54 protein-coding genes and 1 pseudogene (1 of these 55 only partly in view) are annotated in these 55,998 nt (G+C 58.7%); 31 read left to right on the top strand and 24 right to left on the bottom strand.

What is annotated here, in order from left to right:
- Positions 1-80: 80 nt before the first annotated feature.
- The 4 genes from AC3WP4_RS22720 to AC3WP4_RS22735 all read right to left on the bottom strand — a co-directional run bounded on the left by AC3WP4_RS22720 (position 81) and on the right by AC3WP4_RS22735 (position 4,125).
- Positions 81-929: a cache domain-containing protein gene (locus tag AC3WP4_RS22720; RefSeq protein ID WP_102615629.1), complete on the bottom strand. Its 849-nt coding sequence runs from the start codon at positions 927-929 to the stop codon at positions 81-83.
- Between the two features lie 257 nt (positions 930-1,186).
- Positions 1,187-2,053 carry an ATPase gene (locus AC3WP4_RS22725; protein ID WP_074874067.1) on the bottom strand — a complete coding sequence of 289 codons (867 nt, stop codon included), beginning with the start codon at positions 2,051-2,053 and terminating at the stop codon, positions 1,187-1,189.
- Between the two features lie 118 nt (positions 2,054-2,171).
- Positions 2,172-3,164 carry an NAD-dependent epimerase/dehydratase family protein gene (locus AC3WP4_RS22730; RefSeq protein WP_102615631.1) on the bottom strand — a complete coding sequence of 331 codons (993 nt, stop codon included), beginning with the start codon at positions 3,162-3,164 and terminating at the stop codon, positions 2,172-2,174.
- A gap of 67 nt (positions 3,165-3,231) precedes the next feature.
- Complete coding sequence (locus AC3WP4_RS22735) at positions 3,232-4,125, bottom strand: LysR family transcriptional regulator ArgP (RefSeq protein ID WP_102615632.1); 894 nt, start codon at positions 4,123-4,125, stop codon at positions 3,232-3,234.
- Positions 4,126-4,221: 96 nt separating this feature from the next.
- Here AC3WP4_RS22735 and AC3WP4_RS22740 point away from each other — a divergent pair, with 96 nt between their 5' ends.
- From AC3WP4_RS22740 to AC3WP4_RS22750, 3 genes are all read left to right on the top strand, one after another.
- Positions 4,222-4,623, top strand: coding sequence for an ACT domain-containing protein (locus AC3WP4_RS22740; protein ID WP_074874064.1), 402 nt, complete (start codon positions 4,222-4,224; stop codon positions 4,621-4,623).
- Positions 4,624-4,628: 5 nt separating this feature from the next.
- Positions 4,629-5,231 (top strand): LysE/ArgO family amino acid transporter, encoded by a 603-nt coding sequence (locus tag AC3WP4_RS22745; RefSeq protein WP_033057511.1) that lies wholly within the window; start codon positions 4,629-4,631, stop codon positions 5,229-5,231.
- 440 nt (positions 5,232-5,671) lie between these two features.
- The gene (locus AC3WP4_RS22750) at positions 5,672-6,268 is read left to right on the top strand and encodes a superoxide dismutase (protein ID WP_102615633.1); all 597 of its coding nucleotides are present in this window, start codon (positions 5,672-5,674) and stop codon (positions 6,266-6,268) included.
- 284 nt (positions 6,269-6,552) lie between these two features.
- On the opposite strand, the gene AC3WP4_RS22755 is transcribed toward AC3WP4_RS22750, so the two are convergent.
- A complete protein-coding gene (locus AC3WP4_RS22755; protein WP_102615651.1) occupies positions 6,553-6,819 on the bottom strand; it encodes a DUF6124 family protein in 267 nt (88 codons plus the stop codon).
- Positions 6,820-7,523: 704 nt separating this feature from the next.
- On the opposite strand from AC3WP4_RS22755, the gene AC3WP4_RS22760 reads away from it, so the two are divergent.
- The 7 genes from AC3WP4_RS22760 to AC3WP4_RS22790 all read left to right on the top strand — a co-directional run bounded on the left by AC3WP4_RS22760 (position 7,524) and on the right by AC3WP4_RS22790 (position 19,480).
- Entirely contained in the window at positions 7,524-9,575 is a 2,052-nt protein-coding gene (locus tag AC3WP4_RS22760) for a putative bifunctional diguanylate cyclase/phosphodiesterase (protein ID WP_074874060.1), read from the top strand.
- A gap of 207 nt (positions 9,576-9,782) precedes the next feature.
- Positions 9,783-11,117: an imelysin family protein gene (locus tag AC3WP4_RS22765; protein ID WP_074874059.1), complete on the top strand. Its 1,335-nt coding sequence runs from the start codon at positions 9,783-9,785 to the stop codon at positions 11,115-11,117.
- Positions 11,118-11,386: 269 nt separating this feature from the next.
- Positions 11,387-12,814 (top strand): di-heme oxidoreductase family protein, encoded by a 1,428-nt coding sequence (locus AC3WP4_RS22770; protein WP_102615635.1) that lies wholly within the window; start codon positions 11,387-11,389, stop codon positions 12,812-12,814.
- A gap of 26 nt (positions 12,815-12,840) precedes the next feature.
- Positions 12,841-13,905, top strand: a complete 1,065-nt coding sequence (locus AC3WP4_RS22775) for an imelysin family protein (RefSeq protein WP_102615636.1) — start codon at positions 12,841-12,843, stop codon at positions 13,903-13,905.
- Positions 13,906-13,919: 14 nt separating this feature from the next.
- Positions 13,920-15,017, top strand: a complete 1,098-nt coding sequence (locus AC3WP4_RS22780) for a DUF1513 domain-containing protein (protein ID WP_102615637.1) — start codon at positions 13,920-13,922, stop codon at positions 15,015-15,017.
- Between the two features lie 268 nt (positions 15,018-15,285).
- Positions 15,286-16,434: an efflux RND transporter periplasmic adaptor subunit gene (locus tag AC3WP4_RS22785; protein ID WP_074874055.1), complete on the top strand. Its 1,149-nt coding sequence runs from the start codon at positions 15,286-15,288 to the stop codon at positions 16,432-16,434.
- A 13-nt stretch (positions 16,435-16,447) separates the two neighbouring features.
- Positions 16,448-19,480, top strand: coding sequence for a multidrug efflux RND transporter permease subunit (locus AC3WP4_RS22790; protein ID WP_102615638.1), 3,033 nt, complete (start codon positions 16,448-16,450; stop codon positions 19,478-19,480).
- Positions 19,481-19,659: 179 nt separating this feature from the next.
- Here AC3WP4_RS22790 and AC3WP4_RS22795 read toward each other — a convergent pair whose 3' ends face one another.
- The 5 genes from AC3WP4_RS22795 to colR form a co-directional block, all read right to left on the bottom strand.
- Complete coding sequence (locus AC3WP4_RS22795; RefSeq protein ID WP_074874053.1) at positions 19,660-19,887, bottom strand: hypothetical protein; 228 nt, start codon at positions 19,885-19,887, stop codon at positions 19,660-19,662.
- A gap of 2 nt (positions 19,888-19,889) precedes the next feature.
- Complete coding sequence (locus AC3WP4_RS22800) at positions 19,890-20,603, bottom strand: lipopolysaccharide kinase InaA family protein (RefSeq protein ID WP_074874052.1); 714 nt, start codon at positions 20,601-20,603, stop codon at positions 19,890-19,892.
- 4 nt (positions 20,604-20,607) lie between these two features.
- A complete protein-coding gene (locus AC3WP4_RS22805) occupies positions 20,608-21,276 on the bottom strand; it encodes a class I SAM-dependent methyltransferase (protein WP_074874051.1) in 669 nt (222 codons plus the stop codon).
- 163 nt (positions 21,277-21,439) lie between these two features.
- Positions 21,440-22,723: a sensor histidine kinase gene (locus AC3WP4_RS22810; RefSeq protein ID WP_102615639.1), complete on the bottom strand. Its 1,284-nt coding sequence runs from the start codon at positions 22,721-22,723 to the stop codon at positions 21,440-21,442.
- Positions 22,713-23,396 carry a two-component system response regulator ColR gene (colR, locus tag AC3WP4_RS22815; RefSeq protein ID WP_074874049.1) on the bottom strand — a complete coding sequence of 228 codons (684 nt, stop codon included), beginning with the start codon at positions 23,394-23,396 and terminating at the stop codon, positions 22,713-22,715. Before colR ends, AC3WP4_RS22810 begins: the two co-directional genes overlap by 11 nt.
- 218 nt (positions 23,397-23,614) lie before the next feature.
- On the opposite strand from colR, the gene AC3WP4_RS22820 reads away from it, so the two are divergent.
- Positions 23,615-24,358, top strand: coding sequence for a phosphatase PAP2 family protein (locus AC3WP4_RS22820; protein ID WP_102615640.1), 744 nt, complete (start codon positions 23,615-23,617; stop codon positions 24,356-24,358).
- 92 nt (positions 24,359-24,450) lie between these two features.
- On the opposite strand, the gene groL is transcribed toward AC3WP4_RS22820, so the two are convergent.
- The 4 genes from groL to AC3WP4_RS22840 form a co-directional block, all read right to left on the bottom strand.
- Positions 24,451-26,094, bottom strand: a complete 1,644-nt coding sequence (gene groL, locus AC3WP4_RS22825) for a chaperonin GroEL (RefSeq protein ID WP_074874047.1) — start codon at positions 26,092-26,094, stop codon at positions 24,451-24,453.
- Between the two features lie 49 nt (positions 26,095-26,143).
- Positions 26,144-26,437 (bottom strand): co-chaperone GroES, encoded by a 294-nt coding sequence (locus tag AC3WP4_RS22830; protein ID WP_007948593.1) that lies wholly within the window; start codon positions 26,435-26,437, stop codon positions 26,144-26,146.
- 248 nt (positions 26,438-26,685) lie between these two features.
- Positions 26,686-27,162 carry an FxsA family protein gene (locus AC3WP4_RS22835; RefSeq protein ID WP_008155548.1) on the bottom strand — a complete coding sequence of 159 codons (477 nt, stop codon included), beginning with the start codon at positions 27,160-27,162 and terminating at the stop codon, positions 26,686-26,688.
- A 66-nt stretch (positions 27,163-27,228) separates the two neighbouring features.
- Positions 27,229-27,960 (bottom strand): HugZ family pyridoxamine 5'-phosphate oxidase, encoded by a 732-nt coding sequence (locus AC3WP4_RS22840; protein ID WP_076028461.1) that lies wholly within the window; start codon positions 27,958-27,960, stop codon positions 27,229-27,231.
- Between the two features lie 168 nt (positions 27,961-28,128).
- Here AC3WP4_RS22840 and AC3WP4_RS22845 point away from each other — a divergent pair, with 168 nt between their 5' ends.
- Positions 28,129-28,887: an SDR family oxidoreductase gene (locus AC3WP4_RS22845; RefSeq protein ID WP_076028462.1), complete on the top strand. Its 759-nt coding sequence runs from the start codon at positions 28,129-28,131 to the stop codon at positions 28,885-28,887.
- 130 nt (positions 28,888-29,017) lie between these two features.
- Here the strand turns inward: AC3WP4_RS22845 and apbC are convergent, their stop codons facing one another.
- Complete coding sequence (gene apbC / locus AC3WP4_RS22850; RefSeq protein ID WP_074874044.1) at positions 29,018-30,112, bottom strand: iron-sulfur cluster carrier protein ApbC; 1,095 nt, start codon at positions 30,110-30,112, stop codon at positions 29,018-29,020.
- Positions 30,113-30,479: 367 nt separating this feature from the next.
- Between apbC and metG the strand changes: the two genes are divergently transcribed.
- The 8 genes from metG to AC3WP4_RS22890 all read left to right on the top strand — a co-directional run bounded on the left by metG (position 30,480) and on the right by AC3WP4_RS22890 (position 37,367).
- Positions 30,480-32,531 (top strand): methionine--tRNA ligase, encoded by a 2,052-nt coding sequence (gene metG, locus AC3WP4_RS22855; protein ID WP_076028463.1) that lies wholly within the window; start codon positions 30,480-30,482, stop codon positions 32,529-32,531.
- A 142-nt stretch (positions 32,532-32,673) separates the two neighbouring features.
- Positions 32,674-33,243: an electron transport complex protein RnfA gene (locus AC3WP4_RS22860; protein ID WP_102615642.1), complete on the top strand. Its 570-nt coding sequence runs from the start codon at positions 32,674-32,676 to the stop codon at positions 33,241-33,243.
- Positions 33,240-34,250 carry an electron transport complex subunit RsxB gene (gene rsxB / locus AC3WP4_RS22865; protein ID WP_102615643.1) on the top strand — a complete coding sequence of 337 codons (1,011 nt, stop codon included), beginning with the start codon at positions 33,240-33,242 and terminating at the stop codon, positions 34,248-34,250. Before AC3WP4_RS22860 ends, rsxB begins: the two co-directional genes overlap by 4 nt.
- Positions 34,237-35,229: an RnfABCDGE type electron transport complex subunit D gene (locus AC3WP4_RS22870; RefSeq protein WP_074874040.1), complete on the top strand. Its 993-nt coding sequence runs from the start codon at positions 34,237-34,239 to the stop codon at positions 35,227-35,229. The genes rsxB and AC3WP4_RS22870 overlap by 14 nt, the downstream gene beginning before the upstream one ends.
- Positions 35,226-35,837, top strand: a complete 612-nt coding sequence (locus AC3WP4_RS22875; RefSeq protein ID WP_074874039.1) for an RnfABCDGE type electron transport complex subunit G — start codon at positions 35,226-35,228, stop codon at positions 35,835-35,837. Before AC3WP4_RS22870 ends, AC3WP4_RS22875 begins: the two co-directional genes overlap by 4 nt.
- Positions 35,830-36,417, top strand: a complete 588-nt coding sequence (locus AC3WP4_RS22880; RefSeq protein ID WP_102615644.1) for an Rnf-Nqr domain containing protein — start codon at positions 35,830-35,832, stop codon at positions 36,415-36,417. The genes AC3WP4_RS22875 and AC3WP4_RS22880 overlap by 8 nt, the downstream gene beginning before the upstream one ends.
- A 25-nt stretch (positions 36,418-36,442) precedes the next feature.
- Positions 36,443-37,081 carry an endonuclease III gene (gene nth, locus AC3WP4_RS22885; protein ID WP_074874037.1) on the top strand — a complete coding sequence of 213 codons (639 nt, stop codon included), beginning with the start codon at positions 36,443-36,445 and terminating at the stop codon, positions 37,079-37,081.
- Between the two features lie 106 nt (positions 37,082-37,187).
- The gene (locus AC3WP4_RS22890) at positions 37,188-37,367 is read left to right on the top strand and encodes a PA3496 family putative envelope integrity protein (protein WP_007898493.1); all 180 of its coding nucleotides are present in this window, start codon (positions 37,188-37,190) and stop codon (positions 37,365-37,367) included.
- Positions 37,368-37,450: 83 nt separating this feature from the next.
- Here AC3WP4_RS22890 and AC3WP4_RS22895 read toward each other — a convergent pair whose 3' ends face one another.
- The gene (locus AC3WP4_RS22895; protein ID WP_008155570.1) at positions 37,451-38,077 is read right to left on the bottom strand and encodes a response regulator transcription factor; all 627 of its coding nucleotides are present in this window, start codon (positions 38,075-38,077) and stop codon (positions 37,451-37,453) included.
- Positions 38,078-38,653: 576 nt separating this feature from the next.
- On the opposite strand from AC3WP4_RS22895, the gene AC3WP4_RS22900 reads away from it, so the two are divergent.
- Complete coding sequence (locus AC3WP4_RS22900; RefSeq protein ID WP_074874036.1) at positions 38,654-39,286, top strand: hypothetical protein; 633 nt, start codon at positions 38,654-38,656, stop codon at positions 39,284-39,286.
- A 149-nt stretch (positions 39,287-39,435) separates the two neighbouring features.
- On the opposite strand, the gene AC3WP4_RS22905 is transcribed toward AC3WP4_RS22900, so the two are convergent.
- Both AC3WP4_RS22905 and AC3WP4_RS22910 read right to left on the bottom strand, forming a co-directional pair.
- A complete protein-coding gene (locus tag AC3WP4_RS22905; RefSeq protein WP_007898502.1) occupies positions 39,436-40,653 on the bottom strand; it encodes an argininosuccinate synthase in 1,218 nt (405 codons plus the stop codon).
- A gap of 129 nt (positions 40,654-40,782) precedes the next feature.
- A complete protein-coding gene (locus tag AC3WP4_RS22910) occupies positions 40,783-41,691 on the bottom strand; it encodes a flagellar protein MotY (protein WP_074874035.1) in 909 nt (302 codons plus the stop codon).
- A gap of 159 nt (positions 41,692-41,850) precedes the next feature.
- Here AC3WP4_RS22910 and pyrC point away from each other — a divergent pair, with 159 nt between their 5' ends.
- A complete protein-coding gene (gene pyrC, locus AC3WP4_RS22915; RefSeq protein WP_008155578.1) occupies positions 41,851-42,897 on the top strand; it encodes a dihydroorotase in 1,047 nt (348 codons plus the stop codon).
- On the top strand, positions 42,894-43,571 hold the full coding sequence (gene rnt, locus AC3WP4_RS22920) for a ribonuclease T (protein WP_008155580.1): 678 nt from the start codon (positions 42,894-42,896) through the stop codon (positions 43,569-43,571). The genes pyrC and rnt overlap by 4 nt, the downstream gene beginning before the upstream one ends.
- Positions 43,572-43,646: 75 nt before the next feature.
- Here the strand turns inward: rnt and AC3WP4_RS22925 are convergent, their stop codons facing one another.
- Positions 43,647-44,249 carry a peroxiredoxin gene (locus AC3WP4_RS22925; RefSeq protein ID WP_008155583.1) on the bottom strand — a complete coding sequence of 201 codons (603 nt, stop codon included), beginning with the start codon at positions 44,247-44,249 and terminating at the stop codon, positions 43,647-43,649.
- A gap of 302 nt (positions 44,250-44,551) precedes the next feature.
- Between AC3WP4_RS22925 and AC3WP4_RS22930 the strand changes: the two genes are divergently transcribed.
- Positions 44,552-44,770: a bacterioferritin-associated ferredoxin gene (locus AC3WP4_RS22930; RefSeq protein WP_008155585.1), complete on the top strand. Its 219-nt coding sequence runs from the start codon at positions 44,552-44,554 to the stop codon at positions 44,768-44,770.
- A gap of 198 nt (positions 44,771-44,968) precedes the next feature.
- Positions 44,969-45,442 (top strand): bacterioferritin, encoded by a 474-nt coding sequence (gene bfr, locus AC3WP4_RS22935; RefSeq protein WP_074874034.1) that lies wholly within the window; start codon positions 44,969-44,971, stop codon positions 45,440-45,442.
- Between the two features lie 175 nt (positions 45,443-45,617).
- Here the strand turns inward: bfr and grxD are convergent, their stop codons facing one another.
- The 3 genes from grxD to plzR all read right to left on the bottom strand — a co-directional run bounded on the left by grxD (position 45,618) and on the right by plzR (position 48,587).
- The gene (gene grxD, locus AC3WP4_RS22940; protein WP_074874033.1) at positions 45,618-45,959 is read right to left on the bottom strand and encodes a Grx4 family monothiol glutaredoxin; all 342 of its coding nucleotides are present in this window, start codon (positions 45,957-45,959) and stop codon (positions 45,618-45,620) included.
- Between the two features lie 97 nt (positions 45,960-46,056).
- A complete protein-coding gene (locus AC3WP4_RS22945; RefSeq protein ID WP_102615646.1) occupies positions 46,057-48,162 on the bottom strand; it encodes a molybdopterin oxidoreductase family protein in 2,106 nt (701 codons plus the stop codon).
- 134 nt (positions 48,163-48,296) lie between these two features.
- Positions 48,297-48,587, bottom strand: coding sequence for a PlzR type 4 pili assembly inhibitor (gene plzR / locus AC3WP4_RS22950; protein WP_074874031.1), 291 nt, complete (start codon positions 48,585-48,587; stop codon positions 48,297-48,299).
- Between the two features lie 417 nt (positions 48,588-49,004).
- Between plzR and argF the strand changes: the two genes are divergently transcribed.
- Both argF and AC3WP4_RS22960 read left to right on the top strand, forming a co-directional pair.
- A complete protein-coding gene (argF, locus tag AC3WP4_RS22955) occupies positions 49,005-49,925 on the top strand; it encodes an ornithine carbamoyltransferase (RefSeq protein WP_074874030.1) in 921 nt (306 codons plus the stop codon).
- A complete protein-coding gene (locus AC3WP4_RS22960; RefSeq protein WP_102615647.1) occupies positions 49,922-51,031 on the top strand; it encodes an ABC transporter ATP-binding protein in 1,110 nt (369 codons plus the stop codon). Before argF ends, AC3WP4_RS22960 begins: the two co-directional genes overlap by 4 nt.
- A 22-nt stretch (positions 51,032-51,053) precedes the next feature.
- On the opposite strand, the pseudogene AC3WP4_RS22965 reads toward AC3WP4_RS22960, so the two are convergent.
- Together AC3WP4_RS22965 and ybaK are read right to left on the bottom strand one after the other, a co-directional pair.
- Positions 51,054-51,236: pseudogene (locus tag AC3WP4_RS22965) on the bottom strand (isomerase); the annotation flags it as partial.
- A gap of 55 nt (positions 51,237-51,291) precedes the next feature.
- Positions 51,292-51,762, bottom strand: a complete 471-nt coding sequence (ybaK, locus tag AC3WP4_RS22970; protein ID WP_007971306.1) for a Cys-tRNA(Pro) deacylase — start codon at positions 51,760-51,762, stop codon at positions 51,292-51,294.
- A gap of 370 nt (positions 51,763-52,132) precedes the next feature.
- Between ybaK and AC3WP4_RS22975 the strand changes: the two genes are divergently transcribed.
- The 4 genes from AC3WP4_RS22975 to glpD all read left to right on the top strand — a co-directional run.
- Positions 52,133-52,984: an MIP/aquaporin family protein gene (locus AC3WP4_RS22975; RefSeq protein WP_074874028.1), complete on the top strand. Its 852-nt coding sequence runs from the start codon at positions 52,133-52,135 to the stop codon at positions 52,982-52,984.
- A gap of 75 nt (positions 52,985-53,059) precedes the next feature.
- Positions 53,060-54,565, top strand: a complete 1,506-nt coding sequence (gene glpK / locus AC3WP4_RS22980; protein WP_074874027.1) for a glycerol kinase GlpK — start codon at positions 53,060-53,062, stop codon at positions 54,563-54,565.
- Positions 54,566-54,661: 96 nt separating this feature from the next.
- A complete protein-coding gene (locus AC3WP4_RS22985; protein WP_102615648.1) occupies positions 54,662-55,417 on the top strand; it encodes a DeoR/GlpR family transcriptional regulator in 756 nt (251 codons plus the stop codon).
- A 312-nt stretch (positions 55,418-55,729) separates the two neighbouring features.
- A protein-coding gene (gene glpD, locus AC3WP4_RS22990; RefSeq protein ID WP_074874026.1) for a glycerol-3-phosphate dehydrogenase crosses the window boundary here: on the top strand, positions 55,730-55,998 show its 5' end (the start). The gene runs 1,270 nt beyond the window's last position; only the first 269 of its 1,539 coding nucleotides appear in the window; it begins with the start codon at positions 55,730-55,732; its stop codon lies beyond the right edge, outside the window.

The raw sequence follows: 55,998 nt of genomic DNA on the forward strand, positions 1-55,998 counted from the left end.
CAATGGACGCTCTGCGTCCGCTCTTGGGACGCAGAGCGTCCATTGAGGCATTCCCACGCAGAGCGTGGGAACGATCATGTTCAAGGGCTGTAATACCCGACAGCCACCAGAAAATGCCCGACCTTTTTCAGGTAGGCATGCTTGTCCTCGACCTTGCCAGTCACCGGGTTTTTCCAGCGGTATTCGTATTCGCCGTTGTCCTGCCTGGCCATCAGCGCCAGGATCGGCTCCCCAACCGGTTTGCCTTCCGGATCCTTGATCTTGCTGAAATCGGTGTTGATCAACCGCAGGTTGGTGCCATGGGCGACATAACGCTGGTTATCCAGGTCGACGACGAAGACGTACAGGTCATCCTGCAAGTAACCGCCCTTTAGGGAATTGATGGCCGTGAGCGTGCCCTTCTCGTCCTTGGCCAGATCGGCCGCCGCTTTGTTCAGCAACGCCATTGCCTGTTCCGCTGAGGCCCGTGGCAAGTAGTAACCGACCGCCAGGATCCGCTGACCGACGCGCTGGTAGAACACATGCTTGCGTTCGACCTTGCCGTCGGACCAGTTCTGCCAGCGGTATTCGGCCTGCTGGATGCCATTGCCTTCCGGCACTTTCAAAGCGTCTTTGAAGGCCTTCTGCAATTCCGGCCCGAGCACATCGGACACATCACGGCCAATCAACGCCGAAGAAGGTCCGCCGCTGGCAAGCATCACGCCTTTAGTGTCGACCACGAATACATAACGATCCTTGTCGACAAACTCGCCCTGACGGCTGAACGCAGCGAAGGCTTTGTCGCCATTGTCGTGATAGTACGCCAGGGCTTTTTCCAGCAAGGCTTTGGCAGCCTGGCTGTCGTCCTTTTCCGTGCCGGCGGCTTGAACCTGGCCCAGGCACAGCAAAAGCATCACGCCTAGCAAGGCCAACCTATGCAAGAAACCCATTGCGCATCCCTCGTTCTTGTTGGTGTTTCAAGAGCGTAGACGGCTTGGGGATATGTACGAATATTCAGGAAACAGTGGCGAAGGGCTTTTGTGGCGAGGGAGCTTGCTCCCGCTCGGCTGCGAAGCAGTCGCAAATCGGGCACCGCGGATTATCTGAAGGACCGCAGCGAAGGGATTTGGGGCGGCTTCGCCACCCAGCGGGAGCAAGCTCCCTCGCCACAAAGAGCACACCTCGCCACGGGTGTTCAGCATCCGGACTATTGCCCCCGGGCGCGCAGCTGTTGCTGCAGATTCTGGATCTGCGCCTGAAGGGAGTTGATGGTGCGGGTGACCTGGCTACGGAAAGCGTCGAATTCGGCAGTATTGCTTCCGCCGGCCGGGCGATTGTCCTGTTGGCTTTTGAGGATAATGACTTCCTGCTCCAGGCGCTCGATGGCGGCGCTCGGGTTGCCTTGTTTCTTCAGGGCAACGATGTCCGAGCCAAGGCTTTTAAGTTGCGCGTCGAATTTGTCGGTGTCCGCCGGGTTGGCTTTCAGCACGGCGACATCGCTATTCAAGACTTTGACCTGCGCCTGCAATTGAATAGTGGCGGTCTGTTGTTCAGTGCCTTGCTCGGTTATCTGCGCCAGGCGCTTATCCAGTTCGGTGGTCTGTGCACTCATCTGCGCCAGACGCTTGTCCAGCTCCGAAGCCTGGCCGACAACGCCCTGCTGCTGTTTGCCTTGATCCTGGAGCTTGCTTTCCAGCTGCTTGATTTGCAGCTTCAAGGCTTCGCTGTCGCTGGTGACGTTGGTCTGACTGGCGACAACCTTGCCGGAAATGTCCTGCAAGCGCCCCGCCGCGTCCTCGCTGATACGCGCGAAACTTTCCTGGGTCGCCACCAATTGCTGTTCCATCAGCGAGAGCTGCTGAAAGCTCCACCAGGCCAGGCCTGCAAACGCAAAGAACAAGGCGCCGACCAGCGCCCACAGCGGGCCGGTGCTCGGGCTTTTGACTTTGACCACTGGCGTAGTACGCGAATGCACGGAGGTGCGAGCGGTGGTCGGAAAATCATCGTCGTCGAGGCTGTCGGCACGCAGGCTCGGTATATCGAAGTCGTCGTTGGCATCGTTACGCATGGACATTGAGTCAACCTTTGTGGAACGCGGTGATGGCTTGATGCGGCGCAGTATAACCCCCACGGCCGCATCGATTGACCTTCAACCCGGAACTCGGTTCAGTGTTGCCGCGCCAACCCGGGCGTCAGCGGATGTCCTGGGCCTTCCACCAGCAGCAGAATTCATCGAGGGCGGTCCAGAGACTGACTTTGGGATCGTAGTCCAGATAATGCCGGGCGCGGCTGATGTCCAGGGTGAAATTCTTGTTCATCACCTGCATGCCCAGGCGCGACAGGGTCGGTTCGGGGCGGCCTGGCCACAATTTGCACACGCCCTCGTTGAGCGCTGCAACGGTGTAGGCCAAACCGTAGGAACGGTAGCGCGTGACCTGTGGGACATCCATCTTGCGCATCACGTAATTGACCACGTCCCACAACGGCACCGGCGTGCCGTTGCTGATGTTGTAGGCCTTGCCCAACGCCGAACCGCTGGCCAGCAAACTGCTGAGCAACGCTTCATTGAGGTTTTGCACGCTGGTGAAATCAACCTTGTTCAGGCCGTTGCCGATGATCGCGAGCCGTCCTTTGCGCTGCATTTTCAGCAACCGCGGAAAGATGCTCATATCGCCGGCCCCGGTCACGAATCGCGGGCGCAAGGCCAGGGTTTCGAGGCCGAACTCCTGAGCGCCGAAAACCTTTTGCTCGGCCAGGTATTTGGTCGCGGCGTAGGGATGCTTGAAACGCTTGGGTACCTGTTCTTCAGTCAGCCCCAAGTGATCACGGCCATCGAAGTAGATCGACGGCGAGGACAAGTGCACCAGTCGCCGAACCCGCTGTTTCAGACAGGCCTCGACCACGTTTTCGGTAACCTGCACGTTACCCTGATGAAAGTCCTGATAACGCCCCCATAAACCGACCGCACCGGCGCAATGCACCACGGCTTCGACGTCTGAGCACAGATCGCGTGCCAGTTCCGGGTCGCCCAAGTCGCCCTGGATGAACTCGGCGCCACGGCGCACCAGATGCTCCACACTTTCGGCCCGGCGACCGTTGACCCGCACGTCCAGGCCCTGCTCCAGGGCAAAACGCGCAAAGCGCCCGCCGATGAAGCCGCTTGCGCCGGTAACCAGAATCTTCATGAATTGCTCCGAATATTTCGTTTTGCGTTTTGCATATGCGTAAGGCGTGAGGTCTTGACGCTGGCCGTCAGTCCAACGGCACCAGCCATTGCTTCGACGAGCGCACCAACTGATCGGTGAGCAACCCCAGCAACTGACCGCCATTGCGCCAATGATGCCAGTACAACGGCACATCGATCGGCTTATCAGGCAACAGCTCTACCAATACGCCGCGTTCCAGTTGCTCGCGCACCTGCAGTTCAGGCACCAGGCCCCAACCGAGTCCCGCTTCCGTGAGACGGATGAAGCCTTCGGACGAGGGGCATAGATGGTGTTCGAATCCGCCATCGACGCCGACGGACGCGAGGTAGCGATGCTGTAGGAAATCGTCCGGGCCAAACACCAACGCGGGGGTTTTCGACAACAGATCGGCGCGCACGCCTTCAGGAAAATGCCGGGCGATAAATGCCGGACTGGCCAACGCACGGTAGCGCATGGCGCCCAATAACACGCTACGCGCACCCGCCACCGGACGCTCGCTGGCGCAGATGCACGCGGCCACTTCACCAGCGCGCATGCGTTTGAGGCCCACCGTCTGGTCTTCGACGACCAGATCCAGCAGCAGGTGTTGCTCGGCGCAGAAATCACTGACGGCTGCGGCCCACCACGTGGCGAGGCTGTCGGCATTCAAGGCGATGCGCAAACGTTCCGGCAGACCTTCTTCATCGAGTGCCGGCACCAGTGTCTGCAAGTCCCGTTCAAGCAAACGCACCTGCTGCACATGGTTGAGCAGCCGTCGGCCGATTTCGGTCGGGGCCGGCGGAGTCACCCGCACCAGCACTGGTTGGCCGACCCGAGCCTCAAGCAATTTGATGCGCTGGGAGATCGCCGATTGCGACAAGCCGAGCACCTGAGCCGCACGTTCGAACCCGGCCTGCTCGACCACCGCGGCCAAGGCAGAAAGCAATTTATAGTCGAACATCAGTTTTCCTAATGAGCGATCAGCATGATTGGTTTTTCTTATACAGCCTGACACCCGAGAATGGCCAGCAACAACTCTTCAACAAGGATCATCGACATGGCTGGCGAAACTTCATTGGCAACTTTGCTGCGCAGCATGAGCCCGCAACTCAACGCCGGCGAATACGTGTTCTGCACCCTGCGCGACGGCAAGCTGCCGGCAGGCCTGGAGATCGTCGGCAGCTTCCGCGAGCAGGAAGGTCTGACGGTGATTCTCGAACGTTCCCACGCCGAGAAGGCCGGTTTCAGTTTCGATTACGTCGCGGCCTGGATCACCTTGAACGTGCATTCGGCCCTCGAAGCCGTCGGCCTGACCGCCGCATTCGCCACCGCATTAGGCCAGGCCGGCATCAGTTGCAACGTGATCGCCGGCTATTACCACGATCACCTGTTCGTCGGTCAGGCCGATGCCGAACGCGCCATGCAAGTGCTGCGAGACCTGGCAGCCAACGCGGAGTAAAAAATATGTGGCAAAGCTATGTGAACGGCCTGTTAGTGGCCGCGGGGCTGATCATGGCGATCGGTACTCAAAATGCGTTTGTGTTGGCCCAGAGCCTTAGGCGTGAACATCACCTGCCCGTGGCGGCGCTCTGCGTGACCTGCGATGCATTATTGGTCGCTGCCGGCGTATTCGGCCTGGCGACGGTGCTGGCGCAGAACCCGACGTTGCTGGCAGTCGCCCGCTGGGGTGGCGCGGTGTTTCTGATTTGGTATGGCAGCCTGGCGTTGCGTCGCGCCTGCTCGAAACAGAGCCTGCAACAAGGCGAAAACCAGACCGTGCGCTCGCTGCGCGCGGTGATGCTCAGTGCGTTGGCCGTAACGCTGCTCAACCCGCACGTTTATCTGGATACCGTGCTGTTGATTGGCTCTCTCGGCGCCCAACAAACCGAGCCCGGCGCTTATGTCGTCGGCGCGGCCAGTGCGTCGTTGCTGTGGTTTTTCACCTTGGCGCTCGGCGCGGCGTGGCTGGCGCCGTGGCTAGCGCGGCCAAGTACCTGGCGTATCCTCGATCTGTTGGTGGCGGTGATGATGTTCACAGTAGCCTTTCAATTAATCGCCGCCGGCTGATTATTCCAAAAGGCTAAGGGGATGCCCTCACTAAATGACGGTCGCGCCGCCGCCCCGCAAAGCGCAAGACTAGGCGTGAGGAGCGAGGTTTGGTGGTCCAAATGAGCGACGAACAACGACGGATTGCGCTTTGCGGGGCGACGGCCCTTCGGGTTGGAGCTGTGATCGTGCCATGCGGCGTTGCGGGACTTGAAGAGGCAAAAAGCATCCTCTTCGTCCCGCGCCTTGCCTGGCACGATCACAGTTCCAACGCGATCCGTCATTTAGTGAGGGCATCCCTTTGAACCTCTATCCCACACAGTTGTTGCGTGGTTATGCCGCCCCCCCGGTGCTATGATCCGGTCCGATGCGCCGCAAAGAGTACAAACTCCCCGGCGCTTGTCTGGCCGCCCGTGATCGGCCTTGCGCTCACCGCAACTGACCTGATTAGGAGAATCATCATGGCTTTCGAATTGCCGCCGCTGCCTTACGCACACGATGCCCTGCAGCCGCACATTTCCAAGGAAACTCTGGAATACCACCACGACAAGCACCACAACACCTATGTCGTGAACCTGAACAACCTGGTGCCAGGCACCGAGTTCGAAGGCAAGACTCTGGAAGAAATCGTCAAATCTTCCTCGGGTGGCATCTTCAACAACGCCGCTCAAGTCTGGAACCACACTTTCTACTGGAACTGCCTGGCACCAAACGCCGGCGGTCAACCAACCGGCGCATTGAGCGACGCGATCAACGCAGCCTTCGGTTCGTTCGACAAGTTCAAGGAAGAATTCAGCAAGACTTCCATCGGCACCTTCGGTTCCGGCTGGGGCTGGCTGGTGAAAAAGGCTGACGGTTCCCTGGCCCTGGCCAGCACCATCGGCGCCGGCAACCCGCTAACCAACGGCGATACCCCGCTGCTGACCTGCGACGTCTGGGAACACGCTTACTACATCGACTACCGCAACCTTCGTCCAAAATACGTCGAAGCGTTCTGGAACCTGGTCAACTGGAAATTCGTTACTGAGCAGTTCGAAGGCAAAACCTTCACCGCTTAAGATCGATGCCCAAGAAAAAACCCGGCTTAGGTCGGGTTTTTTTATGGGCGGTGGAAAGTTCAGAAAGCGGGTACATCCATGAAGAATGTATCGATTGTCCGGCCGCCTTCGCAAGCAGGCTCACGATAGCGGTCCGTCCGGCAGCATCAATGTTGACTGTGCCGCCATCATCGCGAGCAGGCTCACTCCCACAGGGGGCGACGGGGGCTTACGAGAACCCCCAATCCACTGTGGGAGCGAGCCTGCTCGCGATGAACGATGACGCGGTAGAACTGACTGAACGCCTAGTCCTGGGGGTCGACGATATCCAAAGCCCGATTAACGGCTAAGTCCGCCAACATGACGATCTGCGCAATGGCCAACGCTGTACTGCGCTGGGAGCCGCTCAGGTTGGTGGCGAAATCGCTGGCCAGAACACTTGCCGAGGCCAATGACTCACAGGCGTGGGCCAGGAGGGATTCGGTGTCCATGTCGGGGGCGATCATGAAGATGGTTCTGGGATTATTGGATTGGGTGGTGTTGAAGGGGGGATCGGGGATTAACTTATCCAAGGGAATGCCTATGACGTGGGGTGCCATTCCCTCGCCGTTTCTCACGCGACGAAGAGGTGGCAGCTATGTGCGAGGTGAGAAACCGGTCATAGACACCCGGCCAGACCGAAGTCTGCCCGCACACAGCCGCCATAACGCATATGCAGCAAATAAACTGGCGGCAATTATGCGGATACTGACGCTGGATGACTATGACTTGCCGAGTTCTCACACCCGATCGCTGAGTTTTCAGCGACAGCCAAAAGGTTATTGAACCCGCTTCCTACGGGCAACCTGAAAACCTCGTGGGAAAGGTCTGGTTTTTTTACCGTTATTTAAACGGACGCATCCGTTGCCTGTGCGGCCGCCATCGCGAGCAAGCCCGCTCCCACAGGGGGATCGGCGTACGCCTTTAGCTCCTCACCACTCAACAGGCACATCCGCAAAAACCAGGCCGATTTCCCACAATGAAACCAGACTTCAGCCCCTTGCCCCAACGCCACAGCCGTCTAACATCAACCAAACGGAAAATATGTCCCGAGCCCCCTCAAGTTGAAGACCCCGACAACCGACACAGTACGAATAGCCAAACACTCCTAACCACAGCATTTCAGCCAAGCTACAAACAAAACCCCATGGGATTGATTGTCCCTTTGACTGCCATCACCGGATTGCCAATACTCATGGCAACTTGACGCTACCCGCACGGAACAAGGAATGACTCTTTGAAGCTGGAACTCAAGAACAGCTTGTCGGTGAAGTTGCTCCGGGTCGTGCTCCTTTCGGCATTGATCGTAGGCGTGGTCTTGAGCTGCGCGCAGATCGTTTTCGATGCCTACAAAACGCGCCAGGCCGTGGCCAGCGATGCCCAGCGCATCCTCGACATGTTCCGCGACCCCTCGACACAGGCCGTCTACAGCCTGGACCGCGAAATGGGTATGCAAGTGATCGAAGGCCTGTTTCAGGACGACGCTGTGCGCAAGGCCTCCATCGGCCATCCCAACGAAGCCATGCTCGCGCAAAAGTCTCGCGAGCTGCAGCACTCCGACAGTCGCTGGCTGACCGACCTGATCCTCGGCAAGGAACGCACCTTCACCACCCAACTGGTGGGTCGCGGTCCTTACAGCGAGTATTACGGCGACTTGAACATCACCCTCGACACCGCCACCTATGGCCAGGGCTTCATCGTCAATTCGGTGATCATCTTCATCTCCGGCGTGTTGCGTGCGATGGCCATGGGGCTGGTGCTGTACCTGGTCTATCACTGGCTGCTGACCAAGCCGCTGTCGCGGATCATCGAACACCTCACGGAAATCAATCCGGATCGCCCCAGCGAACACAAGATCCCGCTGCTCAAGGGGCATGAAAAGAACGAATTGGGGATCTGGATCAACACTGCCAACCAGTTGCTCGAGTCCATCGAGCGCAACACCCATTTGCGTCACGAAGCGGAAAACAGCCTGCTTCGCATGGCCCAGTACGACTTCCTCACCGGTCTGCCGAACCGCCAGCAACTACAGCAGCAACTGGACAAAATCCTGGTAGACGCCGGCAAGTTGCAGCGTCGCGTCGCGGTATTGGTGGTTGGCCTGGACGACTTCAAGGGCATCAACGAACAATTCAGCTACCAGACCGGCGACCAACTGCTGCTGGCCCTGGCCGATCGGCTGCGAGCGCACAGCGGACGCCTTGGCGCCCTCGCCCGCCTCGGCGGCGACCAGTTCGCCCTGGTTCAGGCCGACATCGAACAACCCTACGAAGCGGCCGAACTGGCCCAAAGCATTCTCGATGACCTGGAAGCGGCATTTGCCCTCGATCATCAGGAGATTCGCCTGCGCGCCACCATCGGCATCACCCTGTTCCCCGAGGACGGTGACAGCACCGAGAAACTGCTGCAAAAAGCCGAGCAGACCATGACCCTGGCCAAGACTCGCTCACGCAACCGTTATCAGTTCTATATCGCCAGCGTCGACACCGAGATGCGCCGCCGTCGCGAGCTGGAAAAAGACCTGCGCGACGCCTTGGTCCGTGGCCAGTTCTACCTCGTCTACCAGCCGCAGATCAGCTATCGCGATCACCGGGTGGTGGGTGTCGAGGCGCTGATTCGCTGGCAGCATCCCGAGCACGGGCTGGTTCCACCGGACTTGTTCATCCCTTTGGCCGAGCAAAACGGCACCATCATCGCCATCGGCGAATGGGTGCTGGATCAGGCGTGCAAGCAACTGCGCGACTGGCATGACCAGGGTTTCGTCGACCTGCGCATGGCGGTGAATCTGTCCACGGTGCAGCTGCACCACGCCGAGTTGCCACGGGTGGTCAACAACCTGCTGCAGATGTATCGCCTGCCACCGCGCAGCCTGGAGCTGGAAGTCACCGAAACCGGCCTGATGGAAGACATCAGCACGGCCGCCCAGCATCTGCTGAGCCTGCGCCGCTCCGGCGCGCTGATCGCGATCGACGATTTCGGCACCGGTTATTCGTCGTTGAGCTATCTGAAAAGCCTGCCGCTGGACAAGATCAAGATCGACAAGAGCTTCGTTCAGGACCTGCTCGATGACGACGACGACGCGACCATCGTTCGGGCCATCATCCAGTTGGGCAAGAGCCTGGGCATGCAGGTGATTGCCGAGGGCGTGGAAACCCCCGAGCAAGAGGCCTACATCATTTCCGAGGGCTGTCACGAAGGTCAGGGCTATCTCTACAGCAAGCCGCTGCCGGCGCGGGAATTGAGTGCGTATCTGAAACAGGCCCAGCGCAGTAACGCGGCTATTTTGTAGAAGATCAAAAGAACGCAGCCTCGTTTCACTCTGTAGCAGCTGTCGAGTGAAACGAGGCTGCGTGCTCTTGATCCACGACACAACTCCCCCTGAATAAGAAATATTTCCAGGTACAACCCTTTACAGATAATGCGAAAGATTTGCATTATGTCGCAGTTTTGCGCGCTTGCTGCGCCTTCAACCCCCTCTCGAAGCAGGATGTTCGCCATGATTCGTATGCCTCTGGCTACCGCCAGTCTGTTGGCCATCGCTATTTCCCTCGCCGGTTGTGGCGAAGGCAAAGACAAAGCTGTCGCTGCGCCGGCCGCCAGCACCACGGCCCCGGCTGTTGCACCCGCCGCTGTCAGCAAAGTCGACGAAGCCGCCGCCAAAGCCGTTGTCGCGCATTACGCCGACATCGTCTTCGCCGTCTACAGCGATGCCGAATCTACCGCGAAAACCCTGCAATCCGCCGTCGACGCCTTCCTCGCCAAGCCGAACGCCGACACCCTGAAAGCGGCCAAGGCTGCCTGGATCGCTGCCCGCGTTCCTTACCTGCAGAGCGAAGTGTTCCGCTTCGGCAATACCATCATCGACGACTGGGAAGGTCAGGTGAACGCCTGGCCACTGGACGAAGGCCTGATCGACTACGTCGACAAATCCTACGAGCACGCACTGGGTAACCCGGGCGCCACGGCCAACATCATCGCCAACACCCAGGTTCAGGTCGGCGAAGACAAGATCGACGTGAAAGACATTACCCCGGCAAAACTCGCGAGCCTGAACGAGCTCGGCGGTTCCGAGGCCAACGTTGCCACCGGCTACCACGCCATCGAATTCCTGCTCTGGGGCCAGGACCTGAACGGCACCGGCCCTGGCGCCGGCAACCGTCCAGCTTCCGACTACCTGGAAGGCAAAGGCGCAACCGGCGGGCATAACGATCGTCGCCGCGCTTACCTGAAGTCCGTGACCCAACTGCTGGTCAGCGACCTGGAAGAAATGGTCGGTAACTGGAAGCCTAAAGTGGCCGACAACTACCGCGCCACCCTGGAAGCCGAGCCAGCTGAATCCGGCCTGCGCAAAATGCTGTTCGGCATGGGCAGCCTGTCCCTGGGCGAACTGGCGGGCGAGCGCATGAAGGTTTCCCTGGAAGCCAACTCGCCGGAAGACGAACACGACTGCTTCAGCGACAACACCCACAATTCGCAGTTCTACGATGCCAAAGGCATTCGTAACGTGTACCTGGGCGAATACACCCGCGTCGACGGCACCAAAATGACTGGCGCCAGCCTGTCGTCCCTGGTAGCCAAGGCTGACCCGGCTGCCGACACCGCGCTGAAAGCCGACCTGGCGGCGACCGAAGCCAAGATGCAGGTCATTGTCGATCACGCCAACAAGGGTGAGCACTACGACCAACTGATCGCCGCCGGCAACACCGCTGGCAACCAGATCGTCCGTGACGCTATCGCTTCCCTGGTCAAGCAGACCGGTTCGATCGAAGCCGCCGCTGGCAAACTGGGCATCAGTGACCTGAACCCGGACAACGCTGATCACGAGTTCTGATCAACGCTGAATAAAAAGGCGACCCTCGGGTCGCCTTTTTCATACCTGATTTTTGAGTGCCGATCGTTCCCACGCTCTGCGTGGGAATGCAGCCCGGGACGCTCCGCGTCCCATCCAGAGCCGAACGCGGAGCGTCCGTAGAGGCATTCCCACGCAGAGCGTGGGAACGATCAGTGCGCTACATCAACCAAACGATAATTCCTCTTATTCAATCTCCCCTGCCCTGTTAGACTTTGCGCCCTTGTTTTGCTCGTCTTGCAGGATGTCTGATGCCCTCGCTGCCTCTTCGCTTGTCCGCACTGTTGCTGGCCCTGGGCCTGAGTGCCTGCGATGACGCCCCGCGTTTTACCAAAGCCGAACCCGGTGAAGCCCGGTCCGGTGGCAGCGCAACCGTGCGCAAGACCGATCAGAACGCATTTTCCCTGCCGTCCGCCAACCTGCCGCCGTCACGGCGCGTGGATTTCAGTGTCGGCAACAGCTTTTTCCGAAATCCCTGGGTGATCGCCCCGTCGACCACCACCGCCCGGGATGGCCTTGGCCCGCTGTTCAACACCAACGCCTGCCAGAACTGCCACATCAAGGACGGCCGCGGTCATCCGCCCACGCCGGGTGCACAGAACGCCGTGTCGATGCTGGTACGCCTGTCGATTCCCGATACGCCAGCGTATGCCAAAGTGATCGAGCAACTCGGTGTCGTGCCGGAGCCGGTCTACGGCGGACAATTGCAGGACATGTCCGTGCCGGGTGTCGTGCCGGAAGGCAAAGTGCGCGTCGATTACACGCCCGTTCCGGTTCGCTTCAAGGACGGCACCGAAGTCGAGTTGCGCAAGCCGACGTTGCAGATCACCCAGCTCGGCTACGGCCCGATGCACCCTGACACGCGTTTCTCGGCCAGGGTCGCACCGCCGATGATTGGCCTGGGCCTGCTCGAAGCGATCCCCGACGAGACGATCCTGGCCAACGCCGAAGCTCAGGCAAAAGACAAAAACGGGATCGCCGGACGCCCGAACCGCGTCTGGGATGACGCGCAACAAAAAACCGTTCTCGGGCGATTCGGCTGGAAGGCCGGCCAACCCAACCTTAATCAACAGAACGTTCATGCGTTCTCCGGCGATATGGGCCTCACAACCCGTCTGCGCCCCGTCGATGACTGCACCGACGCGCAAACCGCTTGCAAGCAGGCGCCCAACGGCAATGGCGCCGATGGCGAGCCGGAAGTCAGCGACAACATCCTGCGTCTGGTGCTGTTCTACAGCCGTAACCTCGCCGTCCCGGCCCGCCGTGATGTCAGCGCCCCCGAGGTGCTGGCCGGCAAAACTCTGTTTTTCCAGGCCGGATGCCAGTCCTGCCACACGCCGAAATACACCACTGCCGCCAATGCCGCAGAACCTGAACTGGCCAATCAAGTGATTCGCCCTTACAGCGACCTGCTGCTGCATGACATGGGCGACGGCCTGGCCGACCACCGAAGCGAATTCCAGGCCAGTGGCCGCGACTGGCGCACCCCGCCGTTGTGGGGCATCGGCCTGACGCAAGCGGTCAGTGGCCACACCCGGTTTCTGCACGATGGCCGCGCCCGCAATCTGCTCGAAGCCGTGCTTTGGCATGGCGGCGAAGCCACAGCGGCGCAGCAACAGGTGTTGTCTTTCAATGCCGAGCAGCGCGCTGCGTTGCTGGCGTTCTTGAATTCCCTTTAATACGTATTCCATAGCGGGAGCCCGACATGTTTCGTCCCAAATTGTTGTTCACCAGCCTCGCCGCGCTCGCCTTGGGCGCCTGTTCGCCGCAGGATCCGCAGGCCGTTACGTCAGCAGCCATCGCCAAGTCGGTGATCCTGCCGACCTACACGCGCTGGGTTGAAGCCGACCGCCAACTCGCCGTCAGCGCCCTGGCCTACTGCGAAGGCAAGGAAAACCTCGACACCGCCCGCGCCGACTTCCTGCATGCACAGAAAGCCTGGGCCCAGTTGCAACCATTGCTGATCGGGCCGCTGGCCGAAGGTAATCGCGCCTGGCAGGTGCAGTTCTGGCCGGACAAGAAAAACCTCGTCGGCCGTCAGGTCGAGCAACTGGTCAGCGCACAGCCGCAGATCGACGCCGCCGCCCTGGCCAAATCGAGCGTTGTGGTTCAAGGCCTTTCCGCCTACGAATACATCCTGTTCGACAGCAAGCCTGATGTGGCCAACGCTGAACAGAAAGCCAAGTACTGCCCACTGCTGATCGCGATTGGCGAGCGGCAGAAACAACTGGCCGAAGAAATCCTGAAGAGCTGGAACAACACCGACGGCATGCTCGCGCAGATGAGCAAATTCCCGAACCAGCGTTACGCCGATTCCCACGAAGCCATCGCCGATCTGCTGCGTGTGCAAGTCACCGCCCTCGACAGCCTGAAGAAAAAACTCGGCACGCCGATGGGCCGTCAGACCAAGGGGGTGCCGCAACCGTTCCAGGCCGATGCATGGCGCAGCCAGTCGTCCCTGAGCGGCTTGGAAGCCAGCCTCGCCGCCGCCAAAACGGTGTGGGAAGGCGTCGACAACAAAGGCCTGCGCGGTCTGTTGCCGAACGAGCAGAAACCATTGGCCGACAAGATCGACGCCGCTTACGCCGCGTCCCTGAAACTGTTCGCCAGCAACCAGCGCTCGCTGACCGAGATGCTCAACGACGATGCCGGTCGCCAGCAACTCAACGACATCTACGACAGCCTCAACGCCGTCCACCGCCTGCATGAAGGCGAACTGGCCAAGGCGCTGGGCATCCAACTGGGCTTCAACGCCAACGACGGTGACTGATGAGGGCAAGTGCCATGCTGCGACGCCAGGCTCTGACGTTAGGTAGTTTGCTGCTGGGTGCGGTGACACTGGGCGGCTGGACGCTGTTCAAGCAGAAGGACAAAAGCCCGCTGCTGCTCTCGGCGCGGGACGATACCGACGGCAAGCACTATGCCGTCGGTTACCGGCTGGACGGCACCCGGGTGTTTGCCACCCACGTCGGCCAGCGCTGCCACGACATCATCAACCACCCGACGTTGCCGATTGCGCTGTTCGTCGCCCGTCGTCCCGGCACCGAGAGTTACCTGATCGACCTGCGCGACGGCACGCTGCTGCAAACGGTGACCTCGCAGCCGAATCGGCATTTCTACGGGCATGCGGTGATTCACCAGAGCGGCGACTGGCTGTACGCCACCGAGAACGACACCTCCGATCCGGGTCGCGGCTTGCTCGGTGTGTATAAGTTCGAAGGCGAGCGGCTGGTGCACAGCGGCGAGATTTCCACTCACGGCGTCGGCCCGCATCAGGTGTCGTGGATGCCCGATGGTGAAACCCTGGTGGTGGCCAACGGCGGCATTCGCACCGAGGCCGAAAGCCGCGTCGAGATGAACCTCAACGCCATGGAACCAAGCCTGGTGCTGATGCAACGGGACGGCACCCTGCTGAGCAAGGAAACCCTGGCCCAGCCGATGAACAGCGTGCGTCATTTGGGGATTGCCAGCGACGGCACCATCGTCGCCGGTCAGCAGTTCATGGGGCCGTCTCACGAGTCGTCGGAGCTGCTGGCCATCAAGCGTCCCGGCCAGCCGTTCGTGGCCTTCCCGGTGCCTGAGCATCAGTTGCAGGCCATGGGGCATTACACCGCCAGTGTCGCGGTGCACAGCGAGCTGCGCCTGGTGGCGTTGACCGCGCCACGGGGCAACCGCTTTTTCATCTGGGACCTGGACAGCGGTGAAGTGCGCCTGGACGCGCCGCTTCCCGATTGTGCCGGGGTCGGCGCGGTAGCCGATGGTTTTGTCGTGACCTCCGGTCAAGGACGCTGCCGGTTCTACGACTGCCGCCAGACGAACCTTGTGGCTAAACCCCTCGACCTACCGGCAGGGCTCTGGGACAACCACCTTCACCTCATCTAAACACGGTCCTTTGTAGCAGCTGGCGAAGCCTGCGTTCGGCGGCGAAGCCTGCGTTCGGCGGCGAAGCCGTCGCAAATCCCGACACCGTGGTTTGCCTGACACACCGCGGTGTCTGATATCACGACTGCTGCGCCGCCGAACGCAGGCTGCGCCAGCTGCTACAGGTCGGGGTGAAGCCTTCCTGTAAGTTCTGCCAGTTGGAATCCCCTGCACACTCGGAGTAATGTGCCCGACTGAGTCACCTGATTTTCTCCAAGGAAGTGGAAATATGCTGCGTCGCCGCATGCTGATCATGTTGGGTGTTGTTTTGCTGATCGTGCTGGTCCTGGCCGGTTACAAAGCCTTCTCCATCTATACGATGATTCAGGGCTTCGCTGCGCCAAAACCAGCGATCAGTGTCGCCGTGGCCACTGCCACCGAACGGCCGTGGCAAGCCCGCCTGCCCACCGTCGGCACGCTCAAGGCGCTGCAAGGCGTGGACCTGAGCCTGGAGACCGACGGCACTGTCATCGATTTGCAGTTCGAGTCAGGTCAGAAGGTCAAGGTCGGCCAACCACTGCTTCGGCTGGATAGCGTGGTAGAAACCGCCCTGCTCGAAACCGCTCAAGCCGACCTGGGCCTGGCGCAGCTCGATTACGGTCGCGGCAGCCAATTGGTGGGCAGCCAAGCCATTTCCAAAGGTGAATTCGACCGGCTCTCTGCTGTGTTGAAAAAGAGCCAGGCCACGGTGAATCAGCTCAAGGCGGCGCTGGCCAAAAAACGCTTGCTCGCACCGTTCAGCGGGACCATCGGTATTCGTCAGGTGGACATCGGTGACTATCTCGCCAGCGGCACCATGATTGCCACCCTGCAAGACCTCAGCAGCCTTTATGTAGACTTCTTCGTCCCCGAGCAGTCGGTACCGAAGATCGCCCTCGGCCAACCAGTGCAGATCGTGGTCGCGGCCTATCCGACACAAACCTTCCCCGGCACTATCAGTGCGATCAACCCGAAAGTCGAAAACAGCACGCGCAACGTCCAGGTCCGCGCGACCCTGGCCAACCCCGACGGCAAACTGCTGCCGGGAATGTTCGCCAGCCTGCAAGTGTTGTTACCCGACCCGCAGCCGCGGATTGTCGTGCCGGAAAGCGCGATCACTTACACGCTGTACGGCAACTCGGTCTATGTCGTCGCGCAGAAAAAAGCCGAAGACGGCAGCCTGGAAAAAGACGACAAGGGCCAACCGATCCTGATCGCCGAACGGCGTTTCATCGAAACCGGCGAGCGCCGCGATGGGCAAGTGATGATCACCAAGGGTGTGCAGAACGGCGAAAAAGTGGTCACCGCCGGCCAGATCAAACTGGACCACGGCGCACACATTGCGATCAGCGACGACAAGACCTTAGCCGAGAAGAACAGCCCGCCGCCCGCGGACTGATCAAGGAACCCCCATGGCTTTTACCGACCCGTTCATCCGCCGCCCGGTGCTCGCCACCGTGGTCAGCCTGTTGATTGTGCTGCTGGGCTTCCAGGCCTGGAGCAAGTTGCCGCTGCGCCAATATCCACAAATGGAAAACGCCCTGATCACGGTGACCACCGCTTACCCCGGGGCCAACGCCGAAACCATCCAGGGCTACATCACCCAACCGATGCAGCAAAGTCTGGCCAGTGCCGAAGGTATCGACTACATGACCTCGGTCAGTCGCCAGAACTTCTCGGTGATCTCGATCTACGCGCGCATCGGCTCCAACAGCGACCGCTTGTTCACCGAACTGCTGGCCAAAGCCAACGAGGTGAAGAACCAGCTGCCCCAGGACGCCGAAGACCCGGTACTGAGCAAGGAAGCCGCCGACGCCTCGGCACTGATGTACATCAGCTTCTTCAGCAAGGAGCTGAGCAACCCGCAGATTACCGACTACCTGTCGCGGGTGATCCAGCCGAAACTGGCGACCCTGCCGGGCATGGCCGAAGCCGAGATTCTCGGCAACCAGGTATTTGCCATGCGCCTGTGGCTGGACCCGGTCAAGCTGGCCGGTTTCGGCCTGAGTGCCAGCGACGTCACCGATGCAGTGCGCAAATACAACTTCCTCTCCGCCGCCGGCGAAGTGAAAGGCGAGTACGTCGTCACCAGCATTAACGCCAATACCGAGCTCAAATCCGCCGAAGCCTTTGCCGCGATTCCGCTCAAGGTCGAAGGCGACAGTCGCGTGCTGCTCAGCGATGTGGCGCGGGTTGAAATGGGCGCGGAAAACTATGACTCGATCAGTTCTTTCGGCGGCACTCCTTCGGTGTACATCGGCATCAAGGCCACACCCGGCGCCAACCCGCTGGACGTGATCAAGGAAGTGCGCAAGATCATGCCGGACCTGGAAGCCCAGTTGCCGCCGAACCTCAAAGGTGAAATCGCCTACGACGCCACGCTGTTCATCCAGGCCTCGATCGACGAAGTGGTGAAAACCCTGTTTGAAGCGGTGCTGATCGTGATCGTGGTGGTGTTCCTGTTCCTCGGCGCCCTGCGTTCGGTGGTGATCCCGGTAGTCACCATCCCGCTGTCGATGATTGGCGTGATGTTCTTCATGCAGATGATGGGCTACTCGATCAATCTGCTGACGTTGCTGGCGATGGTATTGGCCATCGGCCTGGTGGTGGACGACGCCATTGTGGTGGTGGAAAACATTCACCGGCACATCGAAGAAGGCAAGACGCCGCTGGATGCGGCCATCGAAGGCGCCCGGGAAATCGCCATGCCGGTGGTTTCGATGACCATCACCCTGGCGGCGGTCTATGCGCCGATCGGCTTCCTGACGGGGCTCACGGGGGCGCTGTTCAAGGAGTTCGCCCTGACCCTGGCCGGCGCGGTGGTGATTTCGGGCATCGTCGCCCTGACCCTGTCGCCGATGATGTGTGCCTTCCTGCTGCGCCACGACGAAAATCCCAGCGGCCTGGCCCATCGCCTGGACCTGATTTTCGAAAGCCTCAAGCGCCGTTACCAAAGCATGCTCCACGGCACCCTCAACACCCGGCCGGTGGTGCTGGTGTTCGCGGTGATCGTGCTGTGCCTGATTCCGGTGCTGCTCAAGTTCACCAAGTCGGAGCTGGCGCCGGACGAGGACCAAGGCATCATTTTCATGATGGCCAACGCCCCGCAACCGGCCAACCTCGACTACCTGAGCGCCTACACCGACGAGTTCGTCACCATCTTCAAGACGTTTCCCGAGTACTACTCGTCGTTCCAGATCAATGGCTTCAACGGCGTGCAATCGGGGATCGGCGGCTTCCTGCTCAAACCGTGGAATGAACGCAGCCGCACTCAAATGCAGATCCTGCCCGAGGTACAGGCCAAACTGGAGAGCATTGCCGGATTGCAAATCTTCGGCTTCAACCTGCCCTCCCTGCCCGGTACCGGTGAAGGGCTGCCGTTTCAGTTCGTCATCAACTCCGCCAACGATTACGAGTCGCTGCTGCAAGTGACCGACCGGGTGAAAAAGCGGGCAATGGAATCCGGCAAGTTCGCCTTCGTCGATGTTGACCTGGCGTTCGACAAACCTGAAGTGGTGGTGGATATCGATCGCGCCAAGGCCGCACAGATGGGTGTTTCCATGCAGGACCTGGGCGGGACGCTCGCGACATTGCTGGGTGAGGCGGAGATCAACCGTTTCACCATTGAAGGTCGCAGCTACAAAGTCATCGCGCAGGTCGAACGGCCCTTCCGGGATAACCCCGACTGGCTGAACAATTATTACGTCAAGAACACCCAGGGCGAACTGCTGGCCCTGTCGACCCTGATCACCGTGACCGACCGGGCGCGGCCACGGCAGTTGAACCAGTTCCAGCAACTCAACTCGGCCATCCTGTCCGGGGTGCCGCTGGTCAGCATGGGTGAAGCCATCGACACCGTGCGCCAGATCGCTCGGGAAGAAGCGCCGGTGGGTTACGCCTTCGACTATGCCGGCGCATCACGGCAATACGTCCAGGAAGGCAGTGCGCTGTGGGTCACCTTCGCCCTGGCGCTGGCGATCATTTTCCTGGTACTGGCGGCCCAGTTCGAAAGCTTCCGCGATCCGCTGGTGATTCTGGTGACCGTGCCGCTATCAATCTGTGGCGCGTTGATCCCGCTGTTCTTGGGTTGGTCGAGCATGAACATCTACACCCAGGTCGGCCTGGTGACGTTGATCGGGCTGATCAGCAAGCACGGAATCCTGATCGTCGAATTTGCCAACCAGTTACGCAAGGACAAAGGCCTGACACCGCGCGAAGCCGTGGAAGAAGCGGCGGCCATTCGTCTGCGTCCAGTGTTGATGACCACCGCGGCGATGGTGTTCGGCATGGTGCCATTGATCATCGCCACGGGGGCGGGCGCCGTCAGCCGGTTTGACATCGGCATGGTGATCGCCACGGGGATGTCGATCGGGACGTTGTTTACCTTGTTTGTGTTGCCGTGCGTGTACACGTTTTTGGCAAAACCCGATAAACCCTCACGCTAAGATCGTTCCCACGCTCTGCGTGGGAATGCCTCTACGGACGCTCTGCGTTCGGCTTTGGAAGGGACGCAGAGCGTCCCGGGCTGCATTCCCACGCAGAGCATGGGAACGATCGGCGCTCTGTAGGTGGGAACAAAAAAGGCCTCGCATTTGCGAGGCCTTTTACTTGGGCTTCAATCTGTTCAACTTTGTGGCCTCAATCCTTGAGAAAGTCCGAACATGAACAGCAATAAGTCATGATCGGGTTGAGATGCCACGGGTGCCTTCGCAACGCGTGGCAACGGACAATGCGCGTCGCCATTCATTGAACTGAGAACTTGCGTGCGGGGCTGCTCCCATGCCGCCACCGCCAGTGAAGCAACTGCCAAGGCTCCTATTAAAAATACACCTCGTGCAATTTCGAGTTTCATTGCTATAAACCCTTGATAGCGCTGCCAAACGCCGTCTTGTAAAAATAGACGAGTTTTTGCCAGTCCGTCGTGCCGAACGACGAGTGGCGACGCAGTTGCTTCATGTCATGAGAAGCCGCTTGCCGGGCGGTAAAACGCTGCCGACATTTCTCCAGATCGATCAAGGCCACTTCAATATTGGCAGCCTCGCCTTCGCCGGTGACGCGCACGAATACGTGCTTGATGTAGAGGCAGCTGTGCTGCCAGCGGCCCTTATGCATCCGGGCCAGGTTCTCGGCCAGTTCCTTCAACACTCGATCATGCACGACCTCGCCATGACGCTCGCGACCACCGCCAGCGTACCAGTGCTCGATTTCCTCGAAGCCGTCCAGCGCCTTGGTGACCAGCAAGGCGCGCCATTTATGCACCGGATCGCGCTGTGCACCGCAGAACACGATTTCCGGAACGCGAACGTCGAGCAGGCCCAGGCCGATAAGTGCATCGCGCTCGCGCAGCACCGTCGGCCGACCGAATGGGTGCAGCAAGCTGCGATGGATATGCCCGGTCTGACGTTTAACGTAAAGCAACTGGCCATTGCTGCTCATGACGCGCTGCACGCCGCTTTCTCCGCCGCGGCGGACGTTGGGTTCTTCTACCCATTCACCGCGCTGATTCCAGAAATAGTCGAAGCGGTCCTGAGGAGCGACGTCCGTTTCTGCTGCACATTGCACTGCCATTTTGTTACCTCTTGCGTAATACGTAGACCCGCCACATCGCATAGAGCGGTAAAAAGTCCAGTTGTTCCTGGATGCGAAAACCCGCCTGCTCAAATTCCTTTTCAACCGTAGCAGCCGGTAACACAAATCGATTTTGGTAACCCTCCTGCCCACGTGCTTTCTCGGCGCGTTTGCGTTTCCACGCTTTGAAATTGCCGTCCACCCACAGGGAAAGGACCACGCTATCACGCGTGACGCGCTCGAATTCACGCAATATGGCCAGTCGATGCTCGGCTTCACCGATGTGATGGAGCAAACGCATGCAGAAAATGCTGTCGACGGCGTTATCAGGCAAGGCGATGTCGAATGCAGAAGTGTGCAAGGGTTGTACCCGTTTCACCACTTCGGCAGGTTGCGCCTGCATGGCAACCTTGAGCATGGATTCGGAGTTGTCGGCGCCAATGATCGCACGATTGGTTTTTTCCGCCAGCAATGGCCAGAAACGCCCCGCACCGCAGGGCAGATCGAGGATCAGCCCCGGCTCACCGACCGCCGCCAGCGCCTTGCGCGCCAGTTGCTCGTCACGCCAGTGTGACAGCCGGCGACCAAGGCCATCCTGGTGTTTACGCAGGTATCGTTGAGCGTGTTGGTCGTCGTACTTTTCGGAAAAATCCAGTTTGATCGGGCCAGCCATCACCAAGGTCTCCAGAGCTGCTGATGGCATTCACGATAGGTAGCGCCGTGTCAGCGACAGGTCATTCCTTTGTGAAAAAAACGTCATGTAAAACCTCAAATCATTTCGAGGTTTTGCAGGGTGCGAACAACAGCTCCCGGGCCAAGGCGGTGTAACAGGCCGATCAATTCATCTGCGACGGACACAGCTCCACTTCAAAACGACAACCATGGGGCTCCATGTTCGTCAGGCTGACGGTCCACCCCTGGTTTTCACAGATGCGCTGTACCAGTGACAACCCAAGCCCCAAGCCCTCACCGCGCTTCTCGTTGCCGCGCACGAACGGCTCGAACATCGCCTCGCGCTTTTCCTCGGGAATGCCTACGCCACTGTCCTCGACCATGAACCCCGTGGCAGTCAGCGTCAGGCGGATGAATCCGCGTTCGGTGTAATGCAGGGCGTTACGCAGCAAGTTGCCCATGACTGCATGCAAAAGGGTTGCGTTGTAGCACGTGTTGGCCGGATTGCCCGGTTCAAAGATCAGCGCCAGCCCCTTGGCTTCGATCGGCTCGCGCCACTGGTTTAGCAGTCCATCGGCGACCTGGCCCAGGGTCTGCTGGGGCGACATGCTGGCGTCTTCGCGTTGTGCGCGGGCCAACATCAGGAAGGTTTGCACCAGCTCGCGCATCTCTTCGCAAGCGCGGGCGATGCGCTGGACCTGTGCACGTCCACGCTGATCGATACCGGGGTTTTCCAGCAGCAGCTCGCAGGAACTGGCCAGCACCATCAATGGCGTGCGCAGTTCGTGGCTGACGTCACTGGTGAACAACCGTTCGCGGGTCAACGCCTGGCGCAAGCGCCCGAGGGTGGCGTCGAAGGCCACGGCCAACTCGCCCACCTCGTCGGCGGCGTAATCCGGCGCCAGCGGGGGCGCAAGACCTAATAATTGATCACGGTGGCGGACCTGACGGGCCAGGCGCACCACGGGCGCCATCACTTTGCGCGCCAGTACCCAGCCAAGAAACACCGCCAACGCCAGACTCAAGACGAAGCCCACCAGCACCACGGCAAACAGCACCCGTTCACGCTCTTCGAAATCGCTCTGATCCTGCAGCAGCACATAATGCCGGCCATCGACGACTTCGACCATCGCGTGGTACGACAGCTGTTCGCGAAACACTTCGTGAAAGCCCGGGCCCAGGTGCCGCAGGTCCTTGGGAAGCTCGAAGTCGCCCGGCCCGCCGCTGAAATAGAACAGCTGGTCCGGCTCGGGACGATGGTTCCAGTCCATGACACTGTCCATCAGCAACAGCCGTTGCAAGTCGCCGCCCAGACCGGCCGAAATCAGTTTTTCTTCCACCAGGTGTACGGTCGCCACAATGCCCATTGCGAAGGCGCCGGCGACCAATGCGCTCATCAGCGCAAAGGCGATGATGATCCGTTGAGCAAGGCTCTGTTTAAACTCCATCTCGGCCCTCGGCCAAGCGATAACCCACACCGTGTACGGTTTGCAGCAACGGTTTGGCGAACGGCTTGTCGATCACCTGGCGCAATTGATGAACGTGGCTGCGCAGGCTGTCGCTGTCCGGGCAATCATCCCCCCACAGCGCCTCTTCGAGAATTTCGCGACGCAGTACATGCGGACTTTTTTGCATCAGCACGGCCAGCAACTTCAGGCCCACCGGGTTGAGTTTCAGCAGTCGCCCTTCGCGGGTCACTTCCAGGGTATCGAGGTCGTAGATCAGATCGCCGACCTGCAGGGTGCGGCGACCGCCACCCTGGGCACGGCGCATGACCGCCTCGATGCGCGCTGCCAATTCAGAGAGCGCAAAGGGTTTGATCAGGTAGTCATCGGCACCGGATTTGAACCCTTGCAGGCGGTCGTCCAATTGATCGCGAGCGGTGAGCATGATCACCGGCGTGTCGCGACGCGCGTCTTCACGCAGACGTTTGCACAGGGTGTAACCGTCGATGCCAGGCAGCATGACGTCGAGCACGATCAAGTCGTAATGCTCGGTGGCCGCCAGGTGCAAGCCTGACAAACCGTCCTGCGCGCAATCCACGGTATAACCCTTGAGCCCCAGGTAATCGGCCAGATTGGCCAGGATATCGCGGTTGTCTTCAACCAATAGAATTCGCATGGGTGTCTCCTGCGTACACAGTAACGGCCGTCTTGGCCCGCGCAGCTTAAGGCCAAGTGTGGCTGAGGGCTAGGACTGCGTGCGGTTGCATATTCAACCTATAAACCCGGGGCGCCTTTAACGACTTTTTCACTATCGATTCACACGTCGACGACAGGAACAGGCTCAAACTCCGCGCGGCTGCGTGTTCAGAACCTTTCATTGACCAAGGAATTGCCATGGTTTCGACTGCCGGTCGCCCCGCCTCCCGCCCGCTGAATTTCTGGGTGTGCCTGGGCGTTCCCGTCATCGCGGCGATCATTCTGATGCTGCTCGAACTGACGTCCTTGGACATGGACCTGGCCAAGCTGTTCTATGACCCGGTCGCGGGGGATTTCATCGGGCGGCACAGTTACTTCCTGGAAGACATCCTGCATGACCGCGCCAAGCAGGTGGTCATCGCCTTTTCGGTGTTGGCCATCCTCGGTTTCATCGCCTCCTTTTTCATCGACCGGCTCAAACCGATCCAACGGGAACTGGGCTGCCTGGTGTTATCTCTGGCGCTGGCGACCTCCTTTGTCACGCCAGTCAAAGCAGTGACGGCCGTCCAGTGCCCGTGGAGCCTGGAGCAGTTTGGCGGTCACGAAACCTATAGCGAACTGCTCAGCCCTCGCCCGCACACCGATAAACCGGGCCGTTGCTGGCCCGGCGGGCATGCAGCGACCGGTTTCACACTGTTTGCGCTGTTTTTTGTCCTGCGTGACCGTCGTCCGCGCCTGGCGCGCAAGGCGTTTGTGTTCGCTTTCACGTTGGGCACGGTGTTTTCCATCAGCCGGATGATGCAAGGAGCGCACTTCTTCTCGCACAACGTGTGGACGGCGATTTTCTGCTGGCTGATATGTCTGGGGGCGTATTACTACATCCTTTATCGCCCAGCCTCGAAGGCTGAACGAGCAACCAAGGCGAAACCGGTAAACGCCTGATACACAGATCCAAATGTGACCGTTGTATCCCGGCAATAAAAAACCCCGCCTGCTTTCGCAGACGGGGTTTTTATGTACGGGGTAAGGCTGGCTTACATCATGCCGCCCATGCCGCCCATACCGCCCATGTCTGGCATGCCGCCGCCAGCTGGTGCGTCGTCCTTGATCTCAGCGATCATGGCTTCGGTGGTAATCATCAGGCTGGCAATCGACGAAGCCGCTTGCAGAGCCGAACGAGTCACTTTTGCCGGGTCCAGGATACCCATTTCGATCATGTCGCCGTATTCGCCGGTAGCAGCGTTGTAACCGTAGTTACCCGAACCCTGCTTGACCTTGTCGACTACTACGCTTGGCTCGTCACCGGAGTTGGCAACGATCTGGCGCAGTGGCGCTTCAACAGCGCGACGCAGCAACTGGATGCCAACGTTCTGGTCATCGTTGTCGCCTTTCAGCTCGGAGATTGCCTGCAGAGCGCGAACCAGTGCCACGCCGCCGCCAGGTACCACGCCTTCTTCAACGGCTGCACGGGTAGCGTGCAGGGCGTCTTCAACGCGGGCTTTCTTCTCTTTCATTTCAACTTCGGAACCAGCGCCAACCTTGATCACTGCAACGCCGCCGGACAGTTTGGCCAGACGCTCTTGCAGTTTTTCACGGTCGTAGTCGGACGAAGTGTCGGCCACTTGCTGACGGATCTGCAGAACGCGAGCCTGGATGTCAGCCTCAACGCCGGCACCGTCGATCACGGTGGTGTTTTCTTTGGACAGGATCACGCGCTTGGCATTACCCAGGTGTTCCAGGGTAGTGCTTTCCAGGCTCAGACCGATTTCTTCGGAGATAACGGTACCGCCAGTCAGAACAGCGATGTCCTGCAGCATGGCCTTGCGACGGTCGCCGAAGCCAGGAGCCTTGACGGCTGCGACTTTAACGATGCCACGCATGTTGTTCACAACCAGAGTCGCCAGGGCTTCGCCTTCAACGTCTTCGGCCACGATCAGCAGTGGACGGCCGGCTTTGGCAACGGCTTCCAGTACTGGCAACATTTCGCGGATGTTCGAGATTTTTTTGTCGACCAGCAGGATCAGCGGACCGTCCAGCTCGGCGGTCATGGTCTCTGGCTTGTTGACGAAGTACGGGGACAGGTAGCCACGGTCGAACTGCATGCCTTCAACAACCGACAGTTCGTTTTCCAGGCCCGAGCCTTCTTCAACGGTGATCACGCCTTCTTTACCGACTTTTTCCATGGCTTCGGCAATGATGTCGCCGATGGAGCTGTCGGAGTTGGCCGAGATGGTGCCGACCTGAGCGATCGCCTTGGTGTCAGCGCAAGGCTTGGACAGGGCTTTCAGCTCTTTGACGATAGCGATGGTCGCTTTGTCGATGCCGCGTTTCAGGTCCATCGGGTTCATGCCGGCAGCAACGGCTTTCAGGCCTTCGTTGACGATCGACTGAGCCAGAACGGTAGCGGTGGTGGTGCCGTCGCCTGCGTCATCGTTGGCACGGGAGGCAACGTCTTTGACCAGCTGCGCGCCCATGTTTTCGAAGCGATCTTTCAGCTCGATTTCTTTGGCAACGGACACGCCGTCCTTGGTGATGGTCGGAGCGCCGAAGCTCTTCTCGATGATCACGTTACGGCCTTTAGGGCCCAGGGTCGCTTTTACTGCGTCAGCCAGGACGTTGACACCGGCGAGCATTTTCTTACGGGCGGAATCGCCAAACTTAACTTCTTTAGCAGCCATGATCGATATTCCTTAAATACTTTGTAGTAGCGGGAAAATGAGCGGGGAATCAGCCTTCGACAACGGCGAGGATTTCGCTCTCGCCAATTACCAGAAGGTCTTCGCCGTCGACTTTCACAGTGTTGCTGCCGGAGTACGGACCGAACACAACCTTGTCACCCACTTTTACGGACAGTGCACGCACTTCACCGTTGTCCAGCACTTTGCCTGGGCCTACAGCGAGGACTTCACCCTGGTTTGGCTTTTCAGCAGCCGAACCTGGCAGGACGATGCCGCCAGCGGTTTTCTTTTCTTCTTCGCTGCGACGGACGACGACGCGGTCATGCAGAGGACGAAGCTTCATTGTCGATCTCTCCTAATTGTGGTTTTCATCGGCCGGTGTATTCCCGGCGGGTTTAACAAATCCGGCGGTGCCGGGTGCGGTTCGTCAAGCGAACCGCGGAAGTCTGTCTGGCGTGTTCGCCAGAAACCTTGCGGTGACCGTTACATAAGGGCGCGCAAGCTTATTACAAGGGCGAGGACGCAAATTTTTTCAGGTTGTTGCCCCACAAACGAACACGGCACCCGAAGGTGCCGTGCCAATGGTATGGATTACTTGGTATCGCGGTGTTCGAATTCGCCTTCGATCACGTTGGGCTCACGGCCCAACGGCTCGCGCGGGGCAGGACCGCCACGTGGCTGAAGGTCGTCGGCGAAGGCACGCTGACGGATTGCCGCCTCTTCGGCACGCTGGCGCATTTTATTGGCCAGCAGTCGACGAGAGATCGGCAGCAACATGATCAGACCCAGCACGTCAGTGACGAAGCCCGGCAGGATCAACAGACCACCCGCCAGCGCCAGCATCAAGCCTTCGAGCATGGTCTGGGCCGGCAACTCGCCGCGGTTCAGGCTTTCACGAGCACGCAACGCGGTTGCCAGACCAGCGATACGCAGCACGAACACACCGAGCATCGAGCCGAGAATGACCAGCAGCAGGGCCGGGAAAAACCCGATCGCCCCGCTGACCTTGACGAATACGAACAGCTCCAACACCGGAAACAGTACAAAGAGCAACAAAAAAGGGCGCATCAAATGGTTCCTCAACGCAAGAATGCCTTGCCAGTCTCCCCTAGATGACGTCGCCAATTCGTGAATTCAAGCGTCGGCCCCTTCATTTTTTGGCCAATGTTCGGCGTGAGCCAGGAAAACCAAGGCTTCGCGCACTTGTGTCGGCGTATTGCACGGCGCTTGAAACGGCAACCAATAGAGCCCCTGGCCAATGCGCAGGTGCATGCCTTCGGTGTCGATACCCGCCAGTTGCGCCGGCTCGGTTTTCGGCAGCCCCGCCAGTTCGACGTAATGGGCGATGGCTTTGGCGTGATCGGCATTCATGTGCTCGACCATGCTCGCTTCGGCTTTTCCGGCGAACGGGTTGGCCAGCGTTAACTGATCGACCCAGTGAATCGCACCGAAGCCGCCGATGTAACGGTGGCGTACCGGTTTGAGCACCCAGAAATCGAAATCATGAGCCTTGTGGTAGCTCTGCGAATCAGGGAAATAGCGGTAGTAACGCTCAGCCGCCGCGTCGATGGCGGCCTCGTCCTCGAGCTTTTCGGCTTCGGCGAGGTAGGTCAGGCGACCAACGGCTTGCACGTCTTCGGCCCCTCGCTCGCCCACGAACAGTGAGCATTTTGGATCTTTCTGCAGGTTGTGGGTGTGCTGGGCGATACGGCTGATAAGGATCAGCGGCCAGCCCTGTGCGTCCAGACAGTACGGAACCACGGAGCCAAACGGGAAACCGGGCATCGCCTTGGAATGCGTCGAGAGCACTCCACGGTATTCCTTGAGAAGCAATTCTCGGGCATTCTTGGCCGCTTCAACGCTCAATTTATGACTCCTTATTAGAATCCGTCAAAAAAACGGACAGGCGCCTGGGATAAGTTCCAGAGCGCTATCGGGGCAGTTCTCATGTGCAGCCAGGCCGCATCAGGTGCAGATCGAGAGGCTACTCTCTAAAAGGAAACCACACCTCTGACCTGCTATTGGGGCATGCGAATGCAACTCACTGACAAAGTAATCATTATCACGGGCGGTTGCCAGGGTTTAGGCCGTTCCATGGCCGAGTATTTCGCCGGTAAAGGCGCGAAGCTGGCGCTGGTGGACCTGAACCAGGAAAAGCTCGACGACACCGTCGCCGCTTGCAAGGCCAAAGGCGTCGAGGCTCGCGCTTATCTGTGCAATGTCGCCAATGAAGAGCAAGTGACGCATATGGTCGCCCAGGTGGCCGAAGACTTCGGTGCGATCCATGGCCTGATCAACAACGCCGGGATCCTGCGCGATGGCTTGCTCATCAAGGTCAAGGACGGCGAGATGACCAAGATGAGCCTGGCCCAGTGGCAGTCGGTCATTGACGTCAATCTGACGGGGGTGTTCCTGTGCACCCGTGAAGTCGCGGCCAAAATGATCGAGCTGAACAACAGCGGCACGATCATTAATATCTCGTCGATCTCCCGTGCGGGCAACGCCGGCCAGACCAACTACTCCGCCGCCAAAGCCGGTGTCGCTGCGATGACCGTGACCTGGGCGAAGGAATTGGCACGCTACGGTATTCGTGTGGCAGGCATTGCACCGGGTTTTATCGAAACAGAAATGACGCTGAGCATGAAGCCTGAGGCGCTGGAGAAGATAACGTCAGTGATTCCACTCAAGCGCATGGGCACGCCTGAAGAGATCGCCCATTCGGCGGCGTACATCTTCGAGAACGACTACATCAGCGGTCGGATTCTGGAGCTGGATGGCGGGTTGCGGATCTAAATCCCGACACAAAACAAATGTGGGAGCGGGCTTGCTCGCGAATGCGGTGCGTCAGTCAACATTACTGCTGATGACACACCGCATTCGCGAGCAAGCCCGCTCCCACAGGGGATTGCATTCCTTCAGTGAATTAATCGTCGCTGATGGTGATATTGGGCATCGCGGGCGATACCGCTTCCTGCAACACGATCCGCGCGCCGACATGGCGGGCCAGTTCCTGGTAAACCATTGCAATCGGGCTGTCGGGCTCGGCGATCACCGTTGGCTTGCCGCCGTCGGCCTGTTCGCGGATGGCCATCGCCAGCGGCAACGAAGCCAGCAGCTCGACGCCGTACTGGTTGGCCAGCTTCACACCACCGCCCTCACCGAACAGATGCTCGGCATGCCCGCAGTTGGAGCAGATGTGCACGGCCATGTTTTCCACTACGCCCAGCACCGGAATGTTGACCTTGCGGAACATCTCCACGCCCTTGCGTGCGTCCAGCAATGCCAGGTCTTGCGGCGTGGTAACGATCACCGCGCCGGCCACCGGGACTTTCTGCGCCAGGGTCAGCTGGATGTCGCCGGTGCCTGGCGGCATGTCGATGACCAGGTAATCCAGGTCGCCCCAGGCGGTTTGAGTGACCAGTTGCAACAAGGCGCCGGAAACCATCGGTCCGCGCCAGACCATCGGCGTGTTGTCGTCAGTCAGGAACGCCATGGACATGACTTCGACACCATGGGACTCGATCGGAATGAACCACTTCTGATCCTTGACCTGGGGCCGGGTGCCTTCAGGGATGCCGAACATGATGCCTTGGCTCGGACCGTAGATATCCGCGTCGAGAATCCCGACCTTGGCGCCTTCGCGGGCCAGGGCCAGGGCCAGGTTGGCGGCGGTCGTCGATTTACCCACACCGCCCTTGCCGGACGCCACGGCCACCACGTTCTTGACGTTGGCCAGCCCGGGGATCTGCGCTTGAGCCTTGTGTGCGGCAATGACACTGGTGATCTCGACGCGAGCGATGGTCACGCCGTCCAGCCCTTCAATGGCCATTTGCAGCAACTGCGCCCAGCCACTCTTGAACAGGCCGGCGGCATAACCCAGCTCCAGCTGGACGCTGACGCGATCACCCTGAATGTCGATGCTGCGAACGCACCCGGCGCTGACCGGGTCCAGGTTCAGGTAAGGGTCGGTGTATTGGCGAAGGACGGCTTCCACCGCTGCGCGATTGACGGCGCTCATGGGCAACTCCGATAGCAAGACTGAAAAATCAGGCGGGTATCCTAACCGTTCTACATCATAGACGGCATGCCCCACGATGATTTGTGGCAAACACATCCTGGTGGCGAGGGAGCTTGCTCCCGCTCGGCTGCGCAGCAGTCGTAATCAAGTTGATGCGATCCTTCTGTCGGAACCGGGTTACAGGGGTTGGGGCGGCTTCGCCACCCAGCGGGAGCAAGCTCCCTCGCCACAAAAGCCCACCTGCACCAAGCAAACTCATCACCACTCTTTTCAGAGGCGATGCATTCGGAAACAGGCCCGAAGGGTGAAAAATATACGCCAGCGCTTTATAGTGGCCGACCTCCGTTTCATCAAGTAGCCGAGCCCCATGTCCGAGCCACGCAAGATCCTCGTTACCAGCGCCCTGCCCTATGCCAATGGTTCGATCCATCTTGGCCACATGCTGGAATACATCCAGACCGATATGTGGGTGCGCTTCCAGAAGCACCGCGGCAATCAATGCATTTATGTCTGCGCCGACGACGCCCACGGTTCGGCCATCATGTTGCGCGCGGAAAAGGAAGGCATCACCCCGGAACAACTGATCGCCAACGTCCAGGCTGAACACAGCGCCGACTTTGCCGAGTTCCTGGTGGACTTCGACAACTTCCACTCCACTCACGCCGAAGAAAACCGTGAGCTGTCGAGCCAGATCTACCTGAAGCTGCGCGACGCCGGGCACATTGCCACGCGCTCGATCACCCAGTACTTCGACCCGGAAAAGAAAATGTTCCTGGCCGACCGCTTCATCAAGGGCACCTGCCCGAAATGCGGCACCGAAGACCAGTACGGCGACAACTGCGAAAAATGCGGTGCGACCTACGCGCCAACCGACCTGAAGGATCCGAAGTCGGCGATCTCCGGCGCCACGCCGGTGCTCAAGGATTCCCAGCACTTCTTCTTCAAGCTGCCGGACTTCCAGGAAATGCTGCAAGCCTGGACCCGCAGCGGCACCCTGCAAGAAGCCGTGGCGAACAAAATCGCCGAATGGCTGGACGCCGGCCTGCAACAGTGGGACATCTCCCGCGATGCGCCGTACTTCGGTTTCGAAATCCCCGACGAGCCGGGCAAATACTTCTACGTCTGGCTCGACGCGCCGATCGGCTACATGGCCAGCTTCAAGAACCTTTGCGACCGCACGCCCGCCCTTGATTTCGACGCGTTCTGGGGTAAGGATTCCACCGCCGAGCTGTACCATTTCATCGGCAAGGACATCGTCAACTTCCACGCCCTGTTCTGGCCAGCCATGCTCGAAGGCGCCGGTTTCCGTAAACCGACCGGCATCAACGTACACGGCTACCTGACCGTCAACGGTCAGAAAATGTCCAAATCCCGCGGCACTTTCATCAAGGCCCGGACTTATCTCGACCACCTGTCGCCGGAATACCTGCGCTACTACTACGCGGCCAAGCTGAGCCGTGGCGTCGATGACCTGGACCTGAACCTCGAAGACTTCGTGCAGAAGGTCAATTCCGATCTGGTCGGCAAAGTCGTCAACATTGCCAGCCGTTGCGCCGGTTTCATCCATAAAGGCAACGCCGGTGTGCTGGTGGCGGGCAATGCCGCGCCGGAACTGACCGAAGCGTTCCTCGCCGCAGCGCCGAGCATCGCCGAAGCCTACGAGGCTCGCGACTTCGCCCGCGCCATGCGCGAGATCATGGGCCTGGCCGACCGTGCCAATGCCTGGATTGCCGACAAGGCACCGTGGTCGCTGAACAAACAGGAAGGCAAGCAAGACGAAGTCCAGGCCATCTGCGCCCTGGGCGTCAACCTGTTCCGCCAGCTGGTGATTTTCCTCAAGCCGGTGCTGCCGCTGCTGGCCGCCGACGCCGAGGCGTTCCTGAACGTCGCGCCGCTGACCTGGGACGACCACGCGACCTTGCTCAGCAATCATCAACTGAACGAGTTCAAACCGTTGATGACCCGTATCGACCCGGTAAAAGTGCAAGCCATGAGCGACGCCTCGAAAGAAGACCTGACCGCCAGCGCTACCGACACCGGCGATGCTGCACCTGCCGGCAATGGCGAACTGGCCAAGGATCCGCTGTCACCGGAAATCGAGTTCGATACCTTTGCCGCTATCGACCTGCGCGTCGCTCTGATCCTCAAGGCCGAACACGTGGAAGGTGCCGACAAACTGCTGCGCCTGACCCTCGACATTGGTGACGAGCAACGCAATGTGTTCTCCGGGATCAAGAGCGCTTATCCGGATCCGTCCAAGCTCAATGGTCGCCTGACCATGATGATCGCCAACCTCAAGCCCCGGAAAATGAAGTTCGGCATCTCCGAAGGCATGGTGATGGCGGCCGGCCCTGGCGGTGAAGAAATCTACCTGCTCAGCCCTGACAGCGGCGCCAAGCCAGGCCAGCGCATCAAGTAAGGCTGTGCGGTAAACCAATCCCACAGTCGTGCCTGGCGCGACTGTGGGATTTTCATGTCTGGCCCACCCTCCGTCCTTGCCGGATAATGCCTAAGCTTTTTAGACCGCTCCGTTAAAAAGCCCCGTTCTTGCCGGCACGACCATGACCGAATTGCTTCTTACGCTTATCAGCACTGCCCTGATCAACAACCTCGTGTTGCACTGGCCGCTGGGCGTCGATCCGCTGCTGGGCAACGAGCATCGGCAAGTTCACGCATTGGGCCTTGCGACCACGTGTTTGATGCTGATCGTCGGCACGCTGGGCTACGCGGCCTACCGTTGGTTGCTGGTCCCGCTGGAGCTGACGTCGCTGCGCCTTTTTGTCTTCCTGCCATTAAGCGTTCTGCTGATTGGCCCGCTGCTGAAAGTGCTTTCCCGGTCACTTCCAAAATTTGCGTTCAATGGCCTCTGGCCCCTGCTGCTGGGCAACGCCGGCGTACTCGGCTTGACGCTGCTCAATGCTCAGGACGACAAAGGCTTCTTCCACGCCGTGGCCCTGAGCCTGGGCGCCGGGCTGGGATTCTGGCTGGTACTGAGCCTGTTCAGTGACTTGCGCCAACGCACCCTCGAAAATGATATCCCCCTGCCCTTTCGCGGCCTGCCCATCGACCTGATCGGCGCTGGACTGATTGCAGTGGCCTTTCTCGGATTCAGCGGACTGATCAAAACATGAGTCTGATTCAACGCATCGACGCCCTGTTGCCGCAGACCCAATGCGGCAAGTGCGGCCACCCCGGATGCAAACCGTACGCCGAAGGCATTGCCAACGGCGAACCGATCAACAAGTGCCCGCCAGGCGGCAGCGAGACCATCGCGGCCCTGGCCGAACTGTTGAAAGTGCCGGTGCTGGAACTGGACGTCAGTCGCGGTTCGGCCCCGGCGCAGATCGCCTATATTCGTGAAGCGGAGTGTATTGGTTGCACCAAGTGCATTCAGGCCTGTCCGGTGGATGCGATTGTCGGCGCGGCGAAATTGATGCATACGGTGATCGTCGATGAATGCACCGGTTGCGACCTGTGCGTAGCGCCCTGCCCGGTGGATTGCATCGAAATGCGGCCCTTGCCGCTGGACACGGTGCTGCCGGTTGTCGGCGGTCTGGCGTTCAGCCTTGAGGAGCAACGCGCCCGGACGGCCAAACGCAATCACGCACGGCAGCGATTCGAACAGCGCAACGCGCGCCTGCATCGCGAAGAAGAACAGAAAATCGCCGAGCGTCAGGCCCGGGCCCAACGCGCCGCCCAGCACAGTGAGGTAGCGACACTCGACCCGGTTCAGGCCGCTCTTGAGCGTGTCCGTGTACAGAAGGCAGCCAATGCCGATGCGGCGTTGAAAAAGGCCAAGATCGATCTGGCGATGAGTCGGGCGCAACTGAACAAGTCACTCAAGGCCTTCGGGCATCCGCCGACCTTCGAACAGCAGTCGCAACTGATCGTCTTGCAACAGCAATTCGAGGCTGCCGAACAGGCGTTGGCGAAACTGGAAAGTGCTGCACCGCCAGCCGCGCCCCCCGTCGTTCCAGCGAAAAATGCGCAGCTGAATCGGGCAAAGATCCAGTTGGCCATGCGCCGCACCGAACTCAAGAAAGCCCAAGCCAGCGAAGCGCCGGCTGAGCAGATTGAAGCCCTGGAACTGGCGGTCAATGAAGCCGAGCGTCAGGTGGATGCCTATGCCGCCCCTTGAATCGGTCGATGAGCGCCTTCAGCAAGCCATGAAGCTGGTATTGCTGGCCACCGTGCCGGGGCTGCTGGTGTTTTTCTGGCTGTATGGCTGGGGCGTGTTGATCAACCTGGTTCTGACGGGTGTTACCGCACTGGCCGTTGAAGCGGCCGTGTTGCGCTTGCGCAAGCAGGCGCTCAAGCCAACCTTGAGCGACGGCAGCGCACTGGTCAGCGCGACGCTGTTGGCGCTGGCCCTGCCGCCGTATTGCCCGTGGTGGCTGACGGTCTTCGCCGCAGCGTGCGCGATGGTATTTGGCAAACACCTGTACGGCGGCGTTGGCAAGAATCCGTTCAACCCGGCAATGCTGGGCTTCGCCCTGGTGCTGGTGACCTTTCCCCAACAGATGACCCTCTGGCCGTCGTCCCATGGACTGGACCTGATCGGCGGTTTGCAGCAGGTGTTCGGGTTCAGCCTCAGCCAGGCTCCGGATGCCTGGGTCCAGGCCACGGCGCTGGACAGCCTGCGGATCAACAAAAGCCTGACGATGGATGAACTGTTTACCGCCAACCCGGCGTTCGGTCATTTCGGCGGCCGAGGCATGGAATGGGTCAACCTGGCCTTTCTGGCGGGCGGTGCGTTTCTGCTGCAACGACGGGTGTTCAGCTGGCATGCGCCGGTCGGCATGCTCGCCAGCCTGTTCATCATCAGCCTGCTGTGCTGGAACGGCTCAGGCTCCGACTCCCACGGTTCGCCGCTGTTTCATCTGCTAACTGGCGCGAGCATGCTGGGCGCATTCTTCATCGTCACGGAACCGGTGTCCGGCGCAAAAAGCCCCAGCGCGCGACTGCTGTTTGGCGTGGGCGTCGGGCTGCTGACGTATCTGATTCGTACCTGGGGTGGCTATCCGGACGGCGTCGCCTTTGCCGTCCTGTTGATGAACCTCTGTGTGCCGGCGCTGGAGCGGTTTGCCGCTTCCAGACTGGAACGGGGTGCGCCATGAGCCGGACGTCGAGTGTTGTGATCCTGGTGGTGCTGGCAGCCTTGGGGATTGGCGCGACTTACCTCGTGCAGCACACCAGCGCGCCGCGCATTGCGGCCGAACAGCGCCTGATCGACAGTCGTAACCTGCTGGACTTGCTCCCTGCTGGAAGCTACGACAATCAGCCGCTGGACCAACCACTTGCCCTGGAAAATACCGGGTTGGCCAACAGCACGCTGCTGGGTGGCTACCTGGCGACCAAGACAGGCCAGACCAGCGCGGTGTTGCTGCGCAGCCAGACCCTGGGTTACGAAGGTTCCATCGAATTGCTGATCGCAATCGGCGCAAACGGCAAAGTGCTCGGCGTCAAAACGCTGAGGCAATCGGAAACTCCGGGGCTGGGCGGTCGACTCGCCGACTGGCCCAATACCTGGCTTCAGGCTTTTTCCGGAAAGTCCCGAAGCGAACCTTCCGACAATGGCTGGGCGTTGAAAAAGGATCAGGGGCAATTCGATCAAATGGCGGGGGCGACCATCACTTCGAGAGCGGTCATCAACGCTATCCATGACGCGTTGCGCTATTTCGACGAACATCAGCGACAGTTGATTGGGAGCAGCACTCATGAATAAGTCCTCGACGCTGCACAATTCACTGATGCTTGCGCCGCTGATCGGTGCCACGGATTCATTGGTGTCCGCCCTGGGCTTGTGGATGATGTTCATCGTGGCGATCAGTGCCTTTGGAGTGAGCATGGGCGCCTTGCGACCCCGACTTGTCCCAGAGACACGTCTGCTTGCCAGCATCCTGCTGGCCGCCGCACTGACCAGCTGCATCGAACTCGCCGCGCAAGTCTGGTCGCTGCAATGGCACCAGCATGTTGGGTTCTATGCAGGGTTGATTGCCTTGCAATGCGTTGTGCTGGAACACACCGGTTTTCACCAGAGTACCTGGCGTGATCGCCTGCGCCTGAGTGGCCTGTTCGGCGCGTTGATGGTGGGCCTTGGCTTGCTGCGCGAACTCATCGGCAGCGGGACACTCGGCAGCCATCTGCCATGGCTGGCAGGCACCGCACAAACGGACTGGCAAGGCTGGGTGCTCACTGCCGACGGCGGCTTGCGCCTGGTCACCCTGGCCCCTGGCGGATTCATACTGCTGGGACTGCTGATCGCCGCACGTCAGGCCTGGACCCGCTCGACGCCTTCACACTGACCGCCTTCGAGGAAATTCACTGCCCATGAATGCCGCAAAACGCCTGGAAATTTTTCGCCGATTTCACGAAGACAACCCGGAGCCGAAGACCGAACTGGCCTACTCCTCGCCGTTCGAATTGCTGATATCCGTGATCCTCTCGGCACAGTCGACCGATGTCGGCGTCAATAAGGCCACCGCCAAGCTCTACCCGGTAGCCAATACACCGGCTGCAATTTATGCCTTGGGGGTCGAGGGACTGTCGGAATACATCAAGACCATCGGCCTGTTCAACAGCAAAGCGAAAAACGTGATCGAGACCTGTCGCTTACTGATCGAACGTCATGGGGGCGAAGTGCCGCAAACCCGTGAAGAGCTGGAAGCGTTACCCGGCGTCGGCCGCAAGACTGCCAACGTGGTGCTCAATACCGCATTCCGCCAGCTGACCATGGCCGTGGACACGCATATTTTCCGGGTCAGCAACCGTACCGGCATTGCGCCAGGGAAAAATGTGGTCGAGGTTGAACAAAAACTGATGAAGTTCGTGCCGAAGGAATACCTGCTGGATTCCCATCACTGGCTGATCCTTCACGGACGCTACGTTTGCCTTGCCCGCAAGCCTCGCTGCGGCAGTTGCCGGATTGAAGATTTGTGCGAATACAAGCACAAGACGTCGGACGATTGAGGCGCTATTAGGTTTTTTGATTTATCGATTGAAAAAATCTTTTTTACCCGCCGGGAGATTATCGATATAAGGAGCGCCAAAGGCAGCCTTAGCCTGGAGTAACACTATGAGCACTGGCAAAGAGCAATTGGACGTAGAAGACGACTTCACCCCTGTTGAGGCTGATGATGCTGAACCGGTGGTTGAAGTGGCGAAGACCAACCTGAGCAAACGCCGTACCATCGATAACCTGCTGGAGGAGCGCCGACTGCAAAAGCAATTGGCCGATTACGATTTTGACCTATGACACCTAAAAGCCTCCCGAAACGGAGGCTTTTTACTAAGTGTCGCCGCTGGATCCCCCTCGCGCCTCGTCAAACGCCGAGGCGGTCACACCAGACCATTGCGTTGAGCCAATTCGATCAGGTCGACCAGGGAGCGGGCATTGAGCTTCAACAACAGACGAGTCTTGTAAGTGCTGACGGTCTTGTTGCTGAGGAACATTCCGTCGGCGATTTCCTTGTTGGTCTTGCCTCGAGCCAATTGCTGCAAAACCATCATTTCCCGTCCCGACAGTCGATCGACCATATCGGCTTCACTGGCGTTCCCCAAACTTGAACGCACAGTATGCAAGGCTTGATTCGGAAAGTAACTGTAGCCCGACAATACTGCCTTTATTGCACTGAGCAACTCAGTGAGATCTTGTTGTTTGCAAACATACCCGGCGGCACCGGATTGCATGCAGCGCATTGAAAAATGCCCTGGCGCCTGGGAAGTTAATATCAGTACCTTCATGGGCATTGCTGTCGAGGTCAGACGCGCGATGACTTCCAATCCATCAAGTTTCGGTATTCCAATATCCAGGATGACAATATCCGGCATATGCTCACGGGCAAGTTGCAACGCATCCACGCCATTGTCTGTCTCTGCAATGACTTCGTAGCCATGACGTTCCATTAGCATACGCACCGCAAGACGAATGACAGGGTGATCATCCACGATCAGCACTTTATTCATGGGCAAGTCCAATTTCGCTGTTCGAATTTTTAGAGCCCGCACAATAGCCTAGTCGTTTCCCCCATGGCATGCCGCCCCCCTCGGCCACCCACACCGAGAGACATTCCCTACAGATATTAGGGAATTGTCTTACAAATTTTCAGAAAATATCGTGAGAGGAAAAATTTTATCAACCTGAAAACATTTCGATTATCCGCAATTTTTTTGTTTCCATTTACAACCAGAAACCTGAACAAGAGGATTCGCCGCAAGCGATCAAACGAACTCTGGCTATTGAGCTACCCTTAAAAGTAACTGATATTTACCACTTTCGATTTTACCCGACAAAAACCACATAAAAAGGAACAAGAAAAAAATCACACAAGGCAACACTTAAAAAATACATTTAACGCAACACTACTTAAAACACCAGGAACAGAGATACCCGACCCGCATACAATAACGCTACTATCATACTATTCAAACCCAACACTAAAAGGAGTTCCGCGCCAACATAAATTCCAACTATTCGTTATAAATATCAAACTAAAAACACTAATCAATCGAGAAAAGACAATACTTCCATGAGCAGAAAACATGAACAAACAAAAGAAAAAAATCATAAACCCCATGACAGTCATTGCGATATTCGCCGCCATTTCTGAAACATCCGCCGCCGTCTCGCTGCCCTTTCTAGACAATAAGGAGCGGGAACTCTATGTCTGGTTCCTGATCAGTTTTCCTTTTTATTTGCTTTTTCTTTTCTTCGCCACACTAAACTTCAACTACCGGTCGCTGTACGCGCCCTCCGATTACAGCAAGGGAAAGCAATTTATAAAAGTGATGGACAATGCTGAACGTGGTCAGCGGCCCGATAACCTGAAGGACCCTCCCCCCCGAATCGATATTCATTCGGGCCTTTCGGCTCTTCAGCACGTGAGTCTGGCCGAGCAGTTGCAAAACCTGCACATCGTCGATGCGCGGTGGCTAAACAAGAAAACGGAATTCGGCGCCTGGATCGAAAAAAACCGGCACCCACAGGGAAGTCCTGCACAAGTGATCATATTTCTCACTTGTACTGAATCAGAGGCACTACTGAAGGAAAGCGCAACCAAGCAATCAAGACAGGCAAAAAATCGCAACGGCTCAACACTTTGCATTGCCTACAATTTGAATTCACGCGGTCTGACGATTCTTGATCATTCTTTTTACCTGACACGCAGCAGGTAACGCTTGAAGAGCATTCAGAAAGAGGAATCAGAAGGAAGGTATTACAGAGACAAAAAGAGCGCTGAACATGATGTCCGCAGGAAAATCCCCCTATTCAGAAATTGTGGCCTTGTCACCGACAAGGCCACAACTCTACGGTTTCAAAGGTCTCAGAAAAGCTTCCGGCCTTTGTTCGCCGCAATACGCATGCGCAACGCGTTGAGCTTGATGAAGCCCGCCGCGTCGGCCTGGTTGTAGGCGCCGCCATCTTCTTCGAAGGTCGCAATATTGGCATCGAACAACGATTCGTCGGACTTGCGACCAGTGACGATCACGTTGCCCTTGTACAGCTTCAGGCGCACAACGCCGTTCACGTGAGCCTGGGACGCATCGATCATCTGTTGCAGCATTAGACGCTCAGGGCTCCACCAGTAACCGGTGTAGATCAGGCTGGCGTATTTAGGCATCAGCTCGTCTTTGAGGTGAGCCACTTCGCGGTCCAGGGTGATCGATTCGATCGCTCGGTGGGCGCGCAGCATAATGGTGCCGCCTGGGGTTTCGTAGCAGCCGCGGGACTTCATGCCCACGTAACGGTTCTCGACGATGTCGAGACGGCCGATACCGTGTTCGCCACCGATACGGTTCAGGGTCGCCAGCACGGTAGCCGGGGTCATTTCGACGCCGTCCAGTGCCACGATGTCGCCGTTGCGGTAGGTCAGTTCCAGGTATTGCGCTTTATCTGGAGCCTTCTCCGGGGAGACGGTCCATTTCCACATGTCTTCTTCGTGCTCGGTCCAGGTGTCTTCCAGCACGCCGCCTTCATAGGAGATGTGCAGCAGGTTGGCATCCATCGAGTACGGGGATTTTTTCTTGCCGTGACGCTCGATCGGGATGTTGTGCTTTTCAGCATAATCCATCAGCTTTTCACGGGAGAGCAGGTCCCATTCGCGCCACGGAGCAATCACTTTCACACCTGGTTTCAAGGCGTAGGCGCCCAGTTCGAAACGAACCTGGTCGTTGCCCTTGCCGGTGGCACCGTGGGAAATGGCATCCGCGCCGGTTTCGTTGGCGATTTCGATCAAGCGCTTGGCGATCAACGGACGAGCGATGGAAGTACCCAGCAGGTACTCGCCTTCGTAAACGGTGTTGGCGCGGAACATCGGGAAAACGAAATCGCGCACGAATTCTTCGCGCAAGTCGTCGATGTAGATCTCTTTCACGCCCATGGCCTGTGCCTTGGCGCGTGCAGGTTCGACTTCTTCGCCCTGACCCAGGTCAGCGGTGAAGGTCACGACTTCACAGTTATAAGTATCCTGCAGCCACTTGAGGATCACCGAAGTGTCCAGGCCGCCGGAATACGCCAGAACGACCTTGTTTACGTCCGCCATGCCATCACTCCACGGGGTTCTACGGAAAGCCGCCAAGTCTACCGCTCATGCAGGGCAATTTACAGAGGCGCGACAGCTTATGACGACGAAGCGACAGATTATGTCGAGTGAGCGACGATAACAGCAGGTTCAGGAGGTTGACGCGGCGCTCGCCGATGCCGTGGCCTGAGGGGCCGGTTTTTCGGTGGGCGCAACCCGCGCGAGGTGCACGTTGACCCGACGGTTCTTCGCCCTGTTAGCGGAGTTGGTATTGGGCGCCAATGGATAACGCTCACCATGAAAACGCACGGTGATCTGCGACTCCTGAATGCCGTTGGCCTTGAAGAATTCCATGACTGCCAGGGCCCGACGTCGCGACAAATCCCGATTGGTCAGGCGGTTGCCGCTGTTATCGGAGTGGCCATCGAGCTCGATGTGGTTGACCGTCGGATCAGCCTTCATGAACTCCAGCATCACTTGTAATTGCGCCTTGGCCTGCGCGTCCAGATCCATGCCTTCGCCGGGGAAGCCAATCTGCGACTGTTTAACCTGCTCGAAATTCTTCGGCAGCAGCTTCGCCACGCAGCCCTGATAATCATTAAATGCCTGGCTGAACTTGACGGGCAACAGACGCACTTCTGACACTCGACCATCGCCCGAGTGATGTCGAACGACCGGACTGCGACCATCCAACAGGCCACTGATCAAGCGGCCGGCCTGAACTTGCGAGCTGTTGAACAACACATTGCCGCTGCCAATTCGCACAGAACCGAGGTTGATGTCGCCGCGCCCCGGCTGCCAAGGGGCAGCCGCCGCCAGCAGGGTGGCCGAACCACCGCCGATCATCGCGTTATAGGCCTTCAGACGGAACGTCGCTTGCTCACCCGCACGGCGCACGAACTCACCCGAACCAAAATCAGTGATCGGCTGAGTCAGACGACATTCGAACTTGTCTCCTTCGACCGTCCACTCAATGCTCTCCAGACGGGTCTGGAAAGTGAGCGCCATCGCAGGAAGGCTGGCAAACACACTGAGCAAGGCTAAATAACGCTGGCGCACGGGAGGCTCCACTGGCTTCTACAACAAAAAGACCGACACACAGATGTTTACGGCATACCTGTTGGATATCGGAAGCTTCCTGCAAAACTTGATAGCGAGTGCCTGGAAGAGTCTTTTCCGGTAGCATTCCCCTCAGTTTGACCCGCCTGGAATCCCCTCATGTCCGACCGCCTGACCCTGCTGCGTCCCGACGACTGGCATATTCATCTTCGCGATGGTGCTGTGTTGCCCAATACAGTCGCGGATGTCGCGCGCACCTTTGGTCGCGCCATCATCATGCCCAACCTGGTACCTCCGGTGCGTAACACCGCTGAAGCCGACGGCTATCGCCAGCGGATTCTCGCTGCACGCCCGGCTGGCAGCCGCTTCGAACCATTGATGGTGCTGTACCTGACCGACCGCACCCAGCCCGAAGAAATTCGCGAGGCCAAGGCCAGCGGCTTCATTCACGCCGCCAAGCTGTACCCGGCCGGCGCGACCACCAACTCGGACTCTGGTGTCACCAGCATCGACAAGATTTTCCCTGCACTCGAGGCCATGGCCGAAGTCGGGATGCCCTTGCTGGTTCACGGTGAAGTCACCCGTGGCGATGTCGACGTGTTCGATCGCGAAAAAATCTTCATCGATGAGCACATGCGTCGTGTGGTCGAGCGCTTCCCTAGCCTCAAAGTGGTGTTCGAACACATCACCACCGCCGACGCCGTGCAGTTCGTCAACGAGGCTTCGGCCAATGTAGGCGCGACCATCACCGCGCATCACCTGCTGTACAACCGCAACCACATGCTGGTGGGCGGGATTCGGCCGCACTTCTATTGCCTGCCGATCCTCAAGCGCAACACCCATCAGGAAGCCCTGCTCGACGCCGCCACCAGCGGCAGCGACAAGTTCTTCCTCGGCACCGACTCGGCGCCCCATGCCCAGCACGCCAAAGAAGCCGCTTGCGGCTGCGCCGGTTGCTACACCGCTTATGCAGCGATCGAGATGTATGCCGAAGCCTTCGAACAGCGCAACGCGCTGGACAAGCTCGAAGCCTTCGCCAGCCTGAACGGCCCGCGTTTCTACGGCCTGCCGGTGAACACCGATCGCATCACCCTGGTCCGCGAAGAGTGGACCGCCCCAACCAGCCTGCCATTTGGCGAGCTGACCGTAATCCCGCTGCGCGCCGGTGAAAAACTGCGCTGGCGCCTGCTGGAGGAACACGCGTGAGTGAAGACCATTTCGACGACGAACAGGACGGTCAAGGCGGCGGAGGTGGTTCGCGCCACCCGATGGCTGAGCGCTTCCGTGGATACCTGCCCGTTGTTGTCGACGTTGAAACCGGTGGTTTCAACTCTGCCACTGACGCCTTGCTGGAAATTGCCGCAACCACTATCGCCATGGATGAAAAAGGGTTTGTGTATCCCGATCACACCTATTTCTTCCGCGTCGAGCCTTTTGAAGGCGCGAACATTGAAGCGGCCGCGCTGGAATTCACCGGGATCAAACTCGATCACCCGCTGCGTATGGCGGTGAGCGAAGAAACGGCCCTGACCGATATTTTCCGCGGCATCCGCAAGGCCCTGAAAGCCAACGGCTGCAAACGGGCGATTCTGGTCGGGCACAACAGCAGCTTCGACCTGGGTTTCCTCAACGCCGCTGTCGCGCGTCTGGACATGAAACGTAATCCGTTTCACCCGTTCTCAAGCTTCGATACCGCGACCCTGGCCGGTCTGGCTTATGGCCAAACCGTGCTGGCCAAGGCCTGTCAGGCCGCCGATATCGACTTCGACGGTCGTGAGGCCCACTCGGCTCGCTACGACACCGAGAAGACCGCCGAGCTGTTCTGCGGCATCGTCAATCGCTGGAAACAAATGGGCGGCTGGGAAGACTTCAACGACTGATCCCGGTCGCTGGATTTATCCCGCCCATAAAAAAACCGGCCTCTACGGCCGGTTTTTTTATGCCTCAAACGTACCTTACAGCGCAGCAGCGTGCTCGGTCAGGTAAGCCGCAACACCTTCGGTGGAAGCGGTCATGCCTTTGTCGCCTTTTTTCCAGTTGGCAGGGCAAACTTCACCGTGCTCTTCGTGGAATTGCAGTGCGTCGACCAGACGAACCAGCTCTTCGATGTTACGGCCCAGCGGCAGGTCGTTGATGATCTGCGAGCGGACAACGCCTTTGTCGTCGATCAGGAACGCACCACGGAAAGCTACGCCGTCAGCGGACTGAACGTCGTAAGCCTTCATGATTTCCTGCTTGATATCGGCAGCCATGGTGTAACGGACCTGGCCGATACCACCATTGTTGACCGGGGTGTTGCGCCAGGCGTTGTGGGTGAAGTGCGAGTCGATCGAAACGGCGATCACTTCAACGTTGCGTGCCTTGAAGTCAGACATGCGGTTGTCCAGAGCGATCAGCTCGGACGGGCAAACGAAGGTAAAGTCCAGTGGGTAGAAGAACACCAGGCCGTATTTGCCTTTGATGGCCGACGACAGGGTGAAGCTGTCTACGATTTCGCCATTGCCGAGTACAGCCGGTACGGTGAAGTCAGGGGCTTGTTTGCCTACGAGTACGCTCATTGGATATCTCCTGGTGTAAAAACGTGAAGTTCCGGGTTTGTGCCAGCCTGCCACCTTCGGGCGACAGCCCTGTGACACGAACCCGCTTCATAAGGACCGGCCATCATACACTGCGTTTTTGACCTGTCCTTAACGGTTTTTTTGTCAGGGGAAATGCAGCCGACGGGTTTTCCTGGTGATCGATGCTGAGAGGAAACCGTTCGTCAGGCTTGAACAAAGCTTTCAGAAACCACTTTGACAATCATTCTCGTTAACATTAAGATCCATCGCAATTGAGTCACAACCAGCGACGGTTTTCACTTATGTATGTTTGCCTCTGCACTGGCGTCACCGACGGTCAAATCCGCGAAGCGATCTATGAAGGTTGCTGCAGTTATAAGGAAGTCCGTCAGGCCACCGGCGTAGCCAGCCAATGCGGTAAATGTGCCTGCCTTGCCAAGGAAGTGGTCCGCGAAACCCTGACCAAATTGCAATCCGCCCAGGCCGCGATTCCCTACCCTGTAGAATTTACTGCCGCGTAATTAACGTATTTCAAAGAACCGGACTAGATGTCCGGTTTTTTTATGTCTGAAAATCAAACGCTTACGCTCTAGACGCGGAACACAAACATTCTTATTCCGATTAATTTTCATTTAAGTTTCAATAACTTAGGTTTGACACTCTTAATATCGCAGCTCAAACTCTGCCTCATAGACAGCTATTTAGGGCAGGACCCCATCATGAAAGGCGACATTACAGTCATCCAGCATCTCAACAAGATCCTTGCCAATGAGCTGGTCGCGATCAATCAATACTTCCTGCATGCACGTATGTATGAAGATTGGGGCCTGAACAAACTTGGCAAGCACGAATACCACGAATCCATCGACGAGATGAAGCACGCGGACAAGCTGATCAAGCGCATTCTGTTCCTTGAAGGCCTGCCGAACGTCCAGGACCTGGGCAAGCTGCAGATCGGCGAGCACACCCAGGAAATGCTTGAGTGCGACCTGCGTATCGAGCGCACAGGTCATGCGGATCTCAAAGCGGCTATCGCTCATTGCGAAACCGTTGGCGACTTTGGTAGCCGTGAACTGCTTGAAGATATTCTTGAATCCGAAGAAGAACATATCGATTGGCTGGAAACCCAACTGGGCCTGATCGATAAAGTCGGTCTTGAGAACTATCTGCAATCGCAGATGGGCGAAGAGTAAGTTAGCGCCCGCTAAACTCGGAACAATAAAAAGCCCCGCTCTCTTTTAGGAGGCGGGGCTTTTTTATGCCTGTTCTTGCAGGAGCATGGCTTGCCCGCGATGAACGATGACGCGGTGTTCTTGCTGAACCGCGGCGCCTGCATCGTGAGCAAGCTTTGCTCCTGCAAAGAGCTAATCAGGCTTCGGTCTTGCCAGCAGCAGCTTTTTCAACAGCAGCCTTGATGGTGGTTTGCAGCGAACCGTCTGCAGCCATCTCGGTCATGATGTCGCTACCGCCGACCAACTCACCGCCAACCCACAGTTGCGGGAAGGTTGGCCAGTTGGCGTATTTTGGCAGGTTGGCGCGGATTTCCGGGTTCTGCAGGATGTCCACGTAAGCAAATTTTTCACCACACGCCATCACGGCCTGCGCGGCTTTCGCGGAGAAGCCACACTGCGGGGCATTCGGCGAGCCTTTCATGTAAAGCAGAATGGTGTTGTTAGCAATCTGCTCTTTAATCGTTTCGATGATATCCATGGAGCACCTCGGCTGAACTTTCCGACTCAGGGGTCGGCACGGTGGCGCATTGTAACGGAAACCCGAGCACCCTGCTCGGTCTCCCCGACAGACTTGATCAAGCCGCCGCCACGGTCACTGGCACACCGTTCAACGCCGCATTGCCCGACAACTCATCGAGCAGGCATTCGTCGGTCAGGTCATTGGCGCTGGAGCCCGGCTGACCACTGGCAATGGTCATCTGCACGCCTGGCCGCGCATGGCCCCAACCGTGCGGAAGGCTGACCACGCCTTTCATCATATCCAGACTGCCAAGCACTTCAACTTCGATCTCACCGACCCGCGAACTGACCCGCACGCGCTGCCCGTCGCTCAGCCCACGGCTGGCCAGGTCATCCGGGTGCATCAGCAATTGATGGCGCGGCTTACCCTTCACCAGGCGGTGATAGTTATGCATCCACGAGTTGTTGCTGCGCACATGACGGCGGCCAATCATCAGCAACTCATCGGCCGCAGGCGCTTGCAAGGCCGCAAAGCGCGCCAGGTCGGCAAGGATCGCTGGCGGCGCAGCCTGGACGCGCTGGTTTTCGGTTTTCAGGCGAGGCGCCAGGTTGGGTTTCAGCGCACCGAGATCGACGCCATGCGGGTGATCGAACAAGGTCGCCAGCGACAATTTCTGCTGCGAAGCATCGCCATACAACCCCATCCGCAAGCCACGATCGATCATCTGCGCTGGCGGGATCGTCGGTTTCAGGTCCTTGCCGGTCTTTGCCGCAAAGGCCTTGGCCAGCCCAACGAAGATCTCCCAGTCATGCAACGCACCTTCAGGTTTGGGCAGGATCGCGCGATTGAACCGAGTGACGTTACGCACCGCAAACATATTGAATGTCGTGTCGTAATGATCGTTTTCCAGGGCCGATGTCGACGGCAGGATCAGGTCGGCATAACGCGTGGTTTCATTGATGTACAGGTCGACGCTGACCATGAACTCCAAACCGTCCAGCGCCTGTTCCAGTTGTCGGCCATTGGGCGTCGACAGCACCGGATTACCCGCCACGGTAATCAGCGCGCGGACCTGCCCTTCCCCTTCGGTAAGCATCTCTTCGGCCAGCGCCGACACCGGCAGTTCTCCCCCATACTCAGGACGCCCGGAGACCCGGCTCTGCCACAGATTGAAATGCCCACCGGAAGTGGACGCCACCAGATCCACCGCAGGTTCGGTGCACAACGCCCCTCCTACACGATCGAGATTACCGGTGACCAGGTTGATCAGTTGCACAACCCAATGACACAAGGTCCCGAACGCCTGGGTCGAGACACCCATGCGGCCGTAACAGACCGCTGTCGGCGCCGCCGCAAAGTCCCGCGCCAGTTGGCGGATCTGTTCGGCGGGTACCGCGCACAGCGGGCTCATGGCCTCAGCGGTGAAATTCGCGACCGCCTCCCGCACCTCGTCCAGACCGTCCACCGGCAAATGACTGTCGCGGGTCAGACCTTCAGCGAACAAGGTATTGAGCAGTCCGAACAACAATGCCGCATCGCCACCGGGGCGCACGAACAGATGCTGGTCGGCAATCGCCGCGGTTTCGCTGCGGCGCGGATCGACCACCACCACTTTGCCCCCGCGGGCCTGAATCGCCTTCAAGCGCTTCTCGACATCCGGCACAGTCATGATGCTGCCGTTGGAGGCCAGCGGATTGCCGCCGAGGATCAGCATGAAATCGGTGTGATCGATGTCCGGAATCGGCAACAGCAAACCGTGGCCGTACATCAAATGGCTGGTCAGGTGATGGGGCAATTGGTCGACCGAGGTCGCGGAAAACCGGTTGCGGGTTTTCAACAGGCCGAGAAAGTAATTGCTGTGGGTCATCAGCCCATAGTTGTGCACGCTGGGGTTGCCTTGATAGACCGCCACGGAATTCTGTCCGTGACGCTCCTGAATCGCCGCCAGACGTTCGGCTACAAGGTTGAAGGCGTCTTCCCACTCGATGGGTTGCCATTCACTGCCGACCCGCAGCATCGGCTGACGCAGACGATCCGGATCGTTCTGGATATCTTGCAAGGCGACAGCCTTGGGGCAGATATGCCCGCGGCTGAAGGTATCCTGAGCGTCACCCTTGATCGACGTGATCTGTACCGCGCCTTCAACCTCGGTGGTTTCGATGGTCAAGCCGCAGATGGCTTCGCACAAGTGGCACGCACGGTGATGGAGAGTCTTGGTCATGGCCAGTCTCTGTCTTGTTCTGGGCGGGCAATATCGGCCGCGGGAACAAAACTATGGCGCCTGATCCACTGCTGCGCCAGCGACGTTCGTCTTGTGAATCGGCGGCCATCAGGCCAGCCGATGACCGTTGAGGATCAGTTCGGCGGCAGCCTCGGCGGCGCCTGCAACTGGATCTCCTGGATGGTTTCGATCTGCTCTTGAGCGAGATGAACACCGGTGAGTTCGCCGATCAGCCGCCAGTGCTCGTCGAGCCCGGTGCTGATGGTTGCCATGCGGTCGATCATCCGCCGGCCGGCGGCCTTGGTGACTTCGTCTTCACTGCGCATCAACTCGAAGGACATCGAGGTCATGGAAGCGGTGAGGTGGGTTAGTGAGCGAGCCGTGAGGCCGAGTAATTCCATTAACTGTCGTTCTTTCGAATCCATTCCGAAGGCTCCCTGCGTCATTCGTGCGTTAGTTATAACCCGCCACTTTGCTTTAGCAAATGTTTCAGACCAGACACATCCCTCAATCCTGAGTGCAAATGTCTCGAATGACAGGTCAGAAACCGACCGTTGCTATGCCGTCCCCGCCCCGTTTGATTGCAAAGCCCCGTGACCCCAGTGTACAAATGACGGGCTGCTGTCAGGAAACAGGCTTCAAAAGCGCTACTGCGGTCATCCCGTAGCCCCTCTGAAATCCCCTAAAAACCGTAGCCCTATTGGTAAGACGCGACATTTAATTATAAGATCGCGCCTTCCCCTATTTCGTCGCCCCGTGCGGCTTACGCCGCAGGTCTCGCCCGTTTTTCAGTTAAACAAGGCTTTGAGTATCTGCGGTCTGTTGCAAAAAGGTAGTCAATGATGAGCGCAAGGCACTTTCTCTCCCTGATGGATTGCACGCCCGAAGAGCTGGTCAGCGTGATCCGTCGAGGCGTTGAGCTCAAAGACCTGCGTAACCGCGGCGTACTGTTCGAGCCTCTGAAAAACCGCGTGCTCGGGATGATTTTCGAGAAGTCCTCGACCCGCACCCGTATTTCGTTCGAAGCCGGCATGATCCAGCTCGGTGGCCAGGCGATCTTCCTGTCGCCGCGCGACACCCAACTGGGCCGTGGCGAGCCGATCGGCGACTGCGCGATCGTCATGTCGAGCATGCTCGACGCCGTGATGATCCGTACCTTTGCCCACAGCACCCTGACCGAATTCGCCGCCAACTCCCGCGTGCCCGTGATCAACGGCCTGTCCGATGATCTGCACCCGTGCCAGTTGCTCGCCGACATGCAGACGTTCCTCGAACACCGCGGTTCGATCCAGGGCAAAACCGTGGCCTGGATCGGCGACGGCAACAACATGTGCAACAGCTATATAGAAGCGGCGATCCAGTTCGACTTCCAGTTGCGCATCGCTTGCCCGGAAGGCTTTGAACCCAACCCAGAGTTCGTGGCCAAAGCCGGCGATCGTGTCACCATCGTCCGCGATCCGAAGGATGCCGTACGTGGCGCCCACCTGGTCAGCACCGACGTCTGGACCTCCATGGGCCAGGAAGAGGAAACCGCCAAGCGCCTGAAGCTGTTCGCGCCGTTCCAGGTCAACCGCGCCCTGCTCGACCTGGCCGCACCGGACGTGCTGTTCATGCACTGCCTGCCGGCCCACCGTGGCGAAGAGATCAGCGTCGACCTGCTCGATGACCCGCGCTCCGTCGCATGGGATCAAGCCGAAAACCGTCTTCACGCACAAAAGGCCTTGCTCGAGTTTCTCGTCGAACCGGCGTATCACCACGCATGAGCCATCCATTACTGCTGAACCTGCGTAACCTCGCCTGCGGTTATCAAGACCAGCGCGTCGTACAAAACCTCAACCTGCATTTGAATGCCGGCGACATCGGTTGCCTGCTGGGCTCTTCGGGTTGCGGCAAAACCACCACGCTGCGGGCGATTGCCGGTTTCGAACCGGTGCACGAAGGTGAAATCCAGCTGGCGGGCGAGACAATCTCCCGCGCCGGTTTCACCCTCGCCCCGGAGAAGCGCCGGATCGGCATGGTGTTCCAGGATTACGCACTGTTTCCGCATTTAAGCGTCGCCGAGAACATTGCCTTCGGGATCCGCAAGCACCCGCAAAAGGATCGCGTCACCGAAGAGTTGCTGGAACTGGTCAACCTGAAAAACCTCGGCAAGCGCTTCCCGCATGAGTTGTCCGGTGGTCAACAACAGCGCGTCGCACTGGCCCGCGCCCTGGCACCGGAACCACAATTGCTGCTGCTCGACGAACCCTTTTCCAACCTTGATGGCGAGCTGCGACGCAAGCTCAGCCATGAGGTGCGCGATATTCTCAAGGCCCGTGGCACCAGCGCAATTCTGGTAACGCATGACCAGGAAGAAGCCTTCGCGGTGAGTGATCATGTGGGGGTTTTCAAGGAAGGTCGCCTGGAGCAGTGGGATACGCCCTACAACCTGTATCACGAACCGCTGACGCCGTTTGTCGCCAGCTTCATCGGTCAGGGCTATTTCATTCGCGGTCAGTTGAGCAGCCCCGAGTCGGTGCAGACCGAACTGGGTGAGTTACGCGGTAATCGTGCCTACACCTGGCCGGTGGGCGGTGCGGTGGATGTCTTGCTGCGTCCGGACGACATCGTTTATGCACCGGACAGCACGCTGAAGGCGCTGATTGTCGGCAAGTCTTTCCAGGGTGCGTCCACTTTGTATCGCTTGCAATTGCCGACCGGCGCGCAACTGGAATCGATTTTCCCGAGCCATGCCGATCATCAGGTGGGTTCAGAGGTTGGCATTCGTGTCGCAGCTGAACATCTGGTGCTGTTCCAGGCCACCGGCAGCATCGCGGCGCAGATTCCGGTCGTCGAATCCGGCGTTCGGCGCTACAGCGGCGCCCACTGACACCCCCGCCTCTGTAGGAGCATCAACCCAGGATCAGCGTTCCGCTCGCAACGAGCGTCGCATTCCCGCCGATTTTCACCCGATCCCCTTCCAGTCGGCAGAACAACTCCCCGCCTTGAGCCGAGCACTGACAAGCCGTCAGGCTCGACTTGCCTAAACGTTTCGACCAGCACGGGATCAGGCTGCAATGGGTTGAACCGGTCACCCATTCCACACCTGGCGCGCGTTCGACATCCCGCCCACTTGCGACGAAGCTCGCGTCAGGCGCGACCGATATCAGCGAACTTTGCCTGGGTATGTTCGGCCAGCACCGCGGGCGCCAATTCGACTTCCAGGCCACGTCGCCCCGCGCTGACAAAAATGCTGGCGAAGGGCTGCGCCGAATTATCGATAAAGGTGCGCAAGCGCTTTTTCTGTCCCAACGGACTGATGCCGCCCAACAGGTAACCGGTGGATCGTTGCGCAGCTGCGGGATCGGCCATTTCGACTTTTTTCACCCCGGCCGCATGCGCAAGGCCCTTTAAGTCCAGACTTCCGACGACCGGCACCACAGCCACCAACAATTCACCTTTCTCGCTGGCCGCCAGCAAGGTCTTGAACACCTGCGCCGGATCCAGCCCTAGCTTCTCCGCGGCCTCCAGGCCGTAGGACGCGGCCTTCGGATCATGTTCGTAACTGTGCACGCGATGTTCGGCACGAACTTTTTTCAACAAATCCAATGCGGGGGTCATGACAGCTCCAGACTGGGCGGCAGTAGAAAAATACTGCGCTGGATTCTAGGCCATTGATCGACAAAACGCTCTATTGCGGCGCTATTTCAAAGGCTCGGCCGTGTCGCATGCCGTTCGTCCACCTTCGGCCAGCCGCGTGAACGATGCGGTCATTCATGTGACTAATAGTTCGATTGTGACTGATGGTTCACTTTCGACCTTTGACAGCAGCGTTTCTTGTCTATATTTTTTCGAATCTGAATACTGTACGAATGTTCCTATCGCAGCACCCAGCAGTAGGCCGAGAACAGGATGGGGATCCTGCCTCGGTGAAAATCGCGCTTTGACCATGATGCAAAAGCGCCAGACAACAACAAAAATGAGGTTTTCAATGACAACTGCTTTACAACAACCGTCGCTCTCAAGCCAATGCATGGCCGAGTTCCTGGGCACTGCGCTGCTGATATTTTTTGGTACAGGTTGTGTTGCCGCGCTCAAGGTCGCGGGTGCCAGCTTTGGCCTTTGGGAAATCAGCATCATCTGGGGGGTCGGCGTGAGTATGGCGATCTACCTGACCGCCGGCGTTTCCGGGGCTCATCTCAATCCTGCCGTCAGCATTGCCCTGAGCATTTTCGCTGACTTCGAAAAGCGCAAACTGCCTTTTTATATCCTCGCCCAGATCGCAGGCGCCTTCTGTGGAGCGTTGTTGGTTTACACGCTGTACAGCAATTTATTCTTCGATTACGAACAAACACACCATATGGTTCGTGGTACTCAGGCCAGCCTCGAATTGGCGTCGGTGTTTTCCACCTTCCCCAACCCGGTCTTGTCCACGGCTCAAGCCTTCCTCGTCGAAGTGATCATCACTGCCATCCTGATGGGCGTGATCATGTCCCTGACCGACGACAACAATGGCTTGCCAAAGGGTCCGCTCGCTCCGCTGCTGATCGGCCTGCTGATTGCCGTAATTGGCAGTTCGATGGGGCCGCTGACCGGTTTTGCGATGAACCCGGCGCGCGACTTCGGTCCTAAACTGATGACTTTCTTCGCTGGCTGGGGTGAAATTTCCTTCACCGGCGGGCGCGATATCCCGTATTTCCTGATTCCGATTTTTGCACCGATTGTCGGTGCCTGCCTCGGTGCTGCAGCATATCGCGGGTTGATTGCCCGCCATCTGCCCAGCGCCCTGCCTGCTACAAAGGACGCAGCACCGGCCATTGACGGCAAACCAAGAACTTCTTGATACCGTTGGCGTGTGATCCTGCCCATCAGATCACGCGCCGGACCTCACTCCCTTTTTTCGTCCAAGGCAATCGACATGACCGACATTCAGAATAAGAACTACATCATTGCCCTCGATCAGGGTACGACCAGCTCCCGCGCGATCATTTTCGACCGCGACGCGAATGTGGTCTGCACCGCCCAGCGCGAATTCGCACAGCATTACCCGCAAGCCGGCTGGGTTGAACACGACCCGATGGAAATCTTCGCCACCCAAAGCGCGGTGATGGTCGAGGCCCTGGCACAAGCCGGTCTGCATCACGACCAGGTTGCCGCCATCGGCATCACCAACCAGCGCGAAACCACCGTGGTCTGGGACAAGACCACCGGGCGGCCGATCTACAACGCGATCGTCTGGCAGTGCCGCCGCAGCACCGAGATCTGCCAGCAGCTCAAGCGCGACGGTCACGAGCAATACATCAGCGAAACCACCGGCCTGGTCACCGACCCGTACTTCTCCGGTACCAAGCTCAAGTGGATCCTCGACAACGTCGAAGGCAGCCGCGAACGCGCGCGCAAAGGCGAACTGTTGTTCGGCACCATCGACAGCTGGCTGATCTGGAAATTTACCGGCGGCAAGGTGCACGTCACCGACTACACCAACGCCTCGCGCACCATGCTCTTCAACATCCACACGCTTGAGTGGGACGCGAAGATGCTGGAAGTGCTGGATATTCCGCGCGAGATGCTGCCGGAAGTTAAATCCTCGTCCGAAATCTATGGCCATACCAAAAGCGGCATCGCCATCGGTGGCATCGCGGGTGACCAGCAAGCAGCCCTGTTCGGTCAGATGTGCGTCGAGCCAGGCCAGGCGAAAAACACCTACGGCACCGGCTGCTTCCTGCTGATGAACACCGGCGAAAAAGCAGTGAAATCCAAGCACGGCATGTTGACCACCATCGCTTGCGGCCCGCGCGGCGAAGTGGCTTACGCGCTGGAAGGTGCCGTGTTCAACGGTGGTTCCACTGTTCAATGGCTGCGTGATGAACTGAAAATCATCAACGACGCCCACGACACCGAATACTTCGCCAACAAGGTCAAGGACAGCAACGGCGTGTACCTGGTGCCCGCCTTCACCGGTCTGGGCGCTCCGTACTGGGATCCGTATGCCCGCGGCGCATTGTTCGGCCTGACTCGCGGCGTACGCGTGGATCACATCATTCGGGCAGCCTTGGAGTCGATTGCCTACCAGACCCGCGACGTTCTCGACGCCATGCAACAGGACTCCGGCGAACGCTTGAAATCCCTGCGCGTCGACGGCGGCGCTGTCGCGAACAACTTCCTGATGCAGTTCCAGGCCGACATCCTCGGTACTCAGGTCGAGCGTCCGCAAATGCGCGAAACCACCGCACTCGGTGCAGCTTACCTGGCCGGTCTGGCGTGTGGCTTCTGGGGCAGCCTGGACGAGTTGCGCGGCAAGGCGGTGATCGAGCGCGAATTCGAACCGACCCTGGAGGAAACCGCGAAGGAAAAACTCTACGCCGGCTGGAAAAAAGCCGTCAGCCGCACCCGCGACTGGGAACCGCATGAAGGCGCTGAATAAGCCGAGGTGAGTACTCGTATCTGTATGTAACTGGCAGGGAGCAGATTCCTGCGGCATCATGGGCAAATTTTTGCACGGCAGCCCAAAGGAAGCCCCATGAATCTGCCTCCCCGTCAGCAGCAAATCCTCGAACTGGTCCGCGAACGCGGGTACGTCAGCATCGAGGAAATGGCTACGCTGTTCGTCGTTACACCGCAAACCATCCGCCGTGATATCAATCAGCTCGCGGAAGCTAATTTATTGCGTCGCTACCACGGCGGCGCAGCCTACGATTCCAGCGTCGAAAACACCGCCTACGCCATGCGTGCCGATCAGATGCGCGATGAAAAGCAGCGTATCGGCGAAGCCATTGCGGCTCAAATCCCGGATCACGCCTCGCTGTTCATCAACATCGGCACCACCACCGAATCCATCGCCCGGGCGTTGCTCAATCACAATCACCTGAAAATCATCACCAACAACCTGCATGTGGCATCAATGCTCAGCGCCAAGGACGACTTCGATATCCTGCTGACCGGAGGCAACGTGCGGCGCGACGGTGGCGTGGTCGGTCAGGCCAGTGTCGACTTCATTAACCAGTTCAAGGTTGATTTCGCCCTGGTCGGCATCAGCGGTATCGATGAAGACGGCAGCCTGCTGGACTTCGACTATCAGGAAGTTCGGGTGTCCCAGGCGATCATCGCCAATGCCCGGAAGGTGATACTGGCGGCTGACTCCAGCAAATTCGGGCGCAACGCCATGATTCGCCTGGGGCCGATCAGCTTGATCGATTGCCTGGTGACCGATCAGCAACCTGTGCCGGCGTTGGCGCAGTTGTTGAGTCAGCACAAGATTCGGCTAGAAGTCGTGTAAGCACATCGGTCCCTTGTGGCGAGGGGGCTTGCCCCCGTTGGGCCGCGAAGCGGCCCCAAAACCATTCACAGCCAAACCCTCAGTTAAACACCGCAACCCGCTCTGCGACTGCTGCGCAGTCGAACGGGGGCAAGCCCCCTCGCCAAAAAACCCACCTCTAAATGTTCGAAAATTTTCCTTTCACGGCCCTTCGATCAGTATTTTCAATCGAAGTTAACTGGCTGTGGGCGACTTTATGGGCTACCATTTTCGCAAATGAACATTTATGTTCGAATTCCAATACCGAAAATCATAAAAGCCCGAGGCTAGCCGATGCCCACTTCTACCTTGCCTACGCCCCCTCTCGCTGAGATCTACGATATCGCCGTCATCGGTGGCGGGATCAATGGCGTGGGGATCGCAGCGGATGCCGCCGGTCGCGGTCTTTCGGTGTTTCTATGCGAAAAGGACGACCTGGCCAGCCACACCTCCTCAGCCAGCAGCAAGCTGATCCACGGTGGCCTGCGTTACCTCGAACATTACGAATTCCGCCTGGTGCGCGAAGCCCTGGCCGAACGCGAAGTGCTGCTGGCCAAGGCCCC

Source organism: Pseudomonas sp. FW305-20, assembly GCF_058788075.1.

Excerpts from the sequence above, each read along its gene's own strand:
- AC3WP4_RS22720 (WP_102615629.1), bottom strand. The coding sequence starts at position 929 with ATGGGTTTCTTGCATAGGTTGGCCTTGCTAGGCGTGATGCTTTTGCTG.
- AC3WP4_RS22725 (WP_074874067.1), bottom strand. The coding sequence starts at position 2,053 with ATGTCCATGCGTAACGATGCCAACGACGACTTCGATATACCGAGCCTG.
- AC3WP4_RS22730 (WP_102615631.1), bottom strand. The coding sequence starts at position 3,164 with ATGAAGATTCTGGTTACCGGCGCAAGCGGCTTCATCGGCGGGCGCTTT.
- AC3WP4_RS22735 (WP_102615632.1), bottom strand. The coding sequence starts at position 4,125 with ATGTTCGACTATAAATTGCTTTCTGCCTTGGCCGCGGTGGTCGAGCAG.
- AC3WP4_RS22740 (WP_074874064.1), top strand. The coding sequence starts at position 4,222 with ATGGCTGGCGAAACTTCATTGGCAACTTTGCTGCGCAGCATGAGCCCG.
- AC3WP4_RS22745 (WP_033057511.1), top strand. The coding sequence starts at position 4,629 with ATGTGGCAAAGCTATGTGAACGGCCTGTTAGTGGCCGCGGGGCTGATC.
- AC3WP4_RS22750 (WP_102615633.1), top strand. The coding sequence starts at position 5,672 with ATGGCTTTCGAATTGCCGCCGCTGCCTTACGCACACGATGCCCTGCAG.
- AC3WP4_RS22765 (WP_074874059.1), top strand. The coding sequence starts at position 9,783 with ATGATTCGTATGCCTCTGGCTACCGCCAGTCTGTTGGCCATCGCTATT.
- AC3WP4_RS22770 (WP_102615635.1), top strand. The coding sequence starts at position 11,387 with ATGCCCTCGCTGCCTCTTCGCTTGTCCGCACTGTTGCTGGCCCTGGGC.
- AC3WP4_RS22775 (WP_102615636.1), top strand. The coding sequence starts at position 12,841 with ATGTTTCGTCCCAAATTGTTGTTCACCAGCCTCGCCGCGCTCGCCTTG.
- AC3WP4_RS22780 (WP_102615637.1), top strand. The coding sequence starts at position 13,920 with ATGCTGCGACGCCAGGCTCTGACGTTAGGTAGTTTGCTGCTGGGTGCG.
- AC3WP4_RS22785 (WP_074874055.1), top strand. The coding sequence starts at position 15,286 with ATGCTGCGTCGCCGCATGCTGATCATGTTGGGTGTTGTTTTGCTGATC.
- AC3WP4_RS22790 (WP_102615638.1), top strand. The coding sequence starts at position 16,448 with ATGGCTTTTACCGACCCGTTCATCCGCCGCCCGGTGCTCGCCACCGTG.
- AC3WP4_RS22795 (WP_074874053.1), bottom strand. The coding sequence starts at position 19,887 with ATGAAACTCGAAATTGCACGAGGTGTATTTTTAATAGGAGCCTTGGCA.
- AC3WP4_RS22800 (WP_074874052.1), bottom strand. The coding sequence starts at position 20,603 with ATGGCAGTGCAATGTGCAGCAGAAACGGACGTCGCTCCTCAGGACCGC.
- AC3WP4_RS22805 (WP_074874051.1), bottom strand. The coding sequence starts at position 21,276 with ATGGCTGGCCCGATCAAACTGGATTTTTCCGAAAAGTACGACGACCAA.
- AC3WP4_RS22810 (WP_102615639.1), bottom strand. The coding sequence starts at position 22,723 with ATGGAGTTTAAACAGAGCCTTGCTCAACGGATCATCATCGCCTTTGCG.
- colR (WP_074874049.1), bottom strand. The coding sequence starts at position 23,396 with ATGCGAATTCTATTGGTTGAAGACAACCGCGATATCCTGGCCAATCTG.
- AC3WP4_RS22820 (WP_102615640.1), top strand. The coding sequence starts at position 23,615 with ATGGTTTCGACTGCCGGTCGCCCCGCCTCCCGCCCGCTGAATTTCTGG.
- groL (WP_074874047.1), bottom strand. The coding sequence starts at position 26,094 with ATGGCTGCTAAAGAAGTTAAGTTTGGCGATTCCGCCCGTAAGAAAATG.
- AC3WP4_RS22830 (WP_007948593.1), bottom strand. The coding sequence starts at position 26,437 with ATGAAGCTTCGTCCTCTGCATGACCGCGTCGTCGTCCGTCGCAGCGAA.
- AC3WP4_RS22835 (WP_008155548.1), bottom strand. The coding sequence starts at position 27,162 with ATGCGCCCTTTTTTGTTGCTCTTTGTACTGTTTCCGGTGTTGGAGCTG.
- AC3WP4_RS22845 (WP_076028462.1), top strand. The coding sequence starts at position 28,129 with ATGCAACTCACTGACAAAGTAATCATTATCACGGGCGGTTGCCAGGGT.
- apbC (WP_074874044.1), bottom strand. The coding sequence starts at position 30,112 with ATGAGCGCCGTCAATCGCGCAGCGGTGGAAGCCGTCCTTCGCCAATAC.
- metG (WP_076028463.1), top strand. The coding sequence starts at position 30,480 with ATGTCCGAGCCACGCAAGATCCTCGTTACCAGCGCCCTGCCCTATGCC.
- AC3WP4_RS22860 (WP_102615642.1), top strand. The coding sequence starts at position 32,674 with ATGACCGAATTGCTTCTTACGCTTATCAGCACTGCCCTGATCAACAAC.
- rsxB (WP_102615643.1), top strand. The coding sequence starts at position 33,240 with ATGAGTCTGATTCAACGCATCGACGCCCTGTTGCCGCAGACCCAATGC.
- AC3WP4_RS22870 (WP_074874040.1), top strand. The coding sequence starts at position 34,237 with ATGCCGCCCCTTGAATCGGTCGATGAGCGCCTTCAGCAAGCCATGAAG.
- AC3WP4_RS22875 (WP_074874039.1), top strand. The coding sequence starts at position 35,226 with ATGAGCCGGACGTCGAGTGTTGTGATCCTGGTGGTGCTGGCAGCCTTG.
- AC3WP4_RS22880 (WP_102615644.1), top strand. The coding sequence starts at position 35,830 with ATGAATAAGTCCTCGACGCTGCACAATTCACTGATGCTTGCGCCGCTG.
- nth (WP_074874037.1), top strand. The coding sequence starts at position 36,443 with ATGAATGCCGCAAAACGCCTGGAAATTTTTCGCCGATTTCACGAAGAC.
- AC3WP4_RS22890 (WP_007898493.1), top strand. The coding sequence starts at position 37,188 with ATGAGCACTGGCAAAGAGCAATTGGACGTAGAAGACGACTTCACCCCT.
- AC3WP4_RS22895 (WP_008155570.1), bottom strand. The coding sequence starts at position 38,077 with ATGAATAAAGTGCTGATCGTGGATGATCACCCTGTCATTCGTCTTGCG.
- AC3WP4_RS22900 (WP_074874036.1), top strand. The coding sequence starts at position 38,654 with ATGAACAAACAAAAGAAAAAAATCATAAACCCCATGACAGTCATTGCG.
- AC3WP4_RS22905 (WP_007898502.1), bottom strand. The coding sequence starts at position 40,653 with ATGGCGGACGTAAACAAGGTCGTTCTGGCGTATTCCGGCGGCCTGGAC.
- pyrC (WP_008155578.1), top strand. The coding sequence starts at position 41,851 with ATGTCCGACCGCCTGACCCTGCTGCGTCCCGACGACTGGCATATTCAT.
- AC3WP4_RS22925 (WP_008155583.1), bottom strand. The coding sequence starts at position 44,249 with ATGAGCGTACTCGTAGGCAAACAAGCCCCTGACTTCACCGTACCGGCT.
- AC3WP4_RS22930 (WP_008155585.1), top strand. The coding sequence starts at position 44,552 with ATGTATGTTTGCCTCTGCACTGGCGTCACCGACGGTCAAATCCGCGAA.
- bfr (WP_074874034.1), top strand. The coding sequence starts at position 44,969 with ATGAAAGGCGACATTACAGTCATCCAGCATCTCAACAAGATCCTTGCC.
- grxD (WP_074874033.1), bottom strand. The coding sequence starts at position 45,959 with ATGGATATCATCGAAACGATTAAAGAGCAGATTGCTAACAACACCATT.
- AC3WP4_RS22945 (WP_102615646.1), bottom strand. The coding sequence starts at position 48,162 with ATGACCAAGACTCTCCATCACCGTGCGTGCCACTTGTGCGAAGCCATC.
- plzR (WP_074874031.1), bottom strand. The coding sequence starts at position 48,587 with ATGGATTCGAAAGAACGACAGTTAATGGAATTACTCGGCCTCACGGCT.
- argF (WP_074874030.1), top strand. The coding sequence starts at position 49,005 with ATGAGCGCAAGGCACTTTCTCTCCCTGATGGATTGCACGCCCGAAGAG.
- AC3WP4_RS22960 (WP_102615647.1), top strand. The coding sequence starts at position 49,922 with ATGAGCCATCCATTACTGCTGAACCTGCGTAACCTCGCCTGCGGTTAT.
- ybaK (WP_007971306.1), bottom strand. The coding sequence starts at position 51,762 with ATGACCCCCGCATTGGATTTGTTGAAAAAAGTTCGTGCCGAACATCGC.
- AC3WP4_RS22975 (WP_074874028.1), top strand. The coding sequence starts at position 52,133 with ATGACAACTGCTTTACAACAACCGTCGCTCTCAAGCCAATGCATGGCC.
- glpK (WP_074874027.1), top strand. The coding sequence starts at position 53,060 with ATGACCGACATTCAGAATAAGAACTACATCATTGCCCTCGATCAGGGT.
- AC3WP4_RS22985 (WP_102615648.1), top strand. The coding sequence starts at position 54,662 with ATGAATCTGCCTCCCCGTCAGCAGCAAATCCTCGAACTGGTCCGCGAA.